Raw genomic sequence first — 55,772 nt, 5'->3', positions numbered from 1 at the left:
GTTTCCCTAAATTATTTAAAAATAAAGCATAAATAGGTGGGATGGCAATGAACTGTCAATCGGAGAGTGTGGTAAGATTTTGTGTACGATATGCGGAACAACTATCAGTGTTTGAAGAATTTACAGTGCTGGATATTTTAGGCGATATTTCTGTAGACCAAATTTCAGACAGTACATTATATTATACTTGTGAAAAATTCAAACTACTTGTGTTGCAAGGAAATGTGCTGGGTGTACAAATAATAACTAATAATGATGAATCAACATGCGAAGTGAAATATAGAAAGATGTTTTAATAAAATTATTAAGAGATGAAGTGGCAGAAGTTTGCTTAAGGCAATGCCGCAAGGCGAAATTACTAAATACTGATGCGTGAGGACAACGCTTTAATTTCTATCATAAGTGAGTAATCATAATCATAAATTATAGCGAATTGTACATAAACAACAGCAGTAAGGCATTTTTATAATGAAACGCCTCATGCTGCTGTTTTTATTACTGAAAATGACTTCTACACTAAATGATTGGTATATTCCAAATCCTTTACACGAGCTCTTGCTGTTTTAATCTGATCTAAACTAACTTTAGTATGATAGTTTTCAATATTTTCTTTTAATTGGTCGACGCTACTTGCACCTACAATGATGGAACCAAGCACGTCATGTGATGTTAAATAACTAAATGTCAATGCAGATAAATTACTTTCAATTTCTTTAATAGAGGCTATTGTTTCACCCAATTCATCATGAGAATAATCAAAAATACCATCTTTAAATTTATTGTCGAGCACATTAACACTGTTTGAAGTTAATAATCCTTTAGACACAGGTCCTCTTGCCAATACTTTAACATCATTGTTGTGAATTGCATCTAATAATGATTCTGGACGATTATCAATCAAATTGAATTGAGACATTATCGTTTCGATTTGACTATGTTTTAAATAATAATCAATTACATTTGGGCGAATAGAAGAAATACCGTAAGCACGTATAATTCCTTCTTGTTTCAATTCATCAAATGCGCTTATTGTTTCGTCTAATGGGTCATCAATGGTTCCGCCATGAAGTTGATATAAATCGATATGATCGATACCTAAACGCTTTAGTGAACCTTTAACTGCCTCTTTAATATAGGATTTACTCGGATCCCATTTTGTACTGCCATCTTTTGTTAAACGATTGCCTACTTTTGTACCAATGACAATATCATCGCGTTGTTGATATTTAAGAAGTGCCTTACCAACAACTGATTCATTTATACCTTTATCGTACATATCTGCTGTATCAAAATAAGTGATACCATTTTCAACAGCACAATCTATAATTTGTTCGGCTTTTTTTAAATCTGTACCTAAACTCATGCAACCTAGACCTAATTCAGATAATGAAATACCACTTTTTAATATATTTTTTTGCATGTCTGTTCTCCTTTCGATACACTTTAGCTAACAAGCATAGTGTATCAATATATAATATGAATTTAAAGGAACGTGATTATAATGGATTTAAATGAAAAAACAATTGATCGAACAGTTATTTATAATGGCAAAATTGTAGATGTAGAAATTCATACAGTGACATTACCAAACGGTGAAACATCAACAAGAGAATTAGTTTATCATAATGGTGCAGTTGCTGTTTGTGCAGTGACACCTAAAAAAGAAGTCGTATTAGTGAAACAGTATCGTAAACCAGTAGAAAAACCATTGCTAGAAATTCCAGCTGGTAAATTAGAAGATGATGAAGATAGAGTCGAAGCGGCAAAGCGTGAATTAGAAGAAGAAACAGGATATATTGCCAAAGAGTTAACACATGTTGTAGATATGTATGGTTCACCAGGTTTTTGCGATGAACAATTATCAATATATTTTACGGATAATTTAGAAGAAGGTACAGTTCACTTAGATGAAGATGAATTTGTCGAAGTCATTAAAGTTCCGATTGAGAATGTTAAATCGATGCTAATGAATAAAGAAATAGAAGATGCGAAGACTATCATTGCATTGCAACACCTATTATTAAATTATAATCATTCTAAATAACAAATGAGAAAAGCTTGCATTTTATTGAGAAAACTGTTAGTTTTAATTGTGAAGTTTGAAATAATTTGTAATGATTTTAATTATTAGTAGGGGAGTGGACATCGTTGGAAGAACGATTAAATCGCGTTAAGCAACAATTACAACAATCATCATATAAGCTAACGCCACAACGCGAAGCTACTGTTAGAGTTCTAATTGAAAATGAAAAAGATCATCTAAGTGCTGAAGACGTATATCTGAAAGTAAAAGATAAAGCGCCTGAAATTGGCTTGGCGACAGTATACAGAACGTTAGAGTTGTTAGCTGAACTAAAAGTTGTCGACAAAATTAACTTTGGTGATGGCGTCGCTCGTTTTGATTTAAGAAAAGAAGGCGCAAAACATTTCCACCATCATTTAGTATGTATGGAATGTGGTCGTGTAGATGAAATCGATGAAGATTTGTTACCAGAAGTTGAAAATCGAGTTGAAAATGAGTTCAATTTTAAAATTTTAGATCATCGTTTAACTTTCCATGGTGTGTGTGAAACGTGCCAAGCTAAAGGTAAAGGATAGTAAATTGCGTAGGTTAAATTAACCTTCGCTTTTTTTAGAGGTGTGGTTATGGAAACAATTATTGAAGAATATTTGCGTTTTATACAAATTGAAAAAGGACTAAGTTCTAACACAATTGGTGCTTATAGACGTGATTTGAAAAAGTATCAAGATTATATGACTGAACATCATATCTCGCATATTGATTTTATAGATCGACAATTAATTCAAGAGTGTTTGGGGCATTTAATAGACCAAGGGCAATCTGCTAAATCTATTGCGCGATTTATTTCAACAATCCGTAGTTTTCATCAATTTGCTATAAGAGAAAAATATGCGGCGAAAGATCCAACGGTATTATTAGATTCACCAAAATATGACAAAAAATTGCCTGACGTTTTAAATGTTGACGAAGTGTTGGCTTTATTAGAAACGCCGGATCTAAATAAAATTAATGGTTATCGTGATCGTACGATGTTAGAACTTCTGTACGCAACGGGAATGCGTGTATCTGAATTGATACATTTAGAGTTAGAAAACGTGAACTTAATAATGGGATTTGTACGCGTATTTGGTAAAGGCGATAAAGAAAGAATTGTACCATTAGGCGACGCAGTCATTGAGTACTTAACTACTTATATTGAAACGATTAGACCGCAACTTTTAAAAAAGACTGTTACCGAAGTCTTATTTTTAAATATGCATGGTAAACCTTTATCACGACAAGCAATATGGAAAATGATTAAACAAAATGGTGTAAAGGCAAACATTAAAAAGACGTTAACGCCACATACGTTACGCCACTCTTTTGCGACACATTTATTGGAAAATGGCGCAGATTTAAGAGCAGTGCAAGAGATGTTAGGTCACTCTGACATATCTACTACGCAACTCTATACACATGTTTCAAAATCTCAAATTAGAAAAATGTATAACCAATTTCATCCTAGAGCATAAAGTGAACCATAACTCAAAAGTCACAATACACATGACTAAAAATGTCTGTGCTATTGTGGCTTTTTTAAATTGGTTGATTAATTACGTCTATGTTTTCTTAATTGAATCGCTTCTTCTTTTGCTGAAATCACTTCTGAACGATCACGCCGCATGTGATGGTCTACAATAAAAGGATCTGTTGATGTTTCCTGATTATAATCATAGTCTGGATAGTTGGCCTTGATGATGCGTTCAAAGTCTGGAGTTATTGGTAATATAACAGATGAAAAAGGCTTTGCTGCATTCAATTTTGCAATCTGTTGCTCAATTAACAATTGATAATCATTTAAATTAAGGTATAACGCATCTCTATCTTTAGCATTTTGTATTATTTCTTTAGATTTATTAAAAGACTTATAGGCGCCTTTTAAATTATTGCGGCGATAATGGTAACAAGCAGTTGCAAACAAGATTAAACTAACAACTGCATCTTGCTTACTGTAGTTATTTTCAGCTTTCCATGCATCTTCTAAAATGTCATGACATAGGAAATAATGTTGCTTAGTATGAAATTGATAATAGAAATTTATCAGTGCCTGTTGCATTTTGTTATCACCCCAATTTAAAAGTAAGTTATTTTCATGCTATAATATTTTAGAGAATTATGCACATATGACGCAATACGAGGTAGATATTATGTATGAAGTTAAATTAGATGCTTTCAATGGACCATTAGATTTATTACTGCATCTTATCCAAAAATTTGAAATAGATATTTATGATATTCCTATGCAAGCATTAACAGAGCAGTATATGCAGTACGTTCATGCAATGAAACAGCTTGAAATTAATATTGCAAGTGAATACCTAGTATTAGCGTCAGAACTCTTAATGATTAAAAGTAAGATGCTATTACCACAATCAACATCAGATATGGATGTTGATGATGACCCACGGGAAGATTTAGTTGGGCGTTTAATAGAATATCAAAATTATAAAGAATATACTGCTATTTTAAATGACATGAAAGAAGAAAGAGATTTTTATTTTACTAAAAGACCGACAGATTTATCTCATTTGGAAACGGATGAATCTTGGGATCCAAATCATACGATTGATTTAACTGAATTAATTGTAGCTTATCAAAGAGTTAAAAATAGAGTTGAGTTAAATACACCTAAATCTGTTGAAATCCGAAAAGAGACATTTACCATTCAACAAGCTACAGAACAAGTGACATCGAGATTGAAAGATAAAGATCATTTTAACTTCTTTAGTCTGTTTACGTTTTCTGAGCCAATTGAACAAGTAGTCACTCACTTTTTAGCTATTTTAGAGATGTCAAAAGCAGGAATAATTAATATTGAGCAACAACGTAATTTTGAAGATATTAACATTATTAGAGGAGTGAACTACCATTTTGGATAATCATGGTATATTAGAGTCGCTATTATTTACAGCTGGCGATGAAGGTTTAGATGAAAAACAACTATTAGAAATATTAGATATGTCGAAAAATCAACTCGTTGAATTAATTGAAAATTATTCATCACATGGATTAATGATACAACGATTTGGAACGACGTATGTTTTAACGACTAAAAAAGAAGCGGCAACGTATATTGAACAATTAATTGAACAAAAGTCACAAATGAAATTATCACAAGCAGCAATGGAAGTTCTATCAATTATTGCTTATAACCAGCCATTATCAAGAAGTGATATTGAATTAATTCGTAGTATCAATTCAGATGGTGCGGTCAAGACATTGATTGCCAAAGGACTAGTTGAGGCTAAAGTGGTCAATGAACAGCGTAGCCAACAGTTAATTACTACTGATTTATTTTTAAATGTATTTGGTATTTCCAATATAGAAGATTTGCCGACAACTGAAGAAGACGATGAAGAAATGGATGCTTTCTTCAGTAATCTAGTCAATCAAAAAGGAGAAAATAATGACTAAAGAATTAGAACGATTACAAAAACGTATAGCTAATAGCGGTTATACTTCAAGACGTAAGGCAGAAACTTTAATTTCTGAAGGAAAAGTGAAAGTGAATGGTACGACTGTCACTGAATTAGGAACAAAAGTAAAGCCATCAGATACGATTGAAGTTGAAGGTATTAAAATAGAACTAGAAGACAAAATTTACATTTTATTCCATAAACCAACTCAAGTGATAACAAGTGTATCAGATGATAGAGGACGTACAGTGGTTACGGATTACTTTAAAGATATAGAAGCACGTATTTATCCTGTTGGTCGTTTAGACTATGATACTTCTGGATTGTTATTACTTACAAATGATGGTGAATTTACTAATTTAATGACACATCCAAGATATCAAATTAAGAAGAAATATGTAGCAAAATTAAAAGGTTACTTAATGAGAGAAGAAGTGAAAGCCCTAGAAAAAGGTATTGAATTAGAAGATGGTATGACGCAACCGGCTGAAGTGAAAGTTAAGAAACAAGATAAAGATAAAAACACAACATTGGTTGAAATTACAATTACAGAAGGTCGTAATCGCCAAGTCAGAAGAATGTTCGAACATTTTGGTCATCAAGTGACGAAACTGTCTCGTATTGAATATGGGCCTTTAAATGTTGTCGGTTTGAATGCTGGTGAAGGACGTGTATTGACGCCTCATGAAGTAAAAGTGATGCGTCATTTAGCAGAACATGGGAAATAATTAAATAAAATATGTATTTATCACAAAGTTTGAGAATTTTTTCACAAAATTTTAGGTTTTTAATAACTGTATGCGCTTTCCTGTGATATAATACTTTTGTAAAGAAAAGCATGTGTGGGAGGTATGACCTGTATGTCGAACGAAATACTTATCGTAGATGATGAGGATAGAATCAGAAGATTACTTAAAATGTATTTAGAAAGAGAATCTTTTGAAATCCATGAAGCAAGTAATGGCCAAGAGGCTTATGAACTTGCAATGGAGAATAATTATGCTTGCATACTACTAGATTTAATGTTGCCTGAAATGGATGGTATCCAGGTGGCAACTAAATTGCGTGAACATAAACAAACACCGATTATTATGTTGACTGCTAAAGGTGAAGAAACAAACCGTGTTGAAGGTTTTGAATCTGGTGCAGATGATTATATCGTCAAACCATTTTCACCAAGAGAAGTAGTCTTAAGAGTTAAAGCACTTCTAAGAAGAACGCAATCTACAACTGTAGAACAAAGCGAACCTCACGCACGTGATGTGATTGAATTTAAACATTTAGAAATAGATAATGATGCACATCGCGTACTTGCTGATAATCAAGAAGTTAATTTGACTCCTAAAGAGTACGAATTATTAATATATTTAGCTAAAACACCAAATAAAGTATTTGACCGTGAACAATTATTAAAAGAAGTTTGGCATTATGAATTCTATGGTGATTTAAGAACAGTTGATACTCATGTTAAACGACTTAGAGAAAAGTTAAATCGTGTGTCTAGTGAAGCTGCGCATATGATTCAAACAGTCTGGGGCGTTGGGTATAAATTTGAGGTTAAATCTAATGATGAGCCGGCTAAATAGTGTCGTAATTAAACTGTGGTTAACTATTATTTTAATAGTGACGACAGTTTTAATTTTATTAAGTATTGCTTTAATTACCTTTATGCAATACTATTTCACACAAGAAACCGAAAATGCCATAAGAGAAGATGCTAGACGTATAAGTTCACTGGTCGAACAATCACATAATAAAGAAGAAGCAATAAAATATAGTCAAACATTAATTGAAAATCCTGGTGGGTTGATGATTATAAATAATAAACATCGTCAATCAACGGCTTCACTTTCTAATATTAAAAAGCAAATGTTGAATGAAGTAGTCAACAACGACCATTTTGACGATGTGTTTGATAAAGGTAAATCTGTTACTCGAAATGTAACGATTAAAGAAAAGGGCTCATCTCAAACATATATTTTGTTAGGCTATCCAACAAAAGCACAGAAGAATAGTCATAGCAAATATAGTGGAGTCTTTATATATAAAGACTTGAAATCAATCGAAGATACAAATAATGCTATTACGATTATCACTATAATTACGGCTGTTATTTTCTTAACAATTACAACAGTCTTTGCGTTTTTCTTATCATCAAGAATTACAAAACCTTTAAGACGTTTAAGAGACCAAGCTACACGTGTATCTGAAGGGGATTACTCTTATAAACCTTCTGTCACAACGAAAGATGAAATTGGTCAATTATCGCAGGCATTTAATCAGATGAGTACAGAAATCGAAGAGCATGTCGACGCATTATCCACATCTAAAAATATTAGAGACAGCTTAATTAACTCTATGGTAGAAGGTGTCCTAGGTATTAATGAGAGTCGACAAATTATCTTATCTAATAAGATGGCGAATGATATTATGGACAATATTGATGAAGATGCTAAAGCTTTCTTATTAAGACAAATTGAAGATACTTTTAAATCAAAACAAACGGAAATGCGTGATTTAGAAATGAATGCACGATTCTTTGTTGTGACCACAAGCTATATCGACAAGATTGAACAGGGAGGTAAAAGTGGTGTTGTTGTGACAGTTCGTGATATGACTAATGAGCACAATCTAGATCAAATGAAGAAAGATTTCATTGCTAATGTATCACATGAATTACGTACACCGATATCATTACTTCAAGGTTATACTGAATCAATTGTAGATGGTATTGTTACAGAACCGGATGAAATAAAAGAATCGCTTGCCATTGTCCTTGATGAATCGAAACGTTTAAATCGTTTAGTTAATGAATTGTTAAATGTCGCACGCATGGATGCTGAAGGGTTATCCGTAAATAAAGAAGTTCAGCCTATTGCAGCGTTACTAGATAAGATGAAAATTAAGTATCGCCAACAAGCTGATGATTTAGGTCTAAATATGACTTTTAATTATTGTAAGAAGCGTGTTTGGAGTTATGATATGGATCGCATGGACCAAGTACTAACGAACTTAATTGATAATGCATCACGTTATACGAAACCTGGAGATGAAATTGCAATTACTTGTGATGAAAATGAAAGCGAAGATATTTTATACATTAAAGATACAGGTACAGGCATTGCACCAGAACATTTACAACAAGTATTTGATCGTTTTTATAAAGTTGATGCAGCGAGAACGCGAGGTAAACAAGGTACCGGTTTAGGTTTGTTCATTTGTAAAATGATTATCGAAGAGCATGGTGGTTCCATAGATGTTAAAAGCGAATTAGGGAAAGGCACAACATTTATTATTAAACTACCAAAACCAGAATAAAATTGAATATAGTTATTTCAGAACGCATGTTATTGATTAGAGACTCTAATTTATAGCATGCGTTTTTTGATTGATGTGGGGAATTTTGTATGTGGATTAGAACTTAGGGTTTTTGCGAATATCAACTATTAAATATATTACTAATTTATACAAAAATATAAAGTTTGATAAAGTTATTTATTTGATTATAAAAATAGGGTAAAATATAGATATATTGTATTAATTAAATTATTCGAGGTGTCATATGAAAAAGTTCATTGGATCAGTTTTAACCACGACATTAATTTTAGGGGGATGTTCCGCGATGGAAAATGAATCAAATAAAGACACAAACACAGAAACAAAATCTGTACCAGAAGAAATGGAAGCTTCAAAATATGTAGGCCAAGGCTTCCAACCGCCTGCAGAAAAAGATGCGATTGAATTTGCGAAGAAGCATCGTAAAGAATTTGAAAAAGTAGGTGAACAATTCTTTAAAGATAACTTTGGACTAAAAGTTAAAGCTACAAATGTTGTAGGTAAAGATGATGGTGTAGAAGTTTATGTGCATTGTGAAGATCATGGCATTGTATTTAATGCAAGTCTACCTTTGTACAAAGATGCCATCCATCAAAAAGGATCAATGCGCAGTAATGACAATGGTGATGATATGAGTATGATGGTGGGTACAGTGCTGAGTGGCTTTGAATATCGAGCGCAAAAAGAAAAGTATGATAACTTATATAAATTCTTCAAAGAAAATGAAAAGAAATATCAATATACAGGCTTTACAAAAGAGGCAATTAACAAGACACAAAACGTTGGATATCAAAATGAATACTTTTATATCACATATTTATCAAGAAACTTAAAAGAATATCGTAAATATTACGAACCGTTGATTCATAAAAATGATAAAGAATTTAAAGAAGGTATGCAACAAGCTAGAAAAGAGTTAGATTATACTGCCAATACTGATGCAGTTTCTACACTTTTTTCAACTAAGAAAAACTTTACTAAAGACAATACAGTAGATGATGTGATTGAATTGAGTAATAAATTAAAAGAAAAACCCAATATGCCTCAAAAATCTCAAGTTACTATTCAATTAGGAAAATCTAGTATAAATACTAAAAAACCATTTTATGACGATATAAATCCAATTGAAGGGTAAGTGAATATAAAGTGAATAAAATAAATGATAGGGACATAGCAGAATTGAGCAGTTATTGGGTTTATCAAGATATAAATGAAAAAAAAGATTTTAAAGTAAATGGAAAACGGTTCAAACAAATAGATAATTATAATGATAATAGTAATGATAATATGAATGGTGCTGCTGATATTAAAACATACGAGTTACTTAATGATCAGGGGAATCCAACTGGTCAACAGACAATAATTTATCAAGGAACATCTAATGAGGCAATTAACCCAAATAATCCATTAAAATCATCGGGTTTTGGAGATGATTGGCTCCAAAATGCTAAATTAATGAATAATGATAATGAAAGCACAGATTATTTAAAGCAAGTAGAAGAATTCGCAAATAGTTATCGACAAAAAATTAAAGATGCTTCTGTTCTTGATGAAAATGAATTTAGAAGAAAATACAAAACTAAACCTTATAATTACAAAAACAAAACAATTGTGGCGGATGGTGGTAATTCGGAAGGTGGTGCAGGAGCAAAATATCAAGGAGCGAAACATCCGAATGAAAAAGTTGTTGCTACTGACTCAGCAATGATTCCTTATGCTGCTTGGCAGAAATTTGCTAGACCACGCTTTGATAATATGATTAGTTTTAATAGTACCAACGATTTATTAACATGGTTACAAGATCCATTCATCAAAGATATGCCAGGAAAACGCGTTAACATTAGTGATGGTGTGCCCAGGTTAGATGCTTTAATAGACAGCCATGTAGGTTATAAAAGGAAGTTAAATAGAAAAGATAACACATACGATACTGTACCACTAATCAAAATTAAGTCGGTAAAAGATACAGAAATTAAAAATGGAAAAAAAGTAAAAAAGACTATTAACATAACATTAGATATGGATGGGCGAATTCCAATAAATGTTTGGACAGGAGATTCGATTGCACGTTCCGGAAAAGGAACTTTAATTAAACTTAATTTAGAAAATCTTGATGCGTTGAGTAAACTGATTACTGGTGAAACAAGTGGTATGTTAGCAGAATGCGTAATCTTTTTAAATGAAAGTTTTAACATCTCAGAAAATGAAAATAAAAATTTTGCAGATAGAAAGAAACAATTATCAGAAGGATTTAAGGATAAGATTAACTTATTTCAATTAGAAGAAATGGAAAGAACTTTAATTAGTAAAATAAACGCACTTGAAGAAGTTGCAGATGAAACAATAGAAAGTATTAGTGCTGTTAAACACTTATTACCTGATTTTGCATTGGATGCATTAAAAGAAAGAATTAATGAGTTGTTTAAAGGTATAAAATCTTTTATAGAAAAAGTGTATGATAGTATAGATAATGAAATTTTAGAAATTTTCAAAAATATAGATCACGACTTCAGAGATGGAGTATCTGAAGAAATGATGAAACATTTGAAAGTAGTGAAACAGAATATAGAGCAAATAAAAAATCAAAATGATATTTATGGTAGGCAAATTGCAGATATTAGAAGTATTATGAAGCAACAAGATGCAACAATTTTAGATGGAAATTATCAAATTAATTATAGCGGTGAAAATATGGTGCAGGGTCTAGCTTTACCTTCTAATTATTTAGGAAGAAAAATGAAAATATTAAAAGACCATATCGATGATGGTATTAAAAAAATAGCAGACTATGTTCAAGGTATATATGATGAATATGCATCGAAAATTGTCGATGTAATAAAATATTTGATTAATACAATTCCCAAAATACGTAAGAATTTAAGACATGCAATTGAAATGTTAAATGTAAAAAAGAAAGAATTTTTGTCCCTGATTCCTAATGTAACTTGTAATTATATTAAAACTAAATTAGAAGAATTAGATAATACTTTAGGCAAATGGGAGCCTTTTCTTAATGATTTAAAAGCAGTGTCACCAATTTTAGATAACCATTTAGATGATATTGTTAAGAACATGAAGCCTTTGATTGTACAAATGATATTTGAACCATCACATTATGATGATATGTTTATTTCAAGAAAAGCTTTAACGCCAGTGTTCTCAAGCGTTTTATAAAGCTTGTAAAAAATATAAGGGCAAAAAAAGGGCGGATTTAAGCTAACTTGGAATGTTTTCGAGTTTTTGAGTTAGTTCTCTATCCATTTTTTCAGTTACATGAGTATATATGCGAATGGTTGTTTTTTCATCTACATGTCCTACCCTTTTCATAATTGCTTTTAAAGAAACATTCATTTCTACTAATAAAGTTATGTGTGTATGTCTAAATGTGTGCGTGGTAACTTTCTTATTCATATTTAAAGCTTTTGTAGTTTTCTTAAGCACACCGGCGATTTGATTATTACATAAAGGATTCCCTTTTTTTGTTGTGAATATGAACCCTCTGTCAACATAGCTCGAATTCCATCTTTTCAACATTTTGTTTTCCAGTATTATCTTTTTAAAAATTTCTACGGTTCTAGAATTGATGCTGATACTTCTTTTTGAACTTATAGTCTTTGTAGTGTCTTTGTATCCGAATCCTTCCTCGTATTTAATGCGGTGAATTGTACCTGTTATATTGATAGTTTTGTTTAATAAATCTATATCTTTTTCCTGCAGTGCTTGTAGTTCTCCTATGCGCATACCAGTTAAAGCCTGTACTTCTAAGATGCTGGCAATTAAAATGCGATTTCGCTTGTGTAACTTATTATCATTTAGTATATGATCACGTATCTGTAGGACTTGGTTCATTTCTAAATAGTTGTACATTTTAGATTCATCTTTTTCGATATCCTCTATTGTTTTTCTTCTTTTAGGAATTTTGACATTAGTTAACAAATATTCATTTGGATAATTGTAAAATTTAACTGCATATTTAATAGCTCCTTTCATATCTCCGAGTTGACGGGTTACTTGATTTTGAGAATAGATATCTGATAATTTATTAATAAATATCTGCATATATTTTGTATCTAGTTTGTTTAAAAGCAAGTTCTCAGAGCTGTATCGTTTAATGTTTCTAATTCTTATTTTTATATTATTAAGAGTAGTCAACTTTGAACCTGATGTTTTTATATGATATTCAAGCCATTCATCTAATAGCGCGTGAAAAGTCAAAGTTTTTAATTCGCTTGACGACTTGTTGTTCAGTTTTTCTTTTATTTTTTCTTCTAAACGAAACATTGCTTCTTTTTGAGATTGTTTTGTATTCTTGTTCAACACAACACTTACGCGCTTCCATTTATCTGTGTATGGATCTTTATACTTCTCGTAGTATCTGTATTTAGTTTCGTTATTTTTGTTTTTAAATTTTTCAATCCACATGTTTATACCTCCTGCAAGAACGTATGTTCTATAAAATATTAAAAAATAATAAGGGTAGTCGGGCTACCCGTAATTTAGTACTAGGTACTAAATGTGTTATAATAAAATAAAAAGTAGGTGATAAGATGACTCAATTTCTAGGGGCGCTTCTTCTTACAGGAGTTTTAGGTTACATACCATATAAATATCTAACAATGATAGGTTTAGTTAGTGAAAAAAACAAGGTTATCAATACTCCTGTATTATTGATTTTTTCTATTGAAACATGTTTGATATGGTTTTATAGTTTTATAATTTTTAATAATGTTGATTTAAAAAATTTGAATTTAATTCAGTTGCTTACAGGTCTAAAAGCAAATATTTTGTTTCTATTTATTTTTGTTTTAACAGTGTTTGTATTTAATCCTTTAATTGTTAAATTTATTATCTGGTTAATTAATATAACCAGAAAGTTTATGAAATTGGATTGTATAAGCTTATTAGACAAAAGAGACAAGTTGTTTAATAACAACGGTAAACCAGTATTTATAGTTATAAAAGACTTTGAAAACAGAATCATTGAAGAGGGTGAACTTAAAACCTATAATTCAGCTGGTAGCGATTTCGATTTACTAGAAGTTGAGCGACAAGATTTCAAAGTATCTGATTTACCGTCAAACGATGAATTGTATATTAAACATACGCTTGTAGACCTTAAACAACAAATTAAATTGGATTTATATTTAATGAATGAATACTAATCTTTTTTCTTAGCTTTTTCTGATAAAGTGCTTTTTAATTTTTCGCTGGCGCCTGACTTTTCAAAACTTTTGTTTAATGGGTTACTACGAGTAGTTTCTTGTTTTTTGTTTTTATCTACCATAAAATTCTCACCACCATTCAACGTCTACACTAGTAGGCGTTTTTTGATTTTTTTTAATCCTTTTTCTCGTCACGCTATATAGGTACTTTTAATCGTAATTAAAGCCAAGTTTATTTAAAATCTCTAAATAATCTGACGACTTTGCCCGTAATGTTTACGTCATTTATTTTTGACATTGGGTAGCTTCTATCTTTAATGGTAACGTAATTAGATAATCGCTTTAGGGTAAATGTGTCATCTGAGTTAAATATAATTTCACAAAAATATTCATCAGTCGCAGTTCCGTTTTCAGGACAGTAAACAGTAATTATATCTCTGTCAAAGATAAAGTCCATTACATCATCATCCTGATCTAAAATGTAGCAAACAGTCATATCTTCATTTTCAACTCTTCTTGCGCTATTTATAGTAGTTATTGGTTGTGCAACTAATTTGCCTTTTGCCTCTGTGTATCTTTTTGGAAATTCCACATAATTCATTAAATCGATTGTTTTATTTGTTTCCATATTAGCTCTTCTTTCTTATATTGTTTTATTAGTTAATATTGGCTCCTGGTACTGCGCTAGCACCAGCTCTTGCTTCCTCTTCTTTTCCTTTTTTGTACTCTTCAAAAGCTTTAGCCTGTTCATCTTTAGTCCAGCCAGGCGAAACGACATACTCATCATTTAAATTAGTATTTTGTGAATCGTTTTCATTTATATTTGCAGGAGTATTATTAGATGGATCTGAATTATTATTAAGTTGATTGTTTTGTGATTGGTTTTGATTGTTTGAATTATTTTGTATGCTATTATTAGGTGGATTTTTATCTTCAACTTTTTTCATTTTTTCTTGTTGCGTTTTTGGTTTGCTATCTTTGTGTTTTTGTGTTTGTGACTTTTTATTTTCTTCTTTTTTTGGTTTTTCTTTTTCACCACAAGCTGTTAAAGCTAATGTACTTACTAGTAGCAGTCCGATTACTTTTTTCATATGTATCTCTCCTTTGTTTATATTTCCTTATATTTAAAAACTCTCAACGGCTCAAACGTAATAGAATACTCGCCATAGTGAGTTCCAATACCATATATCTTTTTATATTGTTCTATAGCTTCTAGTATGTATGATTCACTCAACTGCAGATACTCTGACAACTCGTACAAATTACGAACACCGTAGTTGTGAGCTTCTACAATTTCATGTAGCGGTACAGCTGAAGTAAAACCATGTCTACGTGCATAATTTTCAAATTTTCTATTAATCCATTTTGTTTGGTCTAAAATGTTGCCATACGTCAACTTGTGGTGGGCAAGTTCCTCATATAACACTTCTGCTTTACGTACTTCTGATAAATTACGCCTTATATAAATTTTTCCGTTCATATAGCATCCAGGTTGGAAATTTGGAAGCTGGTCAGTTTCTTCTATCTTTATTTTTTCGTTATTTATGCAAAGTTCTTCGTATAATCCCAATATAAACACCCTTTATTTGTCTCTATTTCTAACCCATTCAATGAATCTATTTACTTCTTCAATCTCTTCTTCAGTTAATCCCTCCTTATCAAAATGAGCAGCAATTGTTTCTTGATGTATATCTTTTTTTGATTCAGTAATTCTTGATTTCGGTACATTGAAGTAATCTGCAAGTTGTTGAATTCTTTTAATTCGTGGATATTTAGTTTGTTGAATCCAATTGGAGACTGTAGGTTGAGAAACTCCAATAGCTTCAGCAAGTTCTCTCTGATCAATATTTTTATCATTCATAAGTTCTTGAAGGTTTTCAGATAAAATTTTTCTGACTTTATTATTCTCCATAGTTGTCTCCTTTAATATTACTTAATGTAATATTAACTTACCATAACCGACATTACTTTACAATACTTTTTATAACTTTTTATGAAGAAATATAACTTTATCTGTTGACAAGTAATACAAAGTAATATAAAGTTATACGTGTGAAAGGGAGGTGGACGACATGCCGGAACAATTATCCGTAAGAAAATGGAGACTTGTAAGGGACTTGAAACAGCAAGAAGTAGCAGATATATTGGGCGTCAATGCAAAGACAGTTGGTCATTGGGAAAAGGATGACACTAATTTAAGTAATGTTACAGTTTACGCTTTAGCAAAGTTATATGATATTGAGGTAGACCAGATAAAGGTCTAAATTTTTTGACCTTCGTATAACTTTTTATAACTTTTAGGTAATGTAACAAATGGACATAAACAACTTAAAAGGAGGAACAACAAATGAACGAAGAAAAATTAAAGATGATTCTCTTACTTCTTGAAGATATACCAAGAGACGAATGGAATCGATTAGTAAATGAAGTAAATAATCAATACAGTTACCAAGCTGACAAGGTAGGACTTGCCAGTGATAACTGTCAACAAATAGCAAATAACTATAAGCACTATGGATTTTAAGATGGATAAGGACTATCGTTATTCTTTTCACCTTTAACGTTAATGTCGAAATACAAAACATGATCTAAACTGACAACTCTATCTTTTGGATGAATGATGTGTAGAGTTTTGCTTTCAGCATCTTTTATATGTTCTTGTACTTTAATAACTTCACCATTAATTAAATGTAAATCTAAAGAAGTAACGATTTCTTTATCTAAATATTGAGTGAGCAATCTCTTATGTATACTTATCACCTCCTTAGGTTGATAACAACATTATACACGAAAGGTGGAACAACAAATGAACAAAAAATCAGAAGGGTTAGACATAATCATACCAAGGATTTTCAGAAGAGATCATGCGTCAGTAGAATCTTTAACAGAAAATGAACGTCGACTAAGAAAGGAAATATTAGGAAGTATTAAAAAAGGTGATTACAGCTACTTAGAAATAAACAAAGTTTTCTATGCATTAGATAGAGAACTTCAATACAGAGCGAATAATAACAAACTTTAACATTTATCGAAAGGAGTGATAGAGATGCCAAAAATCATAGTACCACCAACACCAGAAAACACATATAGAGGCGAAGAAAAATTTGTGAAAAAGTTATACGCAACACCTACACAAATCCATCAATTGTTTGGAGTATGTAGAAGTACAGTATACAACTGGTTGAAATATTACCGCAAAGATAATTTAGGTGTAGAAAATTTATACATTGATTATTCACCAACAGGCACTCTGATTAATATTTCTAAATTGGAAGAGTATTTGATCAGAAAGCATAAAAAATGGTATTAGGAGGATATTAAATGAGCGACACATATAAAAGCTACTTAATAGCAGTACTGTGCTTCACAGTCTTAGCGATTGTGCTTATGCCATTGCTGTACTTCACTACAGCATGGTCAATTGCGGGATTCGCAAGTATCGCAACATTCATATACTACAAAGAATACTTTTATGAAGAATAAAAAAACTGCTACTTGCGTCAACAAGTAACAGTGACAAACATTTATCAAAATATACAACTTAATTAAATCAAAATATACGGAGGTAGTCAACTATGGCTGAAAATATTAAAACTGAACAACATTATTACACTAAAGATTTCTCAGGATACAGAAATGAAGAAGATAACTTTGTAGCAAATCAAGAATTGACAGTAACAATCACATTGAACGAGTACAGAAAACTTATTGAAATAAAGGCTGTTAAAGATAAAGAAGAAGATACTTACAGAGGTAAGTATTTTGCGGAAGAAAGAAAAAACGAAAAATTGGAAAAAGAAAATATAAAACTAAAAAACAAAATTTATGAATTACAAAACGAAGAAGATAACGAGGAGGACGAAGAAAACGAGGAGGAAGTCAACAATGACTAAAAAATATAAAGACATGACTCAGGAAGAAGTAAAAGACTTATTATCTGAAAAAAGCGGAGAATTGTATGAATTAGCGAAAGAAATTAAGGGAGAAAGTAAATTTGATATTTTGCTTTTCTCATCAATAGGAGTTATCGACGGAGATTATTTAGCAGGTTCAAGTTCTGTGATTGGTCATACTTTCGATCTTGCTTCCTTATTGGATAGCACTAAGAGTTATAAAGACATTGTCAATGTTCTCCAAATGTGTAAATCACAAAAATTTCACGGTATTGATGATAACAAGGAGGGCTAAAACAATGTATTACAAATTTGGTGAGATAAAAAATAAAATTATCAGCTTTAACGGGTTTGAATTTAAAGTGTCTGCGATGAAAAAACATGACGGTATCAGTATACAAATCAAGGATATGAATAATATTCCACTTAAATCATTTCATGTTGTAGATTTAAGCGAACTATATTTTGCGACGGATGCAATGCGTGACGTTATAAACGAATGGATTGAAGAGAACACAGATGAACAGGACAGACTAATTAACTTAGTCATGAAATGGTAGGAGGATTTAATCAATGGCAATATTAGAAGATATTTTTGAAGAATTAAAACTATTAAATAACAATTTACGTGTGTTAAACACTGAACTATCAACAGTAGATTCATCAATTGTACAAGAGAAAGTTAAAGAAGCACCAATGCCAAAAGAAGAAACAGCTCAACTGGAATCAATTGAAGAAGTTAAGGAAACTTCTGCTGATTTAACTAAAGATTATGTTTTATCAGTAGGAAAAGAGTTCCTTAAAAAAGCAGATACTTCTGATAAGAAAGAATTTAGAAATAAACTTAACGAACTTGGTGCGGATAAGCTATCTACTATCAAAGAAGAGCATTATGAAAAAATTGTTGATTTTATGAATGCGAGAATAAATGCATGAAGCTAGATCACTCAAATAGAGCTCATGCAAAGCTTAGTGCAAGTGGAGCAAAACAATGGCTAAACTGCCCACCGAGTATTAAGGCAAGTGAAGGTATTGCAGATAAAAGTACAGTTTTTGCCGAAGAAGGTACATTCGCCCATGAGTTAAGTGAGTTATATTTCAGCCTTAAATATGAAGGCCTAACACAGTTTGAGTTTAATAAGGCTTTTCAAAATTATAAGAGAAATCAATATTACAGCGAAGAATTGCGTGAATATGTGGAAGAGTATGTAGCTAATGTAGAAGAAAAATATAACGAAGCTTTGAGTAGGGATAATGATGTAATAGCTTTATTTGAAACAAAATTAGATTTAGGTAAATACGTCCCTGAATCTTTTGGAACTGGTGATGTCATTATATTTTCAGGTGGTGTACTTGAAATTATTGACCTTAAATATGGTAAAGGCATTGAAGTTTCAGCTATAGATAATCCTCAACTTAGATTATATGGCTTGGGCGCATATGAACTGCTTAGTTTAATGTATGACATTCATACAATTCGCATGACTATCATACAACCTCGAATAGATAACTTTTCTACTGAAGAGTTACCAATATCAAGATTACTTCAATGGGGAGCCGATTTTGTTAAACCATTAGCCAGACTTGCTTATAACGGTGGAGGAGAGTTTAAAGCAGGTAGTCATTGTAGATTCTGTAAGATAAATCATTCATGTAGAACACGTGCAGAATACATGCAAAATGTGCCTCAAAAGCCACCACATTTGTTAAGTGATGAAGAGATTGCAGAACTTTTATATAAACTGCCTGATATCAAAAAATGGGCTGATGAAGTAGAACAATATGCACTAAATCAAGCGAAAGAAAATGATAAAAACTATCCTGGTTGGAAGCTTGTAGAAGGTCGTTCACGAAGAATGATAACTGATACAAAAGCAATGCTTGAAAAGTTAGTTGAAGCGGGTTATAAACCTGAAGATATTACAGAAACCAAGTTACTTAGCATTACGAATTTAGAAAAATTAATTGGTAAAAAAGCATTTTCTAAAATTACAGAGGGTTTTATAGAAAAGCCGCAAGGTAAATTAACACTTGCTACCGAGTCGGATAAACGACCAGCTATAAAGCAATCTGCTGAAGATGATTTTGACAAACTATAAAAATTTAAAAGGACGGTATATAAACATGAAAGCAAAAGTATTAAATAAAACTAAAGTGATTACAGGAAAAGTAAGAGCATCATATGCACATATTTTTGAACCTCACAGTATGCAAGAAGGGCAAGAATCAAAGTATTCAATCAGTTTAATCATTCCTAAATCAGATACAAGTACGATAAAAGCCATTGAACAAGCTATAGAAGCTGCTAAAGAAGAAGGAAAAGTTAGTAAGTTTGGAGGCAAAGTTCCTGCAAATCTGAAACTTCCATTACGTGATGGAGATACTGAAAGAGAAGATGATGTCAATTATCAAGACGCTTATTTTATTAACGCATCAAGCAAACAAGCACCTGGTATTATTGACCAAAACAAAATTAGATTAACGGATTCTGGAACTGTTGTAAGTGGTGATTATATTAGAGCTTCAATTAATCTATTTCCTTTCAACACAAATGGTAATAAGGGTATCGCAGTTGGATTGAACAACATTCAACTTGTAGAAAAAGGCGAACCTCTTGGCGGTGCAAGTGCAGCAGAAGATGATTTCGATGAATTAGACACTGATGATGAGGATTTCTTATAAGTCAATAGGTGGGGTTTTAGCCCCACTTTAATTTTAAAGAAATTGAGGTGTCAAGAATTTGAGATTTATGAATACAGATATTGAAACATATAGCAGTAATGATATTTCGAAATGTGGTGCCTATAAATACACAGAAGCTGAAGATTTCGAAATTTTAATTATAGCTTATTCAATAGATGGTGGAGCGATTAGTGCGATTGACATGACTAAAGTAGATAATGAGCCTTTCCACGCTGATTTTGAGACGTTTAAAATTGCTCTTTTTGATCCTGCTGTAAAAAAGTATGCATTCAATGCTAATTTCGAAAGAACTTGTCTTGCTAAACATTTTAATAAACAGATGCCACCTGAAGAATGGATTTGCACAATGGTTAATTCAATGCGTATTGGCTTACCTGCTTCGCTTGATAAAGTTGGAGAAGTTTTAAGACTACAAAACCAAAAAGATAAAGCAGGTAAAAATTTAATTCGTTATTTCTCTATACCTTGTAAACCAACAAAAGTTAATGGAGGAAGAACAAGAAACTTGCCTGAACATGATCTTGAAAAATGGCAACAATTTATAGATTACTGTATTCGAGATGTAGAAGTAGAAATGACGATTGCTCATAAAATTAAAGACTTTCCAGTAACTGCAATTGAACAAGCATATTGGGTTTTTGACCAACATATAAACGACAGAGGTATTAAGCTTTCTAAATCATTGATGTTAGGAGCTAATGTGCTCGATAAGCAGAGTAAAGAAGAATTGCTTAATCAAGCTAAACATATAACAGGTTTAGAAAATCCTAATAGTCCTACACAATTATTGGCTTGGTTAAAGGATGACCAAGGATTAGATATACCTAATTTACAAAAGAAAACGGTTCAGGAGTACTTAAAAGAAGCAACAGGAAAAGCTAAAAAAATGCTAGAAATTAGATTGCAAATGTCTAAAACCAGTGTGAAAAAATACAACAAAATGCATGACATGATGTGCAGTGATGAACGGGTAAGAGGTCTGTTTCAATTTTACGGTGCCGGTAGGTAGAGGTGTACAACTTCAGAATTTAACAAAGCATTATATTTCAGATACTGAATTAGAAATAGCAAGAGATCTTATTAAAGAACAACGTTTTGACGATTTAGATTTATTACTCAATGTTCATCCTCAAGACTTATTAAGTCAATTAGTTAGGACGACATTTACTGCTGAAGAAGGTAATGAACTAGCAGTAAGTGATTTTTCTGCAATAGAGGCAAGAGTCATAGCATGGTATGCAAAAGAACAATGGCGTTTAGATGTGTTCAACACACACGGAAAGATATATGAAGCATCGGCTTCTCAAATGTTTAATGTCCCGGTAGAAAGCATAACTAAAGGCGACCCTCTCAGACAAAAGGGAAAAGTGTCCGAATTAGCTTTAGGTTATCAAGGTGGCGCTGGAGCTTTAAAAGCGATGGGCGCATTGGAAATGGGCATTGAAGAAAATGAATTACAAGGTTTAGTTGATAGTTGGCGTAACGCAAATCCTAACATAGTTAATTTTTGGAAGGCTTGCCAAGAGGCTGCAATTAATACTGTGAAATCCCGAAAGACGCATCATACGCATGGAGTTAGATTTTATATGAAAAAAGGTTTTCTAATGATTGAACTGCCTAGTGGAAGAGCTTTAGCTTATCCAAAAGCTTCAGTTGGTGAAAATAGTTGGGGTAGTCAAGTTGTTGAATTTATGGGCTTAGATCTTAACCGTAAATGGTCAAAGTTAAAAACGTATGGTGGGAAGTTAGTCGAGAATATTGTTCAAGCAACTGCAAGGGATTTACTTGCGATTTCTATAGCTAGGCTTGAAGCATCAGGTTTTAAAATAGTTGGACATGTCCATGATGAAGTAATTGTAGAAATACCTAGAGGTTCAAATGGACTTAAGGAAATCGAAACTATCATGAATAAGCCTGTCGATTGGGCAAAAGGATTGAATTTGAATAGTGACGGATTTACTTCTCCGTTTTATATGAAGGATTAGGAGTGTGATTGAATGCAACATCAAGCTTATATCAATGCTTCTGTTGACATTAGAATTCCTACAGAAGTCGAAAGTGTTAATTACAATCAGATTGATAAAGAAAAAGAGAATTTGGCGGACTATTTATTTAATAATCCAGGTGAACTATTAAAATATAACGTTATAAATATCAAGGTTTTAGATTTAGAGGTGGAATGATGGCTAGAAGAAAAGTTATAAGAGTGCGTATCAAAGGAAAACTAATGACATTGAGAGAAGTTTCAGAAAAATATCATATATCTCCAGAACTTCTTAGATACAGATACAAACATAAAATGCGCGGCGATGAATTATTGTGTGGAAGAAAAGACTCAAAATCTAAAGATGAAGTTGAATATATGAAGAGTCAAATAAAAGATGAAGAAAAAGAGAGAGAAAAAATCAGAAAAAAAGCGATTTTGAACCTATACCAACGAAATGTGAGAGCGGAATATGAAGAAGAAAGAAAGAGAAGATTGAGACCATGGCTTTATGATGGAACGCCTCAAAAACATTCACGTGATCCGTACTGGTTCGATGTCACTTATAACCAAATGTTCAAGAAATGGAGTGAAGCATAATGAGCATAATCAGTAACAGAAAAGTAGATATGAATGAAACACAAGACAATGTTAAACAACCTGCGCATTACACATACGGCGACATTGAAATTATAGATTTCATCGAACAAGTTACGGCACAGTATCCACCACAATTAGCATTCGCAATAGGTAATGCAATCAAATACTTGTCTAGAGCACCGTTAAAGAATGGTCATGAGGATTTAGCAAAGGCGAAGTTTTACGTCGATAGAGTGTTTGACTTGTGGGAGGGGTAACGATGGCAACGCAAAAACAAGTTGATTACGTAATGTCATTACAGGAGCAACTGGAATTAGAAGACTGCGAAAAATATACAGACGAACAAGTTAAAGCAATGAGTCATAAAGAAGTTAGCAATGTGATTGAGAACTATAAGACAAGCATAAGGAATGAAGAACTATATTACGAATGCATGTCGTTTGGACTGCCTAATTGTTAAAAGGAGTGACGACCATGACAGATAGCGCACGTAAAGAACGCTTAAACCAATTTTTCGGCTCTAAAAGATATCTGTATCAGGATAACGAACGAGTGGCACATACTCATGTAGTAAATGGCACGTATTACTTTCATAGGCATATCGTGCCAGGTTGGCAAAGCGTTAAAAAGACATTTGATACTGCTGAAGAGCTCGAAATATATATAAAGCAACATGGTTTGGAATACGAGGAACAGAAGCAACTAACTTTATTTTAGAGGAGATGGAAATGATGAATAACCGCGAACAAATTGAACAATCAATTATCAGTGCTAGTGCGTATAACGGCAATGACACAGAGGGATTACTAAAAGAGATTGAAGACGTGTATAAGAAAGCGCAAGCGTTTGATGAAATACTTGAAGGTTTACCTAATGCTATGCAAGATGCACTCAAAGAAGATATTGGTCTTGATGAAGCAGTAGGGATTATGACGGGGCAAGTGGTCTATAAATATGAGGAGGATCAGGAAAATGACTAATACATTAACAATTGATCAGTTACAAGAGTTATTACAAATACAAAAGGAGTTCGACGATAGAATACCAACGCTGAACTTACGAGATAGCAAAATAGCATATGTAGTTGAATTCTTTGAATGGTTTAATACATTGGAAACGTTTAAGAACTGGAAGAAGAAACCAGGTAAGCCGTTAGATGTTCAGTTAGATGAATTAGCGGACATGTTGGCGTTTGGATTGAGTATTGCGAATCAAGTAGGAGTGTCATCAGAAGAGATAAAAGAAGCGATTGAATCAAGTTTTAAAAATAGTGAATTTCACAACATGTTTAATTTTAAAGATAAAGAATTTGCTCAAGACGCAGTTGTTAGCACACCACAGATAATATTCAAAGAATTTTATCCTGACCAATTGGCAATTGTAATAGCGATAGACATAGCTTTCAACTTATATTCTATCGACCAGCTCATTGACGCATACAAAAAGAAAATGAAAAGGAATCATGAAAGACAAGATGGAACAGCAGACGCAGGAAAAGGATACGTGTAAAGACATCTTAGATCGAGTCAAGGAGGTTTTGGGGAAGTGACGCAATACTTAGTCACAACATTCAAAGATTCAACAGGACGCAAGCATACACACATAACTAAAGCTAAAAGCAATCAAAGGTTTACAGTTGTTGAGGCAGAGAGTAAAGAAGAAGCTGAGCGCAAATACGAGGCACAAGTTAAAAGAGATGCAGTTATTAAAGTGGGTCAGTTATTTGAAAATATAAGGGAGTGTGGGAAATGACGGAGGTTAAAATTAAAACTATTTCAGATAGAGTTTATTACACAACAACAGATCTAGCTTCTGACGATTATATTAATCTTGTTATGAATCTAGTGATTGAGGATTTTCTTCCGGTCAAAGATGTGTTCAACAATGAAGTATGGGTTAAAAGAGATGAGATTGAATCATTTACATTTATTAAGGAGGCAAACGATGATTAACATACCTAAAATGAAATTCCCGAAAAAGTACACTGAAATAATCAAAAAATATAAAAATAAAGCACCTGAAGAAAAGGCTAAGATTGAAGATGATTTTATTAAAGAAATTAAAGATAAAGACAGTGAATTTTACAGTCCTACGATGGCTAATATGAATGAATATGAATTAAGGGCTATGTTAAGAATGATGCCTAGTTTAATTGATACTGGAGATGACAATGATGATTAAAAAACTTAAAAATATGGATGGGTTCGACATCTTTATTGTTGGAATACTGTCATTATTCGGTATATTCGCATTGCTACTTGTTATCACATTGCCTATCTATACAGTGGCTAGTTACCAACACAAAGAATTACATCAAGGAACTATTACAGATAAATATAACAAGAGACAAGATAAAGAAGACAAGTTCTATATTGTATTAGACAACAAACAAGTCATTGAAAATTCCGACTTATTATTCAAAAAGAAATTTGATAGCGCAGATATACAAGCTAGGTTAAAAGTAGGCGATAAGGTAGAAGTTAAAACAATCGGTTATAGAATACACTTTTTAAATTTATATCCGGTCTTATACGAAGTAAAGAAGGTAGATAAACAATGATTAAACAAATACTAAGACTATTATTCTTACTAGCAATGTATGAGTTAGGTAAGTATGTAACTGAGCAAGTGTATATTATGATGACGGCTAATGATGATGTAGAGGCGCCGAGTGATTACGAAAAAATCAGAGCTGAAGTTTCATGGTAATAGCTATTATCATTTTTGAATTAATTATATTAATGTGTTTAGCAATAGCACTGGAGGTGTTGTAAATATGTGGATTGTCATTTCAATCGTTTTAGCTATATTTTTATTGATCTTGTTAAGTAGCATTTCTCATAAGATGAAAACCATAGAAGCATTGGAGTATATGAATTCTTATCTTTTCAAGCAGTTAGTAAAAAATAATGGTGTTGAAGGTTTAGAAGATTATGAAAATGAAGTTGAACGAATTAGAAAAAGATTCAAAAGCTAAAGAGGGGGCTAAAGCCCTCTCCAGGATTAAAAGAAGCGGATATTTTTTATTTCGTTTTTGTAAATTAAAACTAATTTATGTGAAATTGTCTTTGAAGTCTTGATAATTAAGAAGGTTGAATTTTCTGAGATTATATTAGTTACGGGAAAGGCTTTTCCTGAGTGCAATAAAATTAAAGTTCTCAAGTTTTCATTTTCGTATTTATCATAAATGATTTCGCGTAAAGTTTTCAAAATTTGTCACCTCTTTAATTTTATTAAATTAATTATACAAGAAAGGAGCCGAATATGTTAGACAAAGTCACTCAAATAGAAACAATTAAATATGATCGTGATGTCTCATATTCTTATGCTGCTAGTCGTTTATCCACATATTGGACTAATCACAATATGGCTTGGTCTGACTTTATGCAGAAGCTAGCACAAACAGTTAGAACTAAAGAAGATTTAACTGAGTACAATAAAATGTCTAAGTCTGAACAAGCAGATATAAAAGATGTTGGCGGATTTGTCGGTGGATATTTAAAAGAAGGCAAACGACGTGCTGGTCAAGTCATGAATCGTTCAATGCTAACACTTGATATCGATTATGCTGCTCAAGATATGACTGACATATTATCTATGTTTTATGATTTTGCATATTGTTTATATTCAACACATAAGCATAGAGAGATAAGTCCAAGACTGCGTTTAGTGATTCCTTTAAAACGAAATGTAAATGCAGATGAGTATGAAGCTATTGGGCGTAAAGTCGCAGATATCGTTGGCATGGATTACTTCGATGATACAACTTATCAACCACATAGGTTAATGTATTGGCCTTCAACTAGCAATGATGCAGAATTTTTCTTTACCTATGAAGATTTACCTTTGTTAGATCCAGATAAAATATTAAATGAATATGTTGATTGGACTGACACATTAGAATGGCCAACGTCTTCAAAGGAAGAGAGTAAGACTAAAAGATTAGCAGATAAGCAAGGTGACCCAGAAGAAAAGCCGGGAATTGTTGGCGCATTTTGTAGAGCCTATACGATAGAAGAAGCTATATCAACTTTTATTCCTGACTTATACGAAAAACATTCTACTAACCGTTATACCTATCATGAAGGTTCAACTGCAGGTGGATTGGTGTTATACGAAAATAACAAGTTTGCCTATTCTCATCATAATACGGATCCCGTTAGCGGTATGCTTGTGAACAGTTTTGATTTAGTACGCATACACTTATATGGTGCTCAAGATGAAGACGCTAAAACAGATACTCCGGTTAATCGACTACCTAGTTATAAAGCAATGCAGCAAAGAGCGCAAAATGATGAAGTTGTTAAAAAGCAATTAATTAACGACAAAATGTCTGATGCAATGCAGGATTTCGATGAAATAGTAAATAGCGATGATGCATGGTCTGAGACGTTAGAAATTACTTCGAAAGGTACTTTCAAAGCTAGTATCCCAAATATAGAAATTATATTGCGTAATGATCCAAATTTAAAAGGAAAAATAGCATTTAATGAATTTACAAAACAAATTGAATGCTTAGGGAAAGTGCCATGGAATACTAATTTTAAGACACGTCAATGGCAAGACGGTGATGATAGCAGTTTAAGAAGTTATATCGAAAAGATTTATGACATACACCATTCAGGTAAAACAAAAGATGCCATTATAAGCGTAGCAATGCAAAATGCTTATCATCCAGTAAGGGATTATCTAAATAAAATATCGTGGGATGGACATAAACGTCTTGAAAAGTTATTTATCAAATACTTAGGTGTTGAAGATACTGAAGTGAATAGAACAACTACCAAAAAAGCATTGACTGCTGGAATTGCTCGAGTAATGGAGCCTGGATGTAAATTTGACTATATGCTTACACTTTATGGTCCTCAAGGTGTAGGTAAATCTGCTTTGCTAAAAAAATTAGGTGGTGCATGGTTTTCTGACAGTTTAGTTTCTGTTACAGGTAAAGAAGCCTATGAGGCCTTACAAGGCGTTTGGCTAATGGAAATGGCAGAACTTGCAGCTACAAGAAAAGCTGAAGTTGAAGCTATTAAGCATTTCATATCTAAACAAGTTGACCGGTTTCGTGTTGCTTATGGACATTATATTGAAGATTTTCCAAGGCAATGTATTTTCATTGGTACAACTAATAAAGTTGATTTCTTAAGAGATGAAACTGGTGGAAGACGTTTTTGGCCAATGACTGTAAATCCAGAGAGAGTTGAAGTGAACTGGTCTAAACTAACCAAAGAAGAGATCGACCAAATTTGGGCAGAAGCTAAATATTATTATGAACAAGGAGAAGAGTTATTCCTCAACCCTGAACTAGAAGAAGAAATGCGTTCAATACAAAGCAAACATACTGAGGAATCTCCATATACAGGCATTATTGATGAATATCTTAACACACCAATTCCTAGCAATTGGGATGACTTAACTATCTTTGAACGAAGACGATTTTATCAAGGTGATGTTGATATGTTACCAACAGGAAATGTAGATTACGTTGAAAGAAATAAGGTCTGTGCGCTTGAAGTGTTTGTTGAATGTTTTGGTAAAGATAAGGGAGATAGTAGAGGATCTATGGAAATTAGAAAGATTTCAAACATCTTAAGACAATTAGACAATTGGTCTGTATATGATGGTAATAAAAGTGGGAAAATTCGATTTGGAAAAGATTATGGTGTACAGATAGCTTATGTAAGAGATGAAAGTTTAGAAGATTTAATATAATAAATATTGAATAAATATACATTTTAGAGTGTTGTATCAGATGTTGCATCATTTTTTGAGTGATGCAACACGTGAGTGTAAAAAGTAATCGTAGGTGTTGCATCATTTTTAGTGATGCAACATTGATGCAACAAATGATGCAACACCTCTTTCCCTTCTCGCTGTAAGGTTCAACCCTGTTTGTTTCCAATGTTGCATCAAATTCACTATAAAGTTTAAAAAGTAGTGTTAGGGAGTAAAGAGGTATAGGGGTAACCCTCTAACAGCTATTTTTAAAAGTTTGGCAAGAATTGATGCAACATCGGAACACAAATATAAATTTTGTATACAAGGTGAATATATGAAAGAATCGACATTAGAAAAATATTTAGTGAAAGAGATATCAAAGCTAAACGGTTTATGTTTAAAATGGGTTGCACCTGGAACAAGAGGTGTGCCAGATAGAATTATTATTATGCCAGAAGGAAAAACATATTTTGTAGAAATGAAGCAAGAAAAAGGAAAGTTGCATCCTTTACAAAAATATGTGCATAGACAATTTGAAAATAGAGATCATAAAGTATATGTGTTATGGAATAAAGAACAAGTAAATACTTTTATCAGAATGGTAGGTGGAACATTTGGCGATTGACTTCAAACCACATAGCTATCAAAAGTATGCAATAGATAAAGTGATAGATAATGAGAAATACGGTCTGTTTTTAGATATGGGTCTAGGGAAAACAGTATCAACACTTACAGCATTTAGTGAATTGCAGTTGTTAGACACTAAAAAAATGTTAGTTATAGCACCTAAACAAGTTGCTAAAGATACATGGGTTGATGAAGTTGATAAGTGGAACCATTTAAATCATCTGAAAGTGTCTTTAGTTTTAGGAACACCTAAAGAAAGAAATGATGCATTAAACACAGAGGCTGATATCTATGTAACCAATAAAGAAAATACTAAATGGTTATGTGATCAATATAAAAAAGAATGGCCATTTGACATGGTTGTGATTGATGAACTGTCTACATTTAAAAGTCCTAAGAGTCAAAGGTTTAAATCTATTAAAAAGAAATTACCACTCATTAATAGATTTATAGGATTAACAGGAACACCTAGTCCAAATAGTTTACAGGATTTATGGGCTCAAGTTTATTTGATAGACAGAGGTGAAAGACTTGAGTCTTCATTCAGTCGTTATCGAGAAAGGTACTTTAAACCAACTCATCAAGTTAGCGAACATATTTTTAAGTGGGAGCTAAGAGACGGATCTGAAGAAAAGATATATAAACAAATAGAAGATATATGTTTAAGCATGAAAGCGAAAGATTATCTGGATATGCCTGACAGAGTTGATACTAAACAAACAGTAGTCTTATCAGAAAAAGAAAGAAAAGTATATGAAGAATTAGAAAAAAACTATATTTTAGAATCGGAAGAAGAAGGAACAGTTGTAGCTCAAAATGGGGCATCATTAAGTCAGAAACTACTTCAACTATCTAACGGCGCAGTTTATACAGATGAGGAAGATGTAAGACTTATACATGATAAGAAGTTAGATAAGTTAGAGGAAATTATAGAGGAGTCTCAAGGCCAACCAATACTATTGTTTTATAACTTCAAACACGATAAAGAAAGAATACTTCAAAGGTTTAAGGAAGCAACCACATTAGAGGATTCAAACTATAAAGAACGTTGGAACAGTGGAGACATTAAGTTGCTTATAGCACATCCAGCAAGTGCAGGACATGGATTAAACTTACAACAAGGTGGGCACATTATTGTTTGGTTTGGACTTACATGGTCCTTGGAATTATACCAACAAGCAAATGCTAGATTATACAGACAAGGACAAAATCATACGACTATTATTCATCATATCATGACCGATAACACAATAGATCAAAGAGTATATAAAGCTTTACAAAATAAAGAACTAACGCAAGAAGAATTAATGAAAGCTATTAAAGCAAGAATAGCTAAGCATAAGTAATGGAGGTCTAACATGGGGAACACAATATATGATATCAAGCCAGGAACATTTAAATATATTGAATCAGAAATATATAATTTAAATGAGAACAAGAAAGAAATAAAAAGATTGAGGTTGGAAATACTTAATCCAACGAAGGAACAAGATTCCAATATTGTATATGGACCATTACAAAAAGGCGAACCAGTTAGAACAACTGAACTAATGGCAACTAGATTATTAACTAATAAGATGTTACGAAACCTTGAAGAAATGGTCGAAGCAGTTGAGAGTGAATACTTAAAGTTGCCTGAAGATCATAAGAAAGTAATAAGGCTCAAGTATTGGAATAAAGAAAAGAAGTTAAAGATGGAACAGATAGGACATGAATGCCATATGCATCGTAATACTGTTACTACTATACGAAAGAACTTTGTTAAAGCGGTAGCGTATCATGCAGGTATCAAATAACATTGTGCAAAGATTGTGCAAAAGGCCTACAAATCTGTAGTAATATGATAGTATCGGAAAGATGTATAAAGTTATCTAAAAGTTATACGACACAAGTACACGAGGCACATCGCTATGCGGTGTGTCTTTTGTTATGCAATCAAAGAGGTGTAAGAGATGACCAAGCACAATAACATTTATAAGCATGGTCGTAAGTCATATCAATACGATTGGTTCTATCATTCAAAAGCATGGAAGAAGTTAAGGGAGATAGCATTAGATAGAGATAATCATCTTTGTCAAATGTGTTTACGCGAAGATATTGTAACAGATGCAAACATAGTGCATCACATTATTTATGTTGATGAAGATTTTAACAAAGCTTTAGAATTAGATAATCTAATGTCAGTTTGTTATGGCTGTCATAACAAAATTCATGCAAATGGTAATGACAAAAGTAATCTTAAGAAAATTAGAGTTCTAAAAATTTAAATAAAAAAACATTTAAATAAAATTTTATAGCCCCCTGCCCATTGGCTTAAAATGTTTTTTCGCCGGGTACCGGCGGGGGCCCTTCGCTTGCAACGCGGATAAACTTTTATGAAAGGGGGTCTTTATATGAAATTAACAAAAAAACAGCTGAAAGAATATATAGAGGATTATAAAAAATCTGATGACATATTAATTAATTTGTATATAGAAACGTATGAATTTTATTGTCGGTTAAGAGATGAACTTAAAAATAGTGATTTGATGATAGAGCATACAAACAAGGCTGGTGCGAGCAATATTGTTAAGAATCCATTAAGCATAGAACTGACAAAAACAGTTCAAACACTAAATAACTTACTCAAGTCTATGGGTTTAACTGCAGCACAAAGAAAAAAGATAGTTCAAGAAGAAGGTGGATTCGGTGACTATTAAAGTTTTAAATGAACCTTCACCAAAACTATTAACAACATGGTATGCAGAGCAAGTCACTCAAGGGAAAATAAAAACAAGCAAATATGTTAAAAAAGAATGTGAGAGACACCTTAGATATCTAGAAAATGGAGGTAAATGGGTATTTGATGAAGAATTAGCGCACCGTCCTATTCGATTCATAGAAAAGTTTTGTAAACCTTCCAAAGGATCTAAACGTCAACTTGTATTACAACCATGGCAACATTTTATTATTGGCAGTTTGTTTGGTTGGGTTCATAAAGAAACAAAACTGCGCAGGTTTAAAGAAGCTTTGATATTTATGGGGCGAAAAAATGGTAAAACAACTACTATATCTGGTGTTGCTAACTATGCTGTTTCTCAAGATGGAGAAAACGGCGCTGAAATCCATCTTTTAGCAAACGTAATGAAACAAGCTAGAATATTATTCGATGAATCTAAGGCGATGATAAAAGCTAGCCCAAAGCTTGATAAAAATTTCAGAACATTAAGAGATGAAATCCATTATGACGCAACGATATCAAAAATTATGCCCCAAGCATCAGATAGCGATAAGTTAGATGGATTGAATACACACATGGGGATTTTTGATGAAATTCATGAATTTAAAGACTATAAATTGATTTCAGTTATAAAAAACTCAAGAGCTGCAAGGTTACAACCTCTTCTCATCTACATTACGACAGCAGGGTATCAATTAGATGGTCCACTTGTTGATATGGTAGAAGCGGGAAGAGACACCTTAGATCAAATCATAGAAGACGAAAGAACTTTTTATTATTTAGCATCTTTGGATGATGACGATGATATTAATGATTCGTCGAACTGGATAAAAGCAAATCCCAACTTAGGTGTCTCTATAAATTTAGATGAGATGAAAGAAGAGTGGGAAAAAGCTAAGAGAACACCAGCTGAACGTGGAGATTTTATAACCAAAAGGTTTAATATCTTTGCTAATAATGACGAGATGAGTTTTATTGATTACCCAACACTCCAAAAAAATAATGAAATTGTTTCTTTAGAAGAGCTGGAAGGCAGACCATGCACGATTGGTTATGATTTATCAGAAACAGAGGACTTTACAGCCGCGTGTGCTACTTTTGCGTTAGATAATGGTAAAGTTGCAGTTTTATCGCATTCATGGATTCCTAAGCACAAAGTTGAATATTCTAACGAAAAAATACCCTATAGAGAATGGGAAGAAGATGGCTTATTAACAGTGCAAGATAAGCCTTATATTGACTACCAAGATGTTTTAAATTGGATAATTAAGATGAATGAGCATTATGTAGTAGAAAAAATTACTTATGATAGAGCGAACGCATTCAAACTAAATCAAGAGTTAAAAAATTACGGGTTTGAAACGGAAGAAACAAGACAAGGAGCTTTGACCTTGAGCCCTGCATTGAAGGATTTAAAAGAAATGTTTTTAGATGGGAAAATAATATTTAATAATAATCCTTTAATGAAATGGTATATCAATAATGTTCAGTTGAAACTAGACAGAAACGGAAACTGGTTGCCGTCTAAGCAAAGCAGATATCGTAAAATAGATGGCTTTGCAGCATTTTTAAACACATATACAGATATTATGAATAAAGTTGTTTCTGACAAGGGTGAAGGAAACATAGAATTTATTAGTATTAAAGATATAATGCGTTAAGGAGGTGAATGTTATCGCAAAAGAGAATATTGTCACACGCATAAAGAAAAAATTGATAGACAATTGGATTGATCAGTCAGCTTCTAAGCTTTATGACTTTAGCCCATGGAAAAATAAATCTTTTTGGGGTGTAATCAATAATACGCTTGAAACTAATGAAACGATATTTTCAGCTATTACAAAGTTATCTAATTCGATGGCTAGTTTGCCCTTGAAAATGTATGAAGATTATAAAGTAGTTAATACAGAAGTATCTGATTTACTTACAGTGTCACCGAATAATTCTCTGAGCAGTTTTGATTTTATTAATCAAATTGAAACAATCAGAAATGAAAAAGGTAATGCATATGTGCTAATTGAACGAGACATCTATCATCAACCATCAAAGCTTTTCTTATTAAATCCAGATGTTGTTGAAATGTTAATTGAAAACCAATCACGTGAACTTTATTATTCCATTCATGCTGCAACTGGAAATAAATTGATTGTTCATAATATGGACATGTTGCATTTTAAACACATCGTGGCATCTAATATGGTGCAAGGCATTAGTCCGATTGATGTGTTGAAGAATACAACTGATTTTGATAATGCAGTAAGAACCTTTAATCTTACAGAAATGCAAAAACCTGATTCTTTCATGCTTAAATATGGTTCCAATGTAGGTAAAGAAAAAAGGCAGCAAGTGTTAGAAGATTTCAAACAGTACTATGAAGAAAACGGTGGAATATTATTCCAAGAGCCTGGTGTTGAAATCGAACCGTTACCTAAAAAATATGTCTCTGAAGATATAGTGGCAAGCGAGAATTTAACAAGAGAAAGAGTAGCTAACGTTTTTCAATTGCCCTCAGTATTCTTAAATGCAAGATCAAATACAAATTTCGCGAAAAATGAAGAGTTAAACAGATTTTACTTGCAGCATACCTTATTGCCAATCGTCAAACAGTATGAAGAAGAATTTAATCGGAAACTACTTACTAAAACAGACAGAGAAAAAAATAGGTATTTTAAATTTAACGTTAAATCTTATTTAAGGGCTGATAGTGCAACACAAGCAGAAGTGTACTTTAAAGCAGTTCGTAGTGGTTACTACACTATAAATGACATTAGAGAGTGGGAAGATTTACCACCAGTTGAAGGTGGAGATAAGCCGCTAATAAGCGGTGATTTATACCCAATTGACACGCCACTTGAATTAAGAAAATCTTTGAAAGGTGGTGATAAAAATGTCAATGAAAGCTAAGTATTTTCAAATGAAAAGAAAATCAAAAAGTAAAGGTGAAATATTTATTTATGGTGATATTGTAAGTGATAAATGGTTTGAAAGTGATGTAACTGCTACAGATTTCAAAAATAAACTAGATGAACTAGGAGACATCAGTGAAATAGATGTTCATATAAATTCATCTGGAGGCAGTGTATTTGAAGGGCATGCAATATACAATATGCTAAAAATGCATCCTGCAAAAATTAATATCTATGTCGATGCCTTAGCGGCATCAATTGCTAGTGTTATCGCTATGAGTGGTGACACTATTTTTATGCACAAAAATAGTTTTTTAATGATTCATAATTCATGGGTTATGACTGTAGGTAATGCAGAAGAATTAAGAAAGACAGCGGATTTACTTGAAAAAACAGATGCTGTTAGTAATTCAGCTTATTTAGATAAAGCAAAAGATTTAGATCAAGAACACTTAAAACAGATGTTAGATGCAGAAACTTGGCTTACTGCAGAAGAAGCCTTGTCTTTCGGCTTGATAGATGAAATTTTAGGAGCTAATGAAATAGCTGCTAGTATCTCTAAAGAGCAATATAAGCGTTTCGAGAACGTCCCAGAAGATTTAAAGAAAGATGTAGACAAAATCACTAAAATTGATGATGTAGATACATCTGAATTGGTTGAAACACCTAAAGAAAGTATGTCACTAGAAGAAAAAGAAAAAAGAGAAAAAATTAAACGCGAATGCGAAATTTTAAAAATGACAATGAATTATTAGGAGGAAATGAAATGCCGACATTATATGAATTAAAACAATCCTTAGGTATGATTGGACAACAATTAAAAAATAAAAATGATGAATTGAGTCAGAAAGCAACAGATCCAAATATTGATATGGAAGACATCAAACAACTAGAAACAGAAAAAGCAGGTTTACAACAAAGATTTAACATTGTTGAAAGACAAGTGCAAGACATTGAAGAGAAAGAAAAAGCGAAAGTTAAAGATAAAGGAGAAGCTTATCAATCTTTAAGTGATAATGAGAAGATGGTTAAAGCTAAGGCAGAGTTTTATCGTCACGCGATTTTACCAAATGAATTTGAAAAACCTTCAATGGAGGCACAACGTTTATTACACGCTTTACCAACAGGAAATGATTCAGGTGGAGATAAGCTCTTACCAAAAACACTTTCTAAAGAAATTGTTTCAGAACCATTTGCTAAAAACCAATTACGTGAAAAAGCTCGTCTAACTAACATTAAAGGTTTAGAGATTCCAAGAGTTTCATACACTTTAGACGATGATGATTTCATTACAGACGTAGAAACAGCAAAAGAATTAAAAGCAAAAGGTGATACAGTCAAGTTCACTACTAATAAATTCAAAGTATTTGCTGCAATTTCAGATACTGTAATTCATGGATCAGATGTAGATTTAGTAAACTGGGTTGAAAACGCACTACAATCAGGATTAGCAGCTAAAGAGCGTAAAGATGCCTTAGCAGTAAGTCCTAAATCTGGATTAGAACACATGTCATTTTATAATGGATCTGTTAAAGAAGTTGAGGGAGCAGACATGTATGATGCTATTATTAACGCTTTAGCAGATTTACATGAAGATTATCGTGATAACGCAACAATTTATATGCGATATGCAGATTATGTCAAAATTATTAGTGTTCTTTCAAATGGAACAACAAATTTCTTTGACACACCAGCAGAAAAAGTATTTGGCAAACCAGTAGTATTTACAGATGCAGCAGTTAAACCTATTGTGGGAGATTTCAATTATTTTGGAATTAACTATGATGGAACAACTTATGACACTGATAAATATGTTAAAAAAGGCGAATATTTGTTTGTATTAACAGCATGGTATGATCAGCAACGTACATTAGACAGTGCATTCAGAATTGCAAAAGCAAAAGAAAATACAGGTCCATTACCCAGCTAAGCCCCAAAAGGTTAATGTAACAGCTAAGGCTAAATCAGCTGTAATATCAGCCGAATAGGGGTGATGAAATGAGTTTAGAAGAAATTAAATTGTGGTTGAGAATTGACTATAATTTCGAAAATGATTTAATTGAAGGTCTCATTCAATCGGCTAAGTCTGAATTACTATTAAGTGGGGTTCCAGATTATGACAAAGATGACTTGGAATACCCGCTTTTTTGTACAGCGATTAAATATATCATTGCAAGAGATTATGAAAGTCGTGGATACTCAAATGACCAATCTAGAAGCAAGGTGTTTAATGAAAAAGGATTGCAAAAAATGATTTTGAAATTAAAAAAGTGGTAGGTGATTTTTAAATGGAATTTAATGAATTTAAAGATCGCGCGTATTTTTTTCAATATATAAACAAAGGACCATATCCAGATGAAGAGGAAAAAATGAAATTGTATAGTTGCTTTTGTAAAATTTATAATCCTTCTATGAAAGATAGAGAAATTTTAAAAGCGACTGAATCAAAATCAGGATTAACCATAATTGTCAGGTCTTCTAAAACTGAATATCTACCACAAACAAATCACTTAGTTAAAATTGACAGTGCATTATATTCCGATAAATTATTCAACATTGTAGAAATAAGAATTGATACACCAGATATTGGCTATAATACAGTGGTTTTATCAGAAAAATGAGTGTAGAAATTAAAGGGATACCTGAAGTGTTGAATAAATTAGAATCGGTATACGGTAAACAAGCAATGCAGGCTAAGAGTGATAAAGCTTTAAATGAAGCATCTGAATTTTTTATAAAGGCTTTAAAGAAAGAGTTCGAGAGCTTTAAAGATACGGGTGCCAGTATAGAAGAAATGACTAAATCTAAGCCTTATACAAAAGTTGGCAGTCAAGAAAGGGCTGTTTTAATTGAATGGGTAGGCCCTATGAATCGCAAAAACATTATTCACTTGAATGAACATGGTTATACAAGAGATGGAAAAAAATATACACCAAGAGGTTTTGGAGTTATTGCAAAAACATTAGCTGCTAGCGAACGTAAGTATAGAGAAATTATAAAAAAGGAGTTGGCCAGATAAATGAATATATTAAACACCATAAAAGGAATTTTATTATCTGATGCAGAGCTCAAAACACATATAAATTCTAGAATATACTATTACAAAGTCACTGAAAACGCTGAAACTTCCAAACCCTTTGTTGTTATTACACCTGTTTATGATTTGCCTTCAGACTTTATGTCTGATAAATATCTCAGTGAAGAATACTTAATTCAAATAGATGTAGAATCTTCAAATAATCAGAAAACAATTGATATAACAAAACGAATAAGATACCTGTTATATCAACAAAATTTAATTCAAGCATCTAGTCAGTTAGATGCTTATTTTGAAGAAACTAAACGTTATGTGATGTCGAGACGATATCAAGGCATACCCAAAAATATATATTATAAAAATCAGCGCATCGAATAGGTGTGCTTTTTAATTTTTAAGGAGGAAATAAGCAATGGCAGAAGGACAAGGTTCTTATAAAGTAGGTTTTAAAAGATTATACGTTGGAGTTTTTAACCCAGAAGCAACAAAAGTAGTTAAACGCATGACATGGGAAGATGAAAAAGGTGGTACAGTTGACCTAAATATCACAGGTTTAGCACCAGATTTAGTAGATATGTTTGCATCTAACAAACGTGTATGGATGAAAAAACAAGGTACTAATGAAGTTAAGTCTGACATGAGTATTTTCAATATTCCAAGTGATGATTTAAACACAGTTATTGGACGTACTAAAGATAAAAATGGTACATCTTGGGTAGGAGAGAATACAAGAGCACCGTATGTAACAGTAATTGGCGAATCGGAAGATGGTTTAACAGGTCAGCCGGTATATGTAGCCTTACTTAAAGGTACTTTTAGTTTAGATTCAATTGAATTTAAAACACGAGGTGAAAAAGCAGAAGCCCCAGAACCTACAAAATTAACAGGTGACTGGATGAATAGAAAAGTTGATGTTGATGGAACGTCACAAGGTATTGTATACGGTTATCATGAAGGTAAAGAAGGAGAAGCAGAATTCTTCAAAAAAGTATTCGTTGGATACACGGACAGTGAAGATCATTCAGAGGATTCTGCAGGTTCGTTACCCAGCTAATCCCCAAAATGTTGAAGTAGCAGTTAATTCAAAATCTGCAACAGTTTCAGCAGAATAGGGGCTTTCAAAATAAATCAAAGGAGAATAATTTATGACTAAAACTTTAAAGGTTTATAAAGGAGACGACGTCGTAGCTTCTGAACAAGGTGAAGGCAAAGTGTCAGTAACTTTATCTAATTTAGAAGCGGATACAACTTATCCAAAAGGTACTTACCAAGTGGCATGGGAAGAAAATGGTAAAGAATCTAGTAAAGTTGATGTACCTCAATTCAAAACCAATCCAATTCTAGTCTCAGGCGTATCATTTACACCAGAAACTAAATCAATTATGGTAAATACCGATGACAATGTTGAGCCAAACATTGCACCAAGCACAGCAACGAATAAAATATTGAAATATACAAGTGAACATCCAGAATTTGTTACTGTAGATGAAAATACAGGAGCAATTCACGGTGTAGCTGAAGGTACTTCAGTAATCACTGCTATGTCTACTGATGGAAGCGATAAGTCAGGACAAATTTCAGTGACAGTAACAAACGGATAGGGATTTAAGGCGCAGTATATCTGCGTCTTTTTTATTTGAATAAAAGGAGCTAATACAATGATTAAATTTGAAATTAAAGATCGTAAAACAGGAAAAACAGAGAGCTATACAAAAGAAGATGTAACAATGGGCGAAGCAGAAAAATGCTATGAGTATTTAGAATTAGTAAATCAAGAGAATAAAAAAGAAGCACCTAACGCAACAAAAATGAGACAAAAAGAGCGACAGTTATTAGTAGATTTATTTAAAGATGAAGGATTGACTGAAGAAGATGTTCTGAACAAGATGAGTACTAAAAATTATACAAAAGCCTTACAAGATATATTTCGAGAAATCAATGGTGAAGATGAAGAAGATTCAGAAACTGAACCAGAAGAGATGGGAAAGACAGAAGAACAATCTCAATAAAAGACATTTTATCGAACATTAAGAAAATACAACGTTTCTGTATGGAGCAGTATGGGTGGACATTAACTGAAGTCAGAAAACAGCCGTATGTAAAACTTTTAGAAATACTTAATGAAGAGAATAAAGAAGAGACTGAAGAAAAACAAAGTGAACAAAAAGTCATTACAGGTACGGATTTAAGAAAACTTTTTGGAAGCTAGAAAGGAGGTTAATATGAATGAAAAAGTAGAAGGCATGACCTTGGAGCTGAAATTAGACCATTTAGGTGTCCAAGAAGGCATGAAAGGTTTAAAGCGACAATTAGGTGTTGTTAATAGTGAAATGAAAGCTAATCTGTCAGCATTTGATAAGTCTGAAAAATCAATGGAAAAATATCAGGCGAGAATTAAGGGGTTAAATGATAGGCTTAAAGTTCAAAAAAAGATGTATTCTCAAGTAGAAGATGAGCTTAAACAAGTTAACGCTAATTACCAAAAAGCTAAATCCAGTGTAAAAGATGTTGAGAAAGCATATTTAAAGTTAGTAGAAGCCAATAAAAAAGAAAAATTAGCTCTTGATAAATCTAAAGAAGCCTTAAAATCATCGAATACAGAACTTAAAAAAGCTGAAAATCAATATAAACGTACAAATCAACGTAAACAAGATGCGTATCAAAAACTTAAACAGTTGAGAGATGCAGAACAAAAGCTTAAGAATAGTAACCAAGCTACTACTGCACAACTAAAAAGAGCAAGTGACGCAGTACAGAAGCAGTCCGCTAAGCATAAAGCACTTGTTGAACAATATAAACAAGAAGGCAATCAAGTTCAAAAACTAAAAGTGCAAAATGACAATCTTTCAAAATCAAATGATAAAATTGAAAGTTCTTACGCTAAAACTAATACTAAATTAAAGCAAACAGAAAAAGAATTTAATGATTTAAACAATACTATTAAGAATCATAGCGCTAATGTCGCAAAAGCTGAAACAGCTGTTAATAAAGAAAAAGCTGCTTTAAATAATTTGGAGCGTTCAATAGATAAAGCTTCATCCGAAATGAAGACTTTTAACAAAGAACAAATGATAGCTCAAAGTCATTTCGGTAAACTTGCAAGTCAAGCGGATGTCATGTCAAAGAAATTTAGTTCTATTGGAGACAAAATGACTTCCCTGGGACGTACAATGACGATGGGCGTATCTACACCAATTACTTTAGGGTTAGGTGCAGCATTAAAAACAAGTGCAGACTTTGAAGGCCAAATGTCTCGAGTTGGAGCGATTGCGCAAGCAAGCAGTAAAGACTTGAAAAGCATGTCTAATCAAGCAGTTGACTTAGGAGCTAAAACCAGTAAAAGTGCTAACGAAGTTGCTAAAGGTATGGAAGAATTGGCAGCTTTAGGCTTTAATGCCAAACAAACAATGGAGGCTATGCCAGGTGTTATCAGTGCAGCAGAAGCAAGTGGTGCAGAAATGGCTACAACTGCAACTGTAATGGCTTCAGCGATTAACTCTTTCGGTTTAAAAGCATCTGATGCAAATCATGTTGCTGATTTACTTGCGAGATCAGCAAATGATAGTGCTGCAGATATTCAGTACATGGGAGATGCATTGAAGTATGCTGGTACTCCTGCAAAAGCATTAGGAGTTTCAATAGAGGACACTTCCGCAGCAATTGAAGTTTTATCTAACTCAGGTTTAGAGGGTTCTCAAGCAGGTACTGCCCTAAGAGCTTCATTTATCAGGCTAGCTAATCCAAGTAAAAATACAGCTAAGGAAATGAAAAAATTAGGTATTCATTTGTCTGATGCTAAAGGTCAATTTGTTGGCATGGGTGAATTGATTAGACAGTTCCAAGATAATATGAAAGGCATGACGAGAGAACAAAAACTAGCTACAGTGGCTACAATAGTTGGTACTGAAGCAGCAAGTGGATTTTTAGCCTTGATTGAAGCGGGACCAGATAAAATTAATAGCTATAGTAAATCCTTAAAGAATTCCAATGGCGAAAGTAAAAAAGCAGCAGATTTGATGAAAGATAATCTCAAAGGCGCTCTGGAACAATTAGGTGGCGCTTTTGAATCATTAGCAATCGAAGTCGGTAAAGATTTAACGCCTATGATTAGAGCAGGAGCGGAAGGTTTAACAAAATTAGTTGATGGATTTACACATCTCCCTGGTTGGGTTAGAAAAGCTTCAGTAGGATTAGCACTTTTTGGTGCAGCAATTGGACCTGCAGTTCTTGCTGGAGGGTTATTAATACGTACAGTTGGAAGTGCTGCTAAAGGATATGCGTCATTAAATAGACGTATTGCTGAAAATACAATCCTTTCAAATACTAATTCAAAAGCAATGAAATCTTTAGGTCTTCAAACATTATTTCTTGGTTCTACAACAGGAAAAACGTCAAAAGGCTTTAAAGGGTTAGCCGGAGCTATGATGTTTAATTTAAAACCTATAAATGTTTTGAAAAATTCTGCAAAGCTAGCAATTTTACCGTTCAAACTTTTGAAAAACGGTTTAGGATTAGCTGCAAAATCTTTATTTGCAGTAAGTGGAGGCGCAAGATTTGCGGGTGTAGCCTTAAGGTTTTTAACAGGACCTATAGGTGCTACAATAACTGCTATTACAATTGCGTATAAAGTTTTTAAAACCGCATATGATCGTGTGGAATGGTTCAGAAACGGTATTAACGGTTTAGGAGAAACTATAAAGTTTTTTGGTGGTAAAATTATTGGCGGCGCTGTTAGAAAGCTAGGAGAGTTTAAAAACTATCTTGGAAGTATCGGCAAAAGCTTCAAAGAAAAGTTTTCAAAAGATATGAAAGATGGTTATAAATCATTAAGCGACGATGACCTTCTCAAAGTAGGAGTCAACAAGTTTAAAGGATTTATGCAAACCATGGGCACAGCTTCTAAAAAAGCGTCTGATACTGTAAAAGTGTTAGGGAAAGGTGTTTCAAAAGAAACAGAAAAAGCTTTAGAAAAATATGTGCATTATTCTGAAGAAAATAGCAGAATCATGGAAAAAGTACGTTTAAACTCGGGTCAGATATCAGAAGACAAAGCAAAAAAACTTTTGAAAATTGAAACGGATTTATCTAATAACCTTATAGCTGAAATAGAAAAAAGAAATAAAAAGGAACTCGAAAAAACTCAAGAACTTATTGATAAGTATAGTGCATTCGATGAACAAGAAAAGCAAAACATTTTAACTCGAACTAAAGAAAAAAATGACTTGCGAATTAAAAAAGAGCAAGAACTCAATCAGAAAATCAAAGAATTGAAAGAAAAAGCTTTGAGTGATGGTCAGATTTCAGAAAATGAAAGAAAAGAAATTGAAAAGCTTGAAAATCAAAGACGTGATATCACTGTTAAAGAATTGAGTAAGACTGAAAAAGAGCAAGAGCGTATTTTAGTAAGAATGCAAAGAAACAGAAATGCTTATTCAATAGACGAAGCGAGCAAAGCAATTAAAGAAGCAGAAAAAGCAAGAAAAGCAAGAAAAAAAGAAGTGGACAAGCAATATGAAGATGATGTCATTGCTATAAAAAATAACGTCAACCTTTCTAAGTCTGAAAAAGATAAATTGTTAGCTATTGCTGATCAAAGACATAAAGATGAAGTAAGAAAAGCAAAATCTAAAAAAGATGCTGTAGTAGATGTTGTTAAAAAGCAAAATAAAGATATTGATAAAGAAATGGATTTATCCAGTGGACGTGTATATAAAAATACTGAAAAGTGGTGGAATGGCCTTAAAAGTTGGTGGTCTAACTTTAGAGAAGACCAAAAGAAAAAAAGCGATAAATACGCTAAAGAACAAGAAGAAACAGCTCGCAGAAACAGAGAAAATATAAAGAAATGGTTTGGAAATGCTTGGGACGGCGTAAAAAGTAAAACTGGCGAAGCCTTTAGTAAAATGGGCAGAAATGCTAATCATTTTGGCGGCGAAATGAAAAAAATGTGGAGCGGAATCAAAGGGATTCCAAGCAAATTAAGTTCAGGTTGGAGCTCAGCCAAAAGTTCTGTAGGATACCACACTAAGGCTATAGCTAATAGTACTGGTAAATGGTTTGGAAAAGCTTGGCAATCTGTTAAATCGACAACAGGAAGTATTTACAATCAAACTAAGCAAAAGTATTCAGATGCTTCAGATAAAGCTTGGGCGCATTCAAAATCTATTTGGAGAGGCACATCAAAATGGTTTAGCAATGCATATAAAAGTGCAAAGGGCTGGCTAACGGATATGGCTAATAAATCTCGCGCGAAATGGGATAATATTTCTAGTACAGCTTGGTCGAATGCAAAATCCGTTTGGAAAGGAACATCGAAATGGTTTAGTAACTCATACAAATCTTTAAAAGATTGGACTGGGGATATGTATTCAAGAGCCCACGATCGTTTTGATGCAATTTCAAGTTCGGCATGGTCTAACGCTAAATCAGTATTTAATGGTTTTAGAAAATGGCTATCCAAAACATATGATTGGATTAGAGATATTGGTAAAGACATGGGAAGAGCTGCGGCTGATTTAGGTAAAAATGTTGCTAATAAAGCTATTGGCGGTTTGAATAGCATGATTGGCGGTATTAATAAAATATCTAAAGCCATTACTGATAAAAATCTCATCAAGCCAATACCTACATTGTCTACTGGTACTTTAGCAGGAAAGGGTGTAGCTACCGATAATTCGGGAGCATTAACGCAACCGACATTTGCTGTATTAAATGATAGAGGTTCTGGAAACGCCCCAGGTGGTGGAGTTCAAGAAGTAATTCACAGGGCTGACGGAACATTCCATGCACCCCAAGGACGAGATGTGGTTGTTCCACTAGGAGTTGGGGATAGCGTAATAAATGCTAATGACACTCTGAAGTTACAGCGTATGGGTGTTTTACCAAAGTTTCATGGAGGTACGAAAAAGAAAGATTGGCTAGACCAACTTAAAGGTAATATAGGTAAAAAAGCAGGAGAATTTGGAGCTACAGCTAAAAACACAGCGCATAATATCAAAAAAGGTGCAGAAGAAATGGTTGAAGCAGCAGGCGATAAAATCAAAGATGGTGCATCTTGGTTAGGCGATAAAATCGGCGATGTGTGGGATTACGTACAACATCCAGGGAAACTAGTAAATAAAGTAATGTCAGGTTTAAATATTAATTTTGGAGGCGGAGCTAACGCTACAGTAAAAATAGCTAAAGGCGCATACTCATTGCTCAAAAAGAAATTAGTAGACAAAGTAAAATCGTGGTTTGAAGATTTCGGTGGTGGAGGCGATGGAAGCTATCTATTTGAATATCCAATCTGGCAAAGATTTGGACGCTACACAGGTGGACTTAACTTTAATGGCGGTCGTCACTATGGTATAGACTTTGGTATGCCTTCTGGAACAAACGTTTATGCCGTTAAAGGTGGTATAGCAGATAAGGTATGGACTGATTACGGTGGCGGTAATTCTATACAAATTAAGACTGGTGCTAATGAATGGAACTGGTATATGCATTTATCTAAGCAATTAGCAAGACAAGGCCAACGTATTAAAGCTGGTCAACTGATAGGGAAATCAGGTGCTACAGGTAATTTCGTTAGAGGAGCACACTTACATTTCCAATTGATGCAAGGGTCACATCCAGGGAATGATACAGCTAAAGATCCAGAAAAATGGTTGAAGTCACTTAAAGGTAGTGGCGTTCGAAGTGGTTCAGGTGTTAATAAGGCTGCATCTGCTTGGGCAGGCGATATACGTCGTGCAGCAAAACGAATGGGTGTTAATGTTACTTCGGGTGATGTAGGAAATATTATTAGCTTGATTCAACACGAATCAGGAGGAAATGCAGGTATAACTCAATCTAGTGCGCTTAGAGACATCAACGTTTTACAGGGCAATCCAGCAAAAGGATTGCTTCAATATATCCCACAAACATTTAGACATTATGCTGTTAGAGGTCACAACAATATATATAGTGGTTACGATCAGTTATTAGCGTTCTTTAACAACAGATATTGGCGCTCACAGTTTAACCCAAGAGGTGGTTGGTCTCCAAGTGGTCCAAGAAGATATGCGAATGGTGGTTTGATTACAAAGCATCAACTTGCTGAAGTGGGTGAAGGAGATAAACAGGAGATGGTTATCCCTTTAACTAGACGTAAACGAGCAATTCAATTAACTGAACAGGTTATGCGCATCATCGGTATGGATGGCAAGCCAAATAACATCACTGTAAATAATGATACTTCAACAGTTGAAAAATTGTTGAAACAAATTGTTATGTTAAGTGATAAAGGAAATAAATTAACAGATGCATTGATTCAAACTGTTTCTTCTCAGGATAATAACTTAGGTTCTAATGATGCAATTAGAGGTTTAGAAAAAATATTGTCAAAACAAAGTGGGCATAGAGCAAATGCAAATAATTATATGGGAGGTTTGACTAATTAATGCAATCTTTTGTAAAAATCATAGATGGTTACAAGGAAGAAGTAATAACAGATTTTAATCAGCTTATATTTTTAGATGCAAGGGCTGAAAGTCCAAACACCAATGATAACAGTGTAACTATTAACGGAGTAGATGGTATTTTACCGGGCGCAATTAGTTTTGCGCCTTTTTCATTAGTATTAAGGTTTGGCTATGATGGTATAGATGTTATAGATTTAAATTTATTTGAGCATTGGTTTAGATCTGTGTTTAATCGCAGACATCCTTATTATGTTATTACTTCTCAAATGCCTGGTGTTAAATATGCAGTGAATACAGCTAATGTTACATCTAATTTAAAAGATGGTTCTTCAACTGAAATTGAAGTAAGTTTAAATGTTTATAAAGGGTATTCTGAATCAGTTAATTGGACCGATAGCGAGTTCTTATTCGACTCTAATTGGATGTTTGAAAATGGAATTCCTCTTGATTTCACACCTAAATATACTCATACATCAAATCAATTTACTATTTGGAACGGTTCTACTGATACGATAAATCCACGATTCAAGCACGATTTGAAAATATTAATTAATTTAAATGCGAGTGGAGGATTTGAACTGGTTAACTATACAACAGGTGATATTTTTAAGTACAACAAAAGTATAGATAAAAACACTGATTTTGTTTTAGATGGTGTGTATGCATATCGAGATATAAATAGAGTGGGAATTGATACAAATAGAGGCATTATAACATTAGCGCCAGGTAAAAATGAATTTAAGATTAAAGGAGACGTCAGTGATATTAAAACTACATTTAAGTTTCCTTTTATTTATAGGTAGGTGATTTAATGGATTATCATGATCATTTATCAGTAATGGATTTTAATGAATTGATTTGTGAAAATTTACTAGATGTAGATTATGGTTCTTTTAAAGAATATTATGAACTGAATGAAGCTAGGTACATCACCTTTACAGTTTATAGAACTACTCATAATAGTTTTGTTTTTGATTTATTGATTTGTGAAAACTTCATAATTTATCATGGTGAAAAATATACAATTAAGCAGACAGCGCCAAAGGTTGAAGGTGATAAAGTTTTTATTGAAGTTACGGCATATCACATAATGTATGAATTTCAAAATCACTCAGTGGAATCAAATAAGCTTGATGACGACAGTAGCGAAACTGGTAAAACGCCAGAATACTCTTTAGATGAGTACTTAAGATATGGATTTGCAAATCAAAAAACTTCGGTCAAAATGACCTATAAAATAATTGGAGATTTTAAGCGAAAAGTACCGATTGACGAATTAGGTAACAAAAACGGCTTAGAATACTGTAAAGAAGCGGTAGACCTGTTTGGCTGTATAATTTACCCAAATGATACAGAGATTGGTTTTTATTCTCCTGAAACATTTTATCAAAGAAGCGAGAAAGTGATTCGATATCAATATAATACTGATACTGTATCTGCAACTGTCAGTACATTGGAATTAAGAACAGCTATAAAAGTTTTTGGAAAAAAGTATACAGCTGAGGAAAAGAAAAATTATAATCCTATTAGAACAACTGACATTAAATATTCAAATGGTTTTATAAAAGAAGGTACTTATCGTACCGAAACAATTGGGTCTAAAGCTACTATTAACTTTGATTGCAAGTATGGTAATGAAACAGTTAGATTTACAATAAAAAAGGGCTCTCAAGGTGGAATATATAAGTTGATTTTAGACGGCAAGCAAATTAAGCAAATTTCTTGTTTTGCTAAGTCGGTTCAGTCTGAAACAATAGATTTAATAAAAAATATTGATAAAGGCAAGCACGTTTTAGAAATGATATTTTTAGGAGAAGACCCCAAAAATAGAATTGATATATCTTCAAATAAAAAAGCTAAGCCTTGTATGTATGTTGGAACTGAAAAATCAACAGTCTTAAATTTAATTGCTGATAATTCAGGTCGCAATCAATACAAAGCAATTGTCGACTACGTCGCAGATAGTGCAAAGCAGTTTGGGATTCGATATGCTAATACGCAAACAAATGAAGATATCGAAACACAGGATAAGCTGTTAGAATTTGCAAAAAAGCAAATAAATGATACTCCTAAGACTGAATTAGATGTTAATTATATAGGTTATGAAAAAATAGAGCCAAGAGATAGCGTATTTTTTGTTCATGAATTAATGGGATATAACACTGAATTAAAGGTTGTTAAACTTGATAGGTCACATCCATTTGTAAACGCAATAGATGAAGTGTCTTTCAGCAATGAAATAAAAGATATGGTACAAATTCAACAAGCACTTAACAGACGAGTTATTGCACAAGATAATAGATATAACTATCAAGCAAATCGTATAAATCATTTATACACTAGTACTTTGAATTCTCCTTTCGAGACAATGGATATAGGGAGTGTATTAATATAATGGCAACAGAAGAAGTTAAAATCAAAGCGCTACTTGAAAACGATAAACAGTACTTTCCAGCTACACACTGGAAAGCTATAAATGGGATACCTTATGCAGGCAGTAGTGATATTGATGGATTGCCTCAAGACGGTATCATTTCGGTAGATGATAAAAATAAATTAGATAAATTAAAAATAGGCGAAGCAGGAATTATTCAAAATAGCATTGTACAGAAATCCCCAAACGGTAAATTGTGGAAAATAACAGTTGACGATAGTGGGAAACTTGGTACAGTGCTATTTTATTAGAAAGGAAGGTGCATTATGGAAAATTTGTATTTAATAAAGGATTTGGGAGCTTTAGCAGGTCGAGATTATAGAGCTAAAGAAATTCAAAACCTGCAAAGAATAGAGCAATTTGCGCTTGGCTTGACAACAGAGTTTAAGTTGCATCAGAAAGCTAAAACAATGCAACACTTCGCTGAGCAAATTTATTATAATGGTAGATCGCAAGCAGCAGTAAACAAATCTTTACAAAGTCAAATTAACGCACTTGTTGTGGCACCACGTAATAACAGTGCTAATGAGATTGTTCAAGCTCGAGTTAATGTAAACGGCGAAACCTTTGACACATTAAAAGAACATTTAGACGATTGGGAAACCAAAACTCAAATTAATAAAGAGGAAACTATAAGAGAATTAAATAAGACCAAACAAGAAATTCTTGATATCGAGTATCGTTTTGAACCTGATAAGCAAGAGTTTTTATTTGTGACAGAACTTGCACCTCTTACAAATGCAGTAATGCAATCCTTCTGGTTTGATAATAGAACAGGCATAGTATACATGACACAAGCTAGAAATAATGGCTATATGCTAAGTCGTTTAAGACCTAATGGTCAATTTATAGACAGCTCATTGATTGTAGGTGGGGGTCATGGTACACATAACGGTTATAGATATATTGATGATGAGTTATGGATTTATAGTTTTATCTTAAATGGTAATAATGAGAATACATTAGTTCGTTTCAAGTATACGCCTAATGTGGAAATTAGCTATGGCAAGTATGGTATGCAAGATGTATTTACAGGACACCCAGAAAAACCCTACATCACCCCTGTCATAAATGAAAAAGAAAATAAAATTCTATACAGAATTGAGAGACCTAGAAGTCAGTGGGAACTTGAAAACTCAATGAATTATATAGAGATAAGAAGTTTAGACGATGTTGATAAAAATATTGATAAAGTTTTGCATAAAATCAGTATCCCTATGAGACTAACAAACGAAACCCAACCAATGCAGGGTGTGACTTTTGATGAAAAATACTTGTATTGGTATACAGGAGACAGTAATCCAAATAATAGAAACTATTTAACGGCTTTCGATTTAGAAACAGGAGAAGAAGCGTATCAGGTTAATGCTGACTATGGTGGAACACTAGATTCATTTCCTGGCGAATTTGCGGAAGCAGAAGGTTTGCAAATATACTATGACAAAGATAGTGGTAAAAAAGCTTTGATGCTAGGTGTTACTGTCGGTGGTGATGGAAATAGAACACATCGTATTTTCATGATTGGGCAAAGAGGTATTTTAGAAATACTTCACTCAAGAGGCGTTCCTTTTATCATGAGTGACACAGGTGGTAGAGTTAAACCTTTACCAATGAGGCCTGATAAACTTAAGAATCTTGGGATGTTAACAGAGCCAGGTCTTTACTATTTATACACTGATCATACAGTTCAAATCGATGATTTCCCATTACCAAGAGAATGGCGTGATGCAGGTTGGTTCTTGGAAGTTAAGCCACCACAAACTGGCGGTGATGTAATTCAGATATTGACGCGTAATAGTTATGCAAGGAATATGATGACTTTTGAAAGGGTGCTTTCTGGAAGAACTGGAGACATTTCGGACTGGAATTATGTGCCTAAAAATAGTGGTAAATGGGAGAGAGTACCTTCATTCATCACAAAAATGTCAGATATTAACATAGTAGGCATGTCGTTTTATTTAACTACGGATGATACAAAACGTTTTACAGATTTTCCAACTGAACGTAAAGGGGTAGCTGGTTGGAACTTATATGTAGAAGCTTCAAACACAGGTGGCTTTGTTCATAGGCTAGTTCGTAATAGTGTTACAGCATCTGCTGAGATACTATTGAAAAATTATGATAGTAAAACAAGTTCAGGGCCATGGACTTTACACGAAGGGAGAATTATAAGTTAATGAGTAATTTAGAGAAATCTGTAGCTATAAATTTAGAAAACACAGCGCATTATGAAAATATTTCAAATCTAGATATAACTTTTAGAACAGGAGAGAGTGATTCTTCTGTTCTTCTTTTTAATATCATTAAAAATAATCAACCGTTATTACTGAGTGAAGAAAATATCAAAGCACGAATAGCGATTCGAGGTAAAGGAGTAATGGTAGTTGCTCCACTAGAAATATTAGATCCATTTAAAGGTATTTTAAAATTTCAATTACCTAATGATGTAATTAAAAGAGATGGAAGTTATCAAGCTCAAGTTTCGGTTGCAGAATTAGGTAATTCAGACGTGGTAGTTGTAGAGAGAACTATCACATTTAACGTTGAAAAAAGTTTGTTTAGCAAGATTCCCTCTGAAACAAAACTACACTATATTGTTGAGTTTCAAGAATTAGAAAAAACTATTATGGATCGCGCGAAAGCAATGGACGAGGCTATAAAAAATGGTGAGGATTATGCGAGTCTGATTGAAAAAGCTAAAGAAAAAGGTCTATCAGATATTCAAATAGCAAAATCTTCAAGTATTGATGAATTAAAGCAACTTGCTAATAGCCGTATATCTGATTTGGAAAATAAAGCGCAAGCATATTCAAGAACATTCGATGAGCAAAAGCGATATATGGATGAGAAACATGAAGCCTTCAAGCAGTCAGTGAATAGTGGTGGTTTAGTCACAAGTGGTTCTACTTCAAATTGGCAAAAAGCTAAGATTACTAAAGATGATGGTAAGATAATGCAGATTACTGGATTTGATTTTAATAATCCAGAACAAAGAATAGGTGATTCAACCCAATTTATTTATGTTTCGCAAGCTATAAATTATCCAAGAGATGTTAGTACTAACGGTACTGTCGAATATTTAGTAGTAACTTCAGATTACAAGCGTATGACTTATCGACCGAACGGTACAAATAAAGTGTTTGTTAAAAGAAAAGAAGCGGGTTCATGGTCTGAGTGGTCAGAATTAGCTATTAATGATTACAATACACCTTTTGAAACTGTTCAAAGTGCCCAATCAAAAGCTAATATGGCCGAAAGTAACGCTAAATTATACGCAGATGACAAGTTTAATAAAAGGTATTCGGTTATTTTTGATGGAACAGCAAATGGTGTGGGCTCTACATTGTACTTAAATGAGAGTTTAGACCAATTTATTTTATTAATTTTTTATGGGACTTTTCCAGGTGGTGACTTTACAGAGTTTGGCAGTCCTTTTGGAGGAGGAAAGATTTCATTGAATCCCTCAAATCTTCCAGATGGTGATGGAAATGGTGGAGGTGTTTATGAGTTTGGATTAACTAAATCTAGTCGTACATCTTTAACTATATCAAACGATGTCTATTTCGACTTAGGAAGTCAAAGAGGCTCTGGTGCGAACGCAAATAGAGGGACAATTAACAAAATTATAGGAGTGAGAAAATAATGCAAATATTAGTTAACAAGCGTAATGAGATAATTTCATACGCTATCATTGGCGGCTTTGAAGAAGGTATTGATATTGAAAATTTACCAGAAAATTTCTCTCAAGTTTTTAGACCTAAAGCCTTTAAATATTCAAATGGGGAAATAGTTTTTAACGAAGATTATTCAGAAGAAAAAGATGACTTGCATCAACAGATTGACAGTGAAGAACAAAACACAGTCGCTTCTGATGACATCTTACGAAAAATGGTTGCTAGTATGCAGAAACAAGTTGTTCAAAGTACAAAGTTATCGATGCAAGTTAATAAGCAAAATGCACTAATGGCAAAACAACTTGTGACACTTAATAAAAAATTAGAAGAGGTTAAAGGAGAGACTGAAAATGCTTAAATTAATTTCACCAACATTCGAAGATATTAAAACATGGTATCAATTGAAAGAATATAGTAAAGAAGATATAGCGTGGTATGTAGATATGGAAGTTATAGATAAAGAGGAATATGCAATTATTACAGGAGAAAAGTATCCAGAAAATCTAGAGTCATAGGTTATAATCTTATGGCTTTTTAATTTGAATAAAGTGGGTGGTGTAATGTTTGGATTTACCAAACGACACGAACAAGATTGGCGTTTAACGCGATTAGAAGAAAATGATAAGACTATGTTTGAAAAATTCGACAGAATAGAAGACAGTCTGAGAACGCAAGAAAAAATTTATGACAAGTTAGATAGAAATTTCGAAGAACTAAGGCGTGACAAAGAAGAAGATGAAAAAAATAAAGAGAAAAATGCTAAAAATATTAGAGACATCAAGATGTGGATTCTAGGATTAATAGGGACGATTCTAAGTACATTTGTTATAGCCTTGTTAAAAACTATTTTTGGCATTTAAAGGAGGTGATCACCATGCTTAAGGGAATTTTAGGATATAGCTTTTGGTCGTGTTTCTGGTTTGGTAAGTGTAAGTAATATTTAAGAGTCAGTGCTTCGGCACTGGCTTTTTATTTTGGATAAAAGGAGCAAACAAATGGATGCAAAAGTAATAACAAGATACATCGTATTGATCTTAGCATTAGTAAATCAATTCTTAGCGAATAAAGGTATAAGTCCGATACCAGTAGATGAAGAAAGTGTTTCATCGATTATCTTAACAGTTGTTGCTTTATATACTACATATAAAGATAATCCAACATCTCAAGAAGGGAAATGGGCGAATCAAAAATTAAAGAAATATAAAGCTGAAAGTAAATATAGAAAAGCAACAGGGCAAGCGCCAATTAAAGAAGTAATGACACCTACGAATATGAACGACACAAATGATTTAGGGTAGGTGTTGACCAATGTTGATAACAAAAAACCAAGCAGAAAAATGGTTTGATAATTCATTAGGGAAGCAGTTCAATCCTGATTTGTTTTATGGATTTCAGTGTTATGATTACGCCAATATGTTCTTTATGTTAGCGACAGGCGAAAGGCTGCAAGGTTTATATGCTTATAATATCCCGTTTGATAATAAAGCAAAGATTGAAAAATATGGTCAAATAATTAAAAACTATGACAGCTTTTTACCGCAAAAGTTGGATATTGTCGTTTTCCCGTCAAAGTATGGTGGCGGAGCTGGACACGTTGAAATTGTTGAGAGCGCAAATTTAAACACTTTCACATCATTTGGTCAAAACTGGAACGGTAAAGGTTGGACTAATGGCGTTGCGCAACCTGGTTGGGGTCCTGAAACTGTGACAAGACATGTTCATTATTATGACAATCCAATGTATTTTATTAGGTTAAACTTCCCTAACAACTTAAGCGTTGGCAATAAAGCTAAAGGTATTATTAAGCAAGCGACTACAAAAAAAGAGGCAGTAATTAAACCTAAAAAAATTATGCTTGTAGCCGGTCATGGTTATAACGATCCTGGAGCAGTAGGAAACGGAACAAACGAACGCGATTTTATACGTAAATATATAACGCCTAATATCGCTAAGTATTTAAGACATGCAGGACATGAAGTTGCATTATACGGTGGCTCAAGTCAATCACAAGATATGTATCAAGATACTGCATACGGTGTTAATGTAGGCAATAAAAAAGATTATGGCTTATATTGGGTTAAATCACAGGGGTATGACATTGTTCTAGAAATACATTTAGACGCAGCAGGAGAAAGCGCAAGTGGTGGGCATGTTATTATCTCAAGTCAATTCAATGCAGATACTATTGATAAAAGTATACAAGATGTTATTAAAAATAATTTAGGACAAATAAGAGGTGTAACACCTCGTAACGATTTACTAAATGTTAATGTATCAGCAGAAATAAATATCAATTATCGCTTATCTGAATTAGGTTTTATTACTAATAAAAATGATATGGATTGGATTAAGAAAAATTACGACTTGTACTCTAAACTAATAGCTGGTGCGATTCATGGTAAGCCAATTGGTGGAGTGGTAGCTAGTGAGGTCAAAGCGCCAGTTAAAAACGAAAAGAATCCGCCAGTGCCAGCAGGTTATACACTCGATAAGAATAATGTCCCTTATAAAAAAGAACAAGGCAATTACACAGTAGCTAATGTTAAAGGTAATAATGTAAGAGACGGTTATTCAACTAATTCAAGAATTACAGGGGTATTACCCAACAACACAACAATTACGTATGACGGTGCATATTGTATTAATGGTTATAGATGGATTACTTATATTGCTAATAGTGGACAACGTCGCTATATTGCGACCGGAGAGGTAGACATAGCAGGCAACCGAATAAGCAGTTTTGGTAAGTTTAGTGCAGTTTGATAATTGTATATGATGAATCTTAGGCAGGTACTTCGGTACTTGCCTATTATTTAAAATTAATAAACAGTTAATTTTTACATGAATATATTAAATTTTAAAAAAACAAACGTTTTTAGTATATAAATTATTTTGTGTTCGTATTGTGTGCTATGATTAAAAAGTTGTTATGGTCAACTATATCGTGGTTTTATGTTTATTATCAATCAAAATATAAATTATTTATAATTTGTTTGGTAATGAACGGGTTTTTTTCGAAATGATAGTAAAAAAACACATTTGTAGATATTTTAAACT

General features: G+C 32.9%; 76 protein-coding genes and 1 pseudogene (1 of these 77 running past the window's edge). 67 read left to right on the top strand and 10 right to left on the bottom strand.

Annotation, left to right across the window (positions count from 1 at the left end; all coding sequences use genetic code 11):
* Positions 1-32, top strand: the final stretch of a protein-coding gene (locus IDG66_RS13905; protein ID WP_000678234.1) for an SDR family NAD(P)-dependent oxidoreductase. 724 nt of this gene lie to the left of the window's left edge; 32 of the gene's 756 nt are visible here — the last part of the coding sequence; the start codon falls outside the window, past its left edge; it ends in the stop codon at positions 30-32.
* Between the two features lie 15 nt (positions 33-47).
* A complete protein-coding gene (locus tag IDG66_RS13900; protein ID WP_000995799.1) occupies positions 48-296 on the top strand; it encodes a hypothetical protein in 249 nt (82 codons plus the stop codon).
* Positions 297-511: 215 nt separating this feature from the next.
* Here the strand turns inward: IDG66_RS13900 and IDG66_RS13895 are convergent, their stop codons facing one another.
* Positions 512-1,420: an aldo/keto reductase gene (locus IDG66_RS13895; protein WP_001171352.1), complete on the bottom strand. Its 909-nt coding sequence runs from the start codon at positions 1,418-1,420 to the stop codon at positions 512-514.
* Between the two features lie 81 nt (positions 1,421-1,501).
* Here IDG66_RS13895 and IDG66_RS13890 point away from each other — a divergent pair, with 81 nt between their 5' ends.
* The 3 genes from IDG66_RS13890 (at position 1,502) to xerD (ending at position 3,534) form a co-directional block, all read left to right on the top strand.
* On the top strand, positions 1,502-2,044 hold the full coding sequence (locus IDG66_RS13890) for an NUDIX hydrolase (RefSeq protein WP_000365246.1): 543 nt from the start codon (positions 1,502-1,504) through the stop codon (positions 2,042-2,044).
* Between the two features lie 104 nt (positions 2,045-2,148).
* Positions 2,149-2,598, top strand: a complete 450-nt coding sequence (fur, locus tag IDG66_RS13885) for a ferric iron uptake transcriptional regulator (protein ID WP_000392691.1) — start codon at positions 2,149-2,151, stop codon at positions 2,596-2,598.
* A 48-nt stretch (positions 2,599-2,646) separates the two neighbouring features.
* Positions 2,647-3,534, top strand: a complete 888-nt coding sequence (gene xerD / locus IDG66_RS13880) for a site-specific tyrosine recombinase XerD (protein ID WP_000447733.1) — start codon at positions 2,647-2,649, stop codon at positions 3,532-3,534.
* 77 nt (positions 3,535-3,611) lie between these two features.
* Here xerD and IDG66_RS13875 read toward each other — a convergent pair whose 3' ends face one another.
* Positions 3,612-4,118, bottom strand: coding sequence for a DUF309 domain-containing protein (locus IDG66_RS13875; RefSeq protein ID WP_001183427.1), 507 nt, complete (start codon positions 4,116-4,118; stop codon positions 3,612-3,614).
* A 91-nt stretch (positions 4,119-4,209) separates the two neighbouring features.
* Between IDG66_RS13875 and IDG66_RS13870 the strand changes: the two genes are divergently transcribed.
* The 7 genes from IDG66_RS13870 (at position 4,210) to IDG66_RS13840 (ending at position 11,988) form a co-directional block, all read left to right on the top strand.
* Complete coding sequence (locus IDG66_RS13870) at positions 4,210-4,941, top strand: segregation and condensation protein A (protein WP_000273371.1); 732 nt, start codon at positions 4,210-4,212, stop codon at positions 4,939-4,941.
* Entirely contained in the window at positions 4,934-5,476 is a 543-nt protein-coding gene (gene scpB, locus IDG66_RS13865) for an SMC-Scp complex subunit ScpB (RefSeq protein ID WP_000368657.1), read from the top strand. Before IDG66_RS13870 ends, scpB begins: the two co-directional genes overlap by 8 nt.
* Positions 5,469-6,206: a pseudouridine synthase gene (locus IDG66_RS13860; RefSeq protein WP_000159577.1), complete on the top strand. Its 738-nt coding sequence runs from the start codon at positions 5,469-5,471 to the stop codon at positions 6,204-6,206. The genes scpB and IDG66_RS13860 overlap by 8 nt, the downstream gene beginning before the upstream one ends.
* A 132-nt stretch (positions 6,207-6,338) precedes the next feature.
* Entirely contained in the window at positions 6,339-7,064 is a 726-nt protein-coding gene (gene srrA, locus IDG66_RS13855; RefSeq protein WP_000064078.1) for a two-component system response regulator SrrA, read from the top strand.
* A complete protein-coding gene (gene srrB / locus IDG66_RS13850) occupies positions 7,045-8,796 on the top strand; it encodes a two-component system sensor histidine kinase SrrB (protein WP_000987769.1) in 1,752 nt (583 codons plus the stop codon). Before srrA ends, srrB begins: the two co-directional genes overlap by 20 nt.
* 244 nt (positions 8,797-9,040) lie before the next feature.
* The gene (locus tag IDG66_RS13845; RefSeq protein WP_001793476.1) at positions 9,041-9,949 is read left to right on the top strand and encodes a DUF1672 domain-containing protein; all 909 of its coding nucleotides are present in this window, start codon (positions 9,041-9,043) and stop codon (positions 9,947-9,949) included.
* Between the two features lie 11 nt (positions 9,950-9,960).
* Positions 9,961-11,988 (top strand): hypothetical protein, encoded by a 2,028-nt coding sequence (locus tag IDG66_RS13840; protein WP_001793477.1) that lies wholly within the window; start codon positions 9,961-9,963, stop codon positions 11,986-11,988.
* A 42-nt stretch (positions 11,989-12,030) separates the two neighbouring features.
* On the opposite strand, the gene IDG66_RS13835 is transcribed toward IDG66_RS13840, so the two are convergent.
* Complete coding sequence (locus IDG66_RS13835) at positions 12,031-13,236, bottom strand: tyrosine-type recombinase/integrase (protein WP_000264751.1); 1,206 nt, start codon at positions 13,234-13,236, stop codon at positions 12,031-12,033.
* Positions 13,237-13,361: 125 nt separating this feature from the next.
* On the opposite strand from IDG66_RS13835, the gene IDG66_RS13830 reads away from it, so the two are divergent.
* Complete coding sequence (locus IDG66_RS13830; protein ID WP_000191466.1) at positions 13,362-13,976, top strand: hypothetical protein; 615 nt, start codon at positions 13,362-13,364, stop codon at positions 13,974-13,976.
* On the opposite strand, the gene IDG66_RS13825 is transcribed toward IDG66_RS13830, so the two are convergent.
* The 5 genes from IDG66_RS13825 to IDG66_RS13805 form a co-directional block, all read right to left on the bottom strand.
* Positions 13,973-14,119: a hypothetical protein gene (locus tag IDG66_RS13825; protein WP_001795334.1), complete on the bottom strand. Its 147-nt coding sequence runs from the start codon at positions 14,117-14,119 to the stop codon at positions 13,973-13,975. The genes IDG66_RS13830 and IDG66_RS13825 overlap by 4 nt on opposite strands.
* 89 nt (positions 14,120-14,208) lie before the next feature.
* The gene (locus IDG66_RS13820) at positions 14,209-14,604 is read right to left on the bottom strand and encodes a hypothetical protein (protein WP_000449655.1); all 396 of its coding nucleotides are present in this window, start codon (positions 14,602-14,604) and stop codon (positions 14,209-14,211) included.
* A 28-nt stretch (positions 14,605-14,632) separates the two neighbouring features.
* The gene (locus IDG66_RS13815) at positions 14,633-15,067 is read right to left on the bottom strand and encodes a hypothetical protein (RefSeq protein WP_000755718.1); all 435 of its coding nucleotides are present in this window, start codon (positions 15,065-15,067) and stop codon (positions 14,633-14,635) included.
* Between the two features lie 17 nt (positions 15,068-15,084).
* The gene (locus IDG66_RS13810; RefSeq protein WP_000525000.1) at positions 15,085-15,546 is read right to left on the bottom strand and encodes an ImmA/IrrE family metallo-endopeptidase; all 462 of its coding nucleotides are present in this window, start codon (positions 15,544-15,546) and stop codon (positions 15,085-15,087) included.
* A 12-nt stretch (positions 15,547-15,558) separates the two neighbouring features.
* Positions 15,559-15,888: a helix-turn-helix domain-containing protein gene (locus IDG66_RS13805; RefSeq protein ID WP_000429766.1), complete on the bottom strand. Its 330-nt coding sequence runs from the start codon at positions 15,886-15,888 to the stop codon at positions 15,559-15,561.
* 160 nt (positions 15,889-16,048) lie between these two features.
* Between IDG66_RS13805 and IDG66_RS13800 the strand changes: the two genes are divergently transcribed.
* On the top strand, positions 16,049-16,240 hold the full coding sequence (locus IDG66_RS13800; RefSeq protein WP_001115060.1) for a helix-turn-helix transcriptional regulator: 192 nt from the start codon (positions 16,049-16,051) through the stop codon (positions 16,238-16,240).
* A gap of 83 nt (positions 16,241-16,323) precedes the next feature.
* The gene (locus tag IDG66_RS13795; RefSeq protein ID WP_001001356.1) at positions 16,324-16,500 is read left to right on the top strand and encodes a hypothetical protein; all 177 of its coding nucleotides are present in this window, start codon (positions 16,324-16,326) and stop codon (positions 16,498-16,500) included.
* Here the strand turns inward: IDG66_RS13795 and IDG66_RS13790 are convergent.
* Positions 16,497-16,715 (bottom strand): hypothetical protein, encoded by a 219-nt coding sequence (locus tag IDG66_RS13790; RefSeq protein WP_000957729.1) that lies wholly within the window; start codon positions 16,713-16,715, stop codon positions 16,497-16,499. The two genes, IDG66_RS13795 and IDG66_RS13790, sit on opposite strands and share 4 nt — an antisense overlap.
* 67 nt (positions 16,716-16,782) lie before the next feature.
* Between IDG66_RS13790 and IDG66_RS13785 the strand changes: the two genes are divergently transcribed.
* From IDG66_RS13785 to IDG66_RS13670, 24 genes and pseudogenes are all read left to right on the top strand, one after another.
* Positions 16,783-16,998 carry a hypothetical protein gene (locus tag IDG66_RS13785; RefSeq protein WP_001036299.1) on the top strand — a complete coding sequence of 72 codons (216 nt, stop codon included), beginning with the start codon at positions 16,783-16,785 and terminating at the stop codon, positions 16,996-16,998.
* A gap of 24 nt (positions 16,999-17,022) precedes the next feature.
* The gene (locus tag IDG66_RS13780) at positions 17,023-17,286 is read left to right on the top strand and encodes a helix-turn-helix domain-containing protein (protein WP_001124198.1); all 264 of its coding nucleotides are present in this window, start codon (positions 17,023-17,025) and stop codon (positions 17,284-17,286) included.
* A gap of 11 nt (positions 17,287-17,297) precedes the next feature.
* Positions 17,298-17,459, top strand: a complete 162-nt coding sequence (locus IDG66_RS13775; protein ID WP_001285951.1) for a DUF1270 domain-containing protein — start codon at positions 17,298-17,300, stop codon at positions 17,457-17,459.
* 92 nt (positions 17,460-17,551) lie between these two features.
* Positions 17,552-17,869 carry a hypothetical protein gene (locus tag IDG66_RS13770; protein ID WP_000829612.1) on the top strand — a complete coding sequence of 106 codons (318 nt, stop codon included), beginning with the start codon at positions 17,552-17,554 and terminating at the stop codon, positions 17,867-17,869.
* Positions 17,862-18,164 carry a DUF2482 family protein gene (locus tag IDG66_RS13765; RefSeq protein WP_000163431.1) on the top strand — a complete coding sequence of 101 codons (303 nt, stop codon included), beginning with the start codon at positions 17,862-17,864 and terminating at the stop codon, positions 18,162-18,164. Before IDG66_RS13770 ends, IDG66_RS13765 begins: the two co-directional genes overlap by 8 nt.
* 4 nt (positions 18,165-18,168) lie before the next feature.
* Positions 18,169-18,429 carry a DUF1108 family protein gene (locus IDG66_RS13760; RefSeq protein WP_000291481.1) on the top strand — a complete coding sequence of 87 codons (261 nt, stop codon included), beginning with the start codon at positions 18,169-18,171 and terminating at the stop codon, positions 18,427-18,429.
* A gap of 13 nt (positions 18,430-18,442) precedes the next feature.
* Positions 18,443-18,805, top strand: coding sequence for a hypothetical protein (locus IDG66_RS13755; RefSeq protein WP_000985979.1), 363 nt, complete (start codon positions 18,443-18,445; stop codon positions 18,803-18,805).
* Positions 18,802-19,968, top strand: coding sequence for a DUF2800 domain-containing protein (locus tag IDG66_RS13750; protein WP_000762552.1), 1,167 nt, complete (start codon positions 18,802-18,804; stop codon positions 19,966-19,968). The genes IDG66_RS13755 and IDG66_RS13750 overlap by 4 nt, the downstream gene beginning before the upstream one ends.
* Positions 19,969-19,993: 25 nt before the next feature.
* Entirely contained in the window at positions 19,994-20,551 is a 558-nt protein-coding gene (locus IDG66_RS13745) for a DUF2815 family protein (protein ID WP_000645048.1), read from the top strand.
* Positions 20,552-20,618: 67 nt separating this feature from the next.
* Positions 20,619-22,557, top strand: a pseudogene (locus IDG66_RS13740) (DNA polymerase).
* 12 nt (positions 22,558-22,569) lie between these two features.
* A complete protein-coding gene (locus tag IDG66_RS13735; RefSeq protein WP_001164629.1) occupies positions 22,570-22,755 on the top strand; it encodes a DUF3113 family protein in 186 nt (61 codons plus the stop codon).
* The gene (locus IDG66_RS13730; RefSeq protein WP_000113974.1) at positions 22,755-23,156 is read left to right on the top strand and encodes an SA1788 family PVL leukocidin-associated protein; all 402 of its coding nucleotides are present in this window, start codon (positions 22,755-22,757) and stop codon (positions 23,154-23,156) included. The genes IDG66_RS13735 and IDG66_RS13730 overlap by 1 nt, the downstream gene beginning before the upstream one ends.
* On the top strand, positions 23,156-23,413 hold the full coding sequence (locus IDG66_RS13725) for a DUF3310 domain-containing protein (RefSeq protein ID WP_000022728.1): 258 nt from the start codon (positions 23,156-23,158) through the stop codon (positions 23,411-23,413). The genes IDG66_RS13730 and IDG66_RS13725 overlap by 1 nt, the downstream gene beginning before the upstream one ends.
* A gap of 2 nt (positions 23,414-23,415) precedes the next feature.
* A complete protein-coding gene (locus IDG66_RS13720) occupies positions 23,416-23,616 on the top strand; it encodes a hypothetical protein (RefSeq protein WP_000235324.1) in 201 nt (66 codons plus the stop codon).
* 14 nt (positions 23,617-23,630) lie between these two features.
* Positions 23,631-23,873 carry an SAV1978 family virulence-associated passenger protein gene (locus IDG66_RS13715; protein ID WP_117025188.1) on the top strand — a complete coding sequence of 81 codons (243 nt, stop codon included), beginning with the start codon at positions 23,631-23,633 and terminating at the stop codon, positions 23,871-23,873.
* A 14-nt stretch (positions 23,874-23,887) separates the two neighbouring features.
* Positions 23,888-24,136 carry a type II toxin-antitoxin system toxin HigB gene (gene higB / locus IDG66_RS13710; protein WP_001065039.1) on the top strand — a complete coding sequence of 83 codons (249 nt, stop codon included), beginning with the start codon at positions 23,888-23,890 and terminating at the stop codon, positions 24,134-24,136.
* Positions 24,129-24,665 carry a dUTPase gene (locus IDG66_RS13705; protein ID WP_000185671.1) on the top strand — a complete coding sequence of 179 codons (537 nt, stop codon included), beginning with the start codon at positions 24,129-24,131 and terminating at the stop codon, positions 24,663-24,665. The genes higB and IDG66_RS13705 overlap by 8 nt, the downstream gene beginning before the upstream one ends.
* Before the next feature lie 36 nt (positions 24,666-24,701).
* Complete coding sequence (locus IDG66_RS13700) at positions 24,702-24,908, top strand: DUF1381 domain-containing protein (protein ID WP_000195794.1); 207 nt, start codon at positions 24,702-24,704, stop codon at positions 24,906-24,908.
* Entirely contained in the window at positions 24,905-25,108 is a 204-nt protein-coding gene (locus IDG66_RS13695) for a hypothetical protein (RefSeq protein WP_000141180.1), read from the top strand. Before IDG66_RS13700 ends, IDG66_RS13695 begins: the two co-directional genes overlap by 4 nt.
* On the top strand, positions 25,101-25,337 hold the full coding sequence (locus IDG66_RS13690; protein WP_000608275.1) for a DUF7366 family protein: 237 nt from the start codon (positions 25,101-25,103) through the stop codon (positions 25,335-25,337). The genes IDG66_RS13695 and IDG66_RS13690 overlap by 8 nt, the downstream gene beginning before the upstream one ends.
* Positions 25,330-25,716 carry a hypothetical protein gene (locus IDG66_RS13685; RefSeq protein WP_000592202.1) on the top strand — a complete coding sequence of 129 codons (387 nt, stop codon included), beginning with the start codon at positions 25,330-25,332 and terminating at the stop codon, positions 25,714-25,716. Before IDG66_RS13690 ends, IDG66_RS13685 begins: the two co-directional genes overlap by 8 nt.
* A complete protein-coding gene (rinB, locus tag IDG66_RS13680; protein WP_000595263.1) occupies positions 25,713-25,865 on the top strand; it encodes a transcriptional activator RinB in 153 nt (50 codons plus the stop codon). The genes IDG66_RS13685 and rinB overlap by 4 nt, the downstream gene beginning before the upstream one ends.
* Positions 25,866-25,932: 67 nt before the next feature.
* Positions 25,933-26,133, top strand: a complete 201-nt coding sequence (locus IDG66_RS13675; protein ID WP_000265252.1) for a DUF1514 family protein — start codon at positions 25,933-25,935, stop codon at positions 26,131-26,133.
* Positions 26,134-26,420: 287 nt separating this feature from the next.
* Positions 26,421-28,868, top strand: coding sequence for a virulence-associated E family protein (locus IDG66_RS13670; RefSeq protein WP_000884870.1), 2,448 nt, complete (start codon positions 26,421-26,423; stop codon positions 28,866-28,868).
* 108 nt (positions 28,869-28,976) lie between these two features.
* Here the strand turns inward: IDG66_RS13670 and IDG66_RS13665 are convergent, their stop codons facing one another.
* Positions 28,977-29,075, bottom strand: a complete 99-nt coding sequence (locus IDG66_RS13665) for a hypothetical protein (RefSeq protein WP_078065666.1) — start codon at positions 29,073-29,075, stop codon at positions 28,977-28,979.
* 133 nt (positions 29,076-29,208) lie between these two features.
* Between IDG66_RS13665 and IDG66_RS13660 the strand changes: the two genes are divergently transcribed.
* From IDG66_RS13660 to IDG66_RS13525, 28 genes are all read left to right on the top strand, one after another.
* Positions 29,209-29,499 (top strand): VRR-NUC domain-containing protein, encoded by a 291-nt coding sequence (locus tag IDG66_RS13660; RefSeq protein WP_001548892.1) that lies wholly within the window; start codon positions 29,209-29,211, stop codon positions 29,497-29,499.
* Complete coding sequence (locus IDG66_RS13655; protein WP_001793488.1) at positions 29,480-30,847, top strand: SNF2-related protein; 1,368 nt, start codon at positions 29,480-29,482, stop codon at positions 30,845-30,847. The genes IDG66_RS13660 and IDG66_RS13655 overlap by 20 nt, the downstream gene beginning before the upstream one ends.
* A gap of 12 nt (positions 30,848-30,859) precedes the next feature.
* A complete protein-coding gene (locus IDG66_RS13650) occupies positions 30,860-31,297 on the top strand; it encodes a transcriptional regulator (RefSeq protein ID WP_000528512.1) in 438 nt (145 codons plus the stop codon).
* 156 nt (positions 31,298-31,453) lie between these two features.
* Positions 31,454-31,768, top strand: a complete 315-nt coding sequence (locus tag IDG66_RS13645) for an HNH endonuclease (protein WP_000160686.1) — start codon at positions 31,454-31,456, stop codon at positions 31,766-31,768.
* 126 nt (positions 31,769-31,894) lie between these two features.
* A complete protein-coding gene (locus IDG66_RS13640; protein ID WP_000778933.1) occupies positions 31,895-32,200 on the top strand; it encodes a P27 family phage terminase small subunit in 306 nt (101 codons plus the stop codon).
* Entirely contained in the window at positions 32,190-33,881 is a 1,692-nt protein-coding gene (locus IDG66_RS13635; RefSeq protein ID WP_000153540.1) for a terminase large subunit, read from the top strand. The genes IDG66_RS13640 and IDG66_RS13635 overlap by 11 nt, the downstream gene beginning before the upstream one ends.
* A 4-nt stretch (positions 33,882-33,885) precedes the next feature.
* A complete protein-coding gene (locus IDG66_RS13630; RefSeq protein ID WP_001100664.1) occupies positions 33,886-35,124 on the top strand; it encodes a phage portal protein in 1,239 nt (412 codons plus the stop codon).
* A complete protein-coding gene (locus IDG66_RS13625) occupies positions 35,108-35,881 on the top strand; it encodes a head maturation protease, ClpP-related (RefSeq protein WP_000061866.1) in 774 nt (257 codons plus the stop codon). Before IDG66_RS13630 ends, IDG66_RS13625 begins: the two co-directional genes overlap by 17 nt.
* Positions 35,882-35,892: 11 nt before the next feature.
* Complete coding sequence (locus IDG66_RS13620; protein WP_103143726.1) at positions 35,893-37,056, top strand: phage major capsid protein; 1,164 nt, start codon at positions 35,893-35,895, stop codon at positions 37,054-37,056.
* Positions 37,057-37,124: 68 nt separating this feature from the next.
* Positions 37,125-37,403 (top strand): head-tail connector protein, encoded by a 279-nt coding sequence (locus IDG66_RS13615; RefSeq protein WP_000050973.1) that lies wholly within the window; start codon positions 37,125-37,127, stop codon positions 37,401-37,403.
* Between the two features lie 11 nt (positions 37,404-37,414).
* Complete coding sequence (locus IDG66_RS13610; protein ID WP_000395498.1) at positions 37,415-37,747, top strand: hypothetical protein; 333 nt, start codon at positions 37,415-37,417, stop codon at positions 37,745-37,747.
* Positions 37,744-38,145 (top strand): hypothetical protein, encoded by a 402-nt coding sequence (locus tag IDG66_RS13605; protein ID WP_000110023.1) that lies wholly within the window; start codon positions 37,744-37,746, stop codon positions 38,143-38,145. The genes IDG66_RS13610 and IDG66_RS13605 overlap by 4 nt, the downstream gene beginning before the upstream one ends.
* Complete coding sequence (locus IDG66_RS13600; protein WP_001023806.1) at positions 38,146-38,541, top strand: DUF3168 domain-containing protein; 396 nt, start codon at positions 38,146-38,148, stop codon at positions 38,539-38,541. It begins immediately after the preceding gene.
* Between the two features lie 34 nt (positions 38,542-38,575).
* Positions 38,576-39,217 carry a major tail protein gene (locus IDG66_RS13595; RefSeq protein ID WP_000807536.1) on the top strand — a complete coding sequence of 214 codons (642 nt, stop codon included), beginning with the start codon at positions 38,576-38,578 and terminating at the stop codon, positions 39,215-39,217.
* A gap of 91 nt (positions 39,218-39,308) precedes the next feature.
* Positions 39,309-39,764: an Ig-like domain-containing protein gene (locus IDG66_RS13590; protein WP_000169127.1), complete on the top strand. Its 456-nt coding sequence runs from the start codon at positions 39,309-39,311 to the stop codon at positions 39,762-39,764.
* Between the two features lie 57 nt (positions 39,765-39,821).
* Positions 39,822-40,172, top strand: coding sequence for a phage tail assembly chaperone G (gpG, locus tag IDG66_RS13585; protein WP_206172209.1), 351 nt, complete (start codon positions 39,822-39,824; stop codon positions 40,170-40,172).
* 41 nt (positions 40,173-40,213) lie between these two features.
* Positions 40,214-40,372 (top strand): hypothetical protein, encoded by a 159-nt coding sequence (locus IDG66_RS13580; RefSeq protein WP_000438833.1) that lies wholly within the window; start codon positions 40,214-40,216, stop codon positions 40,370-40,372.
* A 13-nt stretch (positions 40,373-40,385) separates the two neighbouring features.
* A complete protein-coding gene (locus IDG66_RS13575) occupies positions 40,386-46,586 on the top strand; it encodes a phage tail tape measure protein (protein ID WP_001003424.1) in 6,201 nt (2,066 codons plus the stop codon).
* Positions 46,586-47,410: a phage tail family protein gene (locus IDG66_RS13570; protein WP_001190533.1), complete on the top strand. Its 825-nt coding sequence runs from the start codon at positions 46,586-46,588 to the stop codon at positions 47,408-47,410. The genes IDG66_RS13575 and IDG66_RS13570 overlap by 1 nt, the downstream gene beginning before the upstream one ends.
* 8 nt (positions 47,411-47,418) lie before the next feature.
* On the top strand, positions 47,419-49,002 hold the full coding sequence (locus tag IDG66_RS13565) for a prophage endopeptidase tail family protein (RefSeq protein ID WP_000384474.1): 1,584 nt from the start codon (positions 47,419-47,421) through the stop codon (positions 49,000-49,002).
* Entirely contained in the window at positions 49,002-49,292 is a 291-nt protein-coding gene (locus IDG66_RS13560; protein WP_000179858.1) for a hypothetical protein, read from the top strand. Before IDG66_RS13565 ends, IDG66_RS13560 begins: the two co-directional genes overlap by 1 nt.
* 15 nt (positions 49,293-49,307) lie before the next feature.
* Positions 49,308-51,218, top strand: a complete 1,911-nt coding sequence (locus IDG66_RS13555) for a phage baseplate protein (protein ID WP_000429558.1) — start codon at positions 49,308-49,310, stop codon at positions 51,216-51,218.
* Positions 51,218-52,684: a BppU family phage baseplate upper protein gene (locus IDG66_RS13550; RefSeq protein WP_000067127.1), complete on the top strand. Its 1,467-nt coding sequence runs from the start codon at positions 51,218-51,220 to the stop codon at positions 52,682-52,684. The genes IDG66_RS13555 and IDG66_RS13550 overlap by 1 nt, the downstream gene beginning before the upstream one ends.
* Positions 52,684-53,073, top strand: a complete 390-nt coding sequence (locus IDG66_RS13545; protein ID WP_001166599.1) for a DUF2977 domain-containing protein — start codon at positions 52,684-52,686, stop codon at positions 53,071-53,073. Before IDG66_RS13550 ends, IDG66_RS13545 begins: the two co-directional genes overlap by 1 nt.
* Positions 53,066-53,230 (top strand): XkdX family protein, encoded by a 165-nt coding sequence (locus IDG66_RS13540; protein WP_000916020.1) that lies wholly within the window; start codon positions 53,066-53,068, stop codon positions 53,228-53,230. Before IDG66_RS13545 ends, IDG66_RS13540 begins: the two co-directional genes overlap by 8 nt.
* A gap of 45 nt (positions 53,231-53,275) precedes the next feature.
* Positions 53,276-53,575 carry a DUF2951 domain-containing protein gene (locus IDG66_RS13535; RefSeq protein WP_000466784.1) on the top strand — a complete coding sequence of 100 codons (300 nt, stop codon included), beginning with the start codon at positions 53,276-53,278 and terminating at the stop codon, positions 53,573-53,575.
* A 135-nt stretch (positions 53,576-53,710) separates the two neighbouring features.
* Positions 53,711-54,013, top strand: a complete 303-nt coding sequence (locus IDG66_RS13530) for a phage holin (RefSeq protein WP_000339146.1) — start codon at positions 53,711-53,713, stop codon at positions 54,011-54,013.
* A 10-nt stretch (positions 54,014-54,023) separates the two neighbouring features.
* Positions 54,024-55,478, top strand: a complete 1,455-nt coding sequence (locus IDG66_RS13525; RefSeq protein ID WP_000909220.1) for an N-acetylmuramoyl-L-alanine amidase — start codon at positions 54,024-54,026, stop codon at positions 55,476-55,478.
* Positions 55,479-55,772: the final 294 nt, after the last annotated feature.

It is taken from the genome of Staphylococcus sp. EG-SA-18 (assembly GCF_017151825.1).
Lineage (GTDB): Bacteria > Bacillota > Bacilli > Staphylococcales > Staphylococcaceae > Staphylococcus > Staphylococcus aureus.
This window is presented reverse-complemented; position numbering and strand designations above follow the sequence as displayed.

Bases quoted from the DNA above. Each gene is read 5' to 3' on its own strand.
- IDG66_RS13900 (WP_000995799.1), top strand. From the start codon at position 48: ATGAACTGTCAATCGGAGAGTGTGGTAAGATTTTGTGTACGATATGCG.
- IDG66_RS13895 (WP_001171352.1), bottom strand. From the start codon at position 1,420: ATGCAAAAAAATATATTAAAAAGTGGTATTTCATTATCTGAATTAGGT.
- IDG66_RS13890 (WP_000365246.1), top strand. From the start codon at position 1,502: ATGGATTTAAATGAAAAAACAATTGATCGAACAGTTATTTATAATGGC.
- xerD (WP_000447733.1), top strand. From the start codon at position 2,647: ATGGAAACAATTATTGAAGAATATTTGCGTTTTATACAAATTGAAAAA.
- IDG66_RS13875 (WP_001183427.1), bottom strand. From the start codon at position 4,118: ATGCAACAGGCACTGATAAATTTCTATTATCAATTTCATACTAAGCAA.
- IDG66_RS13870 (WP_000273371.1), top strand. From the start codon at position 4,210: ATGTATGAAGTTAAATTAGATGCTTTCAATGGACCATTAGATTTATTA.
- IDG66_RS13860 (WP_000159577.1), top strand. From the start codon at position 5,469: ATGACTAAAGAATTAGAACGATTACAAAAACGTATAGCTAATAGCGGT.
- srrA (WP_000064078.1), top strand. From the start codon at position 6,339: ATGTCGAACGAAATACTTATCGTAGATGATGAGGATAGAATCAGAAGA.
- srrB (WP_000987769.1), top strand. From the start codon at position 7,045: ATGATGAGCCGGCTAAATAGTGTCGTAATTAAACTGTGGTTAACTATT.
- IDG66_RS13845 (WP_001793476.1), top strand. From the start codon at position 9,041: ATGAAAAAGTTCATTGGATCAGTTTTAACCACGACATTAATTTTAGGG.
- IDG66_RS13835 (WP_000264751.1), bottom strand. From the start codon at position 13,236: ATGTGGATTGAAAAATTTAAAAACAAAAATAACGAAACTAAATACAGA.
- IDG66_RS13830 (WP_000191466.1), top strand. From the start codon at position 13,362: ATGACTCAATTTCTAGGGGCGCTTCTTCTTACAGGAGTTTTAGGTTAC.
- IDG66_RS13820 (WP_000449655.1), bottom strand. From the start codon at position 14,604: ATGGAAACAAATAAAACAATCGATTTAATGAATTATGTGGAATTTCCA.
- IDG66_RS13815 (WP_000755718.1), bottom strand. From the start codon at position 15,067: ATGAAAAAAGTAATCGGACTGCTACTAGTAAGTACATTAGCTTTAACA.
- IDG66_RS13805 (WP_000429766.1), bottom strand. From the start codon at position 15,888: ATGGAGAATAATAAAGTCAGAAAAATTTTATCTGAAAACCTTCAAGAA.
- IDG66_RS13800 (WP_001115060.1), top strand. From the start codon at position 16,049: ATGCCGGAACAATTATCCGTAAGAAAATGGAGACTTGTAAGGGACTTG.
- IDG66_RS13795 (WP_001001356.1), top strand. From the start codon at position 16,324: ATGAACGAAGAAAAATTAAAGATGATTCTCTTACTTCTTGAAGATATA.
- IDG66_RS13785 (WP_001036299.1), top strand. From the start codon at position 16,783: ATGAACAAAAAATCAGAAGGGTTAGACATAATCATACCAAGGATTTTC.
- IDG66_RS13780 (WP_001124198.1), top strand. From the start codon at position 17,023: ATGCCAAAAATCATAGTACCACCAACACCAGAAAACACATATAGAGGC.
- IDG66_RS13775 (WP_001285951.1), top strand. From the start codon at position 17,298: ATGAGCGACACATATAAAAGCTACTTAATAGCAGTACTGTGCTTCACA.
- IDG66_RS13770 (WP_000829612.1), top strand. From the start codon at position 17,552: ATGGCTGAAAATATTAAAACTGAACAACATTATTACACTAAAGATTTC.
- IDG66_RS13765 (WP_000163431.1), top strand. From the start codon at position 17,862: ATGACTAAAAAATATAAAGACATGACTCAGGAAGAAGTAAAAGACTTA.
- IDG66_RS13760 (WP_000291481.1), top strand. From the start codon at position 18,169: ATGTATTACAAATTTGGTGAGATAAAAAATAAAATTATCAGCTTTAAC.
- IDG66_RS13755 (WP_000985979.1), top strand. From the start codon at position 18,443: ATGGCAATATTAGAAGATATTTTTGAAGAATTAAAACTATTAAATAAC.
- IDG66_RS13750 (WP_000762552.1), top strand. From the start codon at position 18,802: ATGAAGCTAGATCACTCAAATAGAGCTCATGCAAAGCTTAGTGCAAGT.
- IDG66_RS13745 (WP_000645048.1), top strand. From the start codon at position 19,994: ATGAAAGCAAAAGTATTAAATAAAACTAAAGTGATTACAGGAAAAGTA.
- IDG66_RS13735 (WP_001164629.1), top strand. From the start codon at position 22,570: ATGCAACATCAAGCTTATATCAATGCTTCTGTTGACATTAGAATTCCT.
- IDG66_RS13730 (WP_000113974.1), top strand. From the start codon at position 22,755: ATGGCTAGAAGAAAAGTTATAAGAGTGCGTATCAAAGGAAAACTAATG.
- IDG66_RS13725 (WP_000022728.1), top strand. From the start codon at position 23,156: ATGAGCATAATCAGTAACAGAAAAGTAGATATGAATGAAACACAAGAC.
- IDG66_RS13720 (WP_000235324.1), top strand. From the start codon at position 23,416: ATGGCAACGCAAAAACAAGTTGATTACGTAATGTCATTACAGGAGCAA.
- IDG66_RS13715 (WP_117025188.1), top strand. From the start codon at position 23,631: ATGACAGATAGCGCACGTAAAGAACGCTTAAACCAATTTTTCGGCTCT.
- higB (WP_001065039.1), top strand. From the start codon at position 23,888: ATGAATAACCGCGAACAAATTGAACAATCAATTATCAGTGCTAGTGCG.
- IDG66_RS13705 (WP_000185671.1), top strand. From the start codon at position 24,129: ATGACTAATACATTAACAATTGATCAGTTACAAGAGTTATTACAAATA.
- IDG66_RS13695 (WP_000141180.1), top strand. From the start codon at position 24,905: ATGACGGAGGTTAAAATTAAAACTATTTCAGATAGAGTTTATTACACA.
- IDG66_RS13690 (WP_000608275.1), top strand. From the start codon at position 25,101: ATGATTAACATACCTAAAATGAAATTCCCGAAAAAGTACACTGAAATA.
- IDG66_RS13685 (WP_000592202.1), top strand. From the start codon at position 25,330: ATGATTAAAAAACTTAAAAATATGGATGGGTTCGACATCTTTATTGTT.
- rinB (WP_000595263.1), top strand. From the start codon at position 25,713: ATGATTAAACAAATACTAAGACTATTATTCTTACTAGCAATGTATGAG.
- IDG66_RS13675 (WP_000265252.1), top strand. From the start codon at position 25,933: ATGTGGATTGTCATTTCAATCGTTTTAGCTATATTTTTATTGATCTTG.
- IDG66_RS13670 (WP_000884870.1), top strand. From the start codon at position 26,421: ATGTTAGACAAAGTCACTCAAATAGAAACAATTAAATATGATCGTGAT.
- IDG66_RS13660 (WP_001548892.1), top strand. From the start codon at position 29,209: ATGAAAGAATCGACATTAGAAAAATATTTAGTGAAAGAGATATCAAAG.
- IDG66_RS13650 (WP_000528512.1), top strand. From the start codon at position 30,860: ATGGGGAACACAATATATGATATCAAGCCAGGAACATTTAAATATATT.
- IDG66_RS13645 (WP_000160686.1), top strand. From the start codon at position 31,454: ATGACCAAGCACAATAACATTTATAAGCATGGTCGTAAGTCATATCAA.
- IDG66_RS13640 (WP_000778933.1), top strand. From the start codon at position 31,895: ATGAAATTAACAAAAAAACAGCTGAAAGAATATATAGAGGATTATAAA.
- IDG66_RS13625 (WP_000061866.1), top strand. From the start codon at position 35,108: ATGTCAATGAAAGCTAAGTATTTTCAAATGAAAAGAAAATCAAAAAGT.
- IDG66_RS13620 (WP_103143726.1), top strand. From the start codon at position 35,893: ATGCCGACATTATATGAATTAAAACAATCCTTAGGTATGATTGGACAA.
- IDG66_RS13615 (WP_000050973.1), top strand. From the start codon at position 37,125: ATGAGTTTAGAAGAAATTAAATTGTGGTTGAGAATTGACTATAATTTC.
- IDG66_RS13610 (WP_000395498.1), top strand. From the start codon at position 37,415: ATGGAATTTAATGAATTTAAAGATCGCGCGTATTTTTTTCAATATATA.
- IDG66_RS13605 (WP_000110023.1), top strand. From the start codon at position 37,744: ATGAGTGTAGAAATTAAAGGGATACCTGAAGTGTTGAATAAATTAGAA.
- IDG66_RS13600 (WP_001023806.1), top strand. From the start codon at position 38,146: ATGAATATATTAAACACCATAAAAGGAATTTTATTATCTGATGCAGAG.
- IDG66_RS13595 (WP_000807536.1), top strand. From the start codon at position 38,576: ATGGCAGAAGGACAAGGTTCTTATAAAGTAGGTTTTAAAAGATTATAC.
- IDG66_RS13590 (WP_000169127.1), top strand. From the start codon at position 39,309: ATGACTAAAACTTTAAAGGTTTATAAAGGAGACGACGTCGTAGCTTCT.
- gpG (WP_206172209.1), top strand. From the start codon at position 39,822: ATGATTAAATTTGAAATTAAAGATCGTAAAACAGGAAAAACAGAGAGC.
- IDG66_RS13580 (WP_000438833.1), top strand. From the start codon at position 40,214: ATGGAGCAGTATGGGTGGACATTAACTGAAGTCAGAAAACAGCCGTAT.
- IDG66_RS13575 (WP_001003424.1), top strand. From the start codon at position 40,386: ATGAATGAAAAAGTAGAAGGCATGACCTTGGAGCTGAAATTAGACCAT.
- IDG66_RS13570 (WP_001190533.1), top strand. From the start codon at position 46,586: ATGCAATCTTTTGTAAAAATCATAGATGGTTACAAGGAAGAAGTAATA.
- IDG66_RS13565 (WP_000384474.1), top strand. From the start codon at position 47,419: ATGGATTATCATGATCATTTATCAGTAATGGATTTTAATGAATTGATT.
- IDG66_RS13560 (WP_000179858.1), top strand. From the start codon at position 49,002: ATGGCAACAGAAGAAGTTAAAATCAAAGCGCTACTTGAAAACGATAAA.
- IDG66_RS13555 (WP_000429558.1), top strand. From the start codon at position 49,308: ATGGAAAATTTGTATTTAATAAAGGATTTGGGAGCTTTAGCAGGTCGA.
- IDG66_RS13550 (WP_000067127.1), top strand. From the start codon at position 51,218: ATGAGTAATTTAGAGAAATCTGTAGCTATAAATTTAGAAAACACAGCG.
- IDG66_RS13545 (WP_001166599.1), top strand. From the start codon at position 52,684: ATGCAAATATTAGTTAACAAGCGTAATGAGATAATTTCATACGCTATC.
- IDG66_RS13540 (WP_000916020.1), top strand. From the start codon at position 53,066: ATGCTTAAATTAATTTCACCAACATTCGAAGATATTAAAACATGGTAT.
- IDG66_RS13535 (WP_000466784.1), top strand. From the start codon at position 53,276: ATGTTTGGATTTACCAAACGACACGAACAAGATTGGCGTTTAACGCGA.
- IDG66_RS13530 (WP_000339146.1), top strand. From the start codon at position 53,711: ATGGATGCAAAAGTAATAACAAGATACATCGTATTGATCTTAGCATTA.
- IDG66_RS13525 (WP_000909220.1), top strand. From the start codon at position 54,024: ATGTTGATAACAAAAAACCAAGCAGAAAAATGGTTTGATAATTCATTA.